The organism is Halomonas litopenaei (assembly GCF_003045775.1).
Lineage (GTDB): Bacteria > Pseudomonadota > Gammaproteobacteria > Pseudomonadales > Halomonadaceae > Halomonas > Halomonas litopenaei.
In genome coordinates, this window is record NZ_PXNS01000019.1 from 1 (window position 1) to 57,671 (window position 57,671).

Sequence of the window (57,671 nt, forward strand, 5' to 3'; positions counted from 1 at the left end):
CACCTCGATCGCCTTTGGTGACACCGACGGTATTCAGGTCACCGGCCTGGATGGCGAGCTGATCTGGAGCACCAACAACGCTGGCGAGCTGGAAGGCCGTACTGAGGCCGGCGGTGACGCCGTCCTTACTCTGACCCTGAGTCCGGCGGTTGACGCGAATAACCCGATCGCTGCCGGTACTCAGCAGGTCGTCACCGTGACCGCGACCCTGGCCGAGAGTCTGGCCCACGCGGTCGACGCCGATAGCCTGTCGATCACCGGCATCAGTGTGGTCGGCACCGATACCGACGGTACCAGCACAACGGCAACCGTGGGTGTGAGCGTGGCTGATGATCAGCCGACCCTCGAGATCGCCGATACCGCCGAGACCGTGGTCGAAGGCGAGAGTGCCAACGGCACCTGGACCACCGACGCCGGTGCTGATGGGGCGACCGTCAGTGTGACGGTGGCAGGCGAGACCAAGCCGCTGGGTGATGCCAGTGATGCAACGGTCAGCTTCACCACCGACGAAGGCACCCTGACCGTCGGTCGCGACGGTACCTGGACCTTTGACGCCAACGACAACCAGGTACAGAACAGCACCGGCAATCCGTCGATCGGCTTCACCATCGCCACCGAAGACAGCGATGGCGACACCGCCACCGATAGCCATACCGTCACCATCACCGACGGTAGCGGCCCGAGCGTTTCGGCCACCGGCAGCGATCCGGCCAGCAGCAATGCGTCCGTTTCCCTGCAGGATGCCAATACCGAAGGCACCGCCTCGGACACCGACGTGGCCAGCCTGACCTTTACCGCCGGTAGCGACGCCATCACCTCGATCGTCTTTGGTGACATCGATGGTATTCAGGTCGAAGGCCTGGATGGCGAGCTGATCTGGAGCACCAACAACGCCGGCGAGCTGGAAGGGCGCACAGAGGCAGGCGGTGACGCCGTCCTGACCCTGACCCTGAGTCCGGCGGTTGACGCGAATAACCCGATCGCCGCGGGAGAGGAGCAGGTCGTCACCGTCACTGCGACCCTGGCCGAGAGCCTGGCCCACGCGGTCGACGCCGATAGCCTGTCGATCACCGGTATCAGCGTGGTCGGCACCGATACCGACGGTACCAGCACGACGGCGACCGTGGGGGTGAGCGTGGCCGACGATCAGCCGACCCTCGAGATCGCGGATACCGCCGAGACCGTGGTCGAAGGCCAGAGTGCCAACGGCACCTGGACCACCGACGCCGGTGCCGATGGCGCCACGGTGACCGTGACCGCCGGCGGCGTCGACAAGGTGCTGGGCGACGGTGCTACCGAAACCGTGACCTTCGATCTTGATGAAGGCACCCTGACCGTCGGTCGCGACGGCTCTTGGACCTTTGACGCCAACGACAACCAGGTGCAGAACAGCACCGGCAATCCGTCAATCGACTTCACCATCGCCACCGAAGACAGCGATGGCGACACCGCCACCGACAGCCACACCGTCACCATTACCGACGGCACCGGCCCGAGCGTCAGCATCAAGGAAGGCGATGATGATGCTACTACCGAGGCGCTGGATCTGACGCTGCAGGACGCCGATACCGGAGTCTCTGCGGATCAGGACAGTGGTGTACTGACGTTTAACGCGGGTAGCGACAGCCTGGTGAACTTTGGCTTTGGCAATATAGGCGCTGATGACAGCGTCACCGGCATCAGCGTCCAGGGTCTGGCGGCTGGTGAGTCCTTGGTCTGGAGCGCAAACGACGAGGGTGAACTGGAGGCTCGACTCGCCGGCAGCGACGACCTGGTGCTGACCCTGAGCCTGCAGGCGCCGACCTCGGTGGCGGCTCAGAACAGTGGCAATGTCAGTGTCACGGCCACGCTGAGTGACAGTCTGCCCCATGAGGTGGCAGCGACGCTGAAGAACTCACTGTCTATCGAGGGCGTGAGTGTGGTGGCGAGCCAGGCTGATGGGGATAGTGCGACGGCTACCGTCAAGGTTTCGGTGGTCGATGACGCGCCGGAGGCGGTGAATGATCAGCTCGATGGCGTGCAGTCTTCGCAGGTGATCAGCAAGGGTGCCGATGTTGGTCTGCTGGCTAATGACACCCAGGGCGCCGACGGCGCCACCGTGACCTTCGTCGACGAGTCTTCCCTGCAGGGTTCCCTGACGTGGAACGCCGATGGCAGCTTTGATTACACCGCCAAGGACAACGCCAGCTACACCGAGGTGGTCAACTACACCATCACCGACGCCGACGGTGATACCAGTCAGGCCACCCTGACCATCAATGTCGAAAACGGTACGCCGACGACTCAGCCGACCAACGTGCAGGTCAACGAGGCCGGGCTTGACGAGGGTTCCCAGTCGGCGACCAATTCAGAGCAAGTGAAAGGGCAATTGGTGGCGACCGATGCCCAGGGCGACGACTTGACCTTCAAGGCGGAGACCCTCAAGGGCAACTATGGCGAGATCGACATCCGCGCCGATGGTTCCTTCACCTACACCCTGACCAAACCGGTCACCTCGTCGGATAACCCCGTCGATGACGCCGAGAGCTTTGTCTATACGGTGACCGACAGCCACGGCAATTCTGCCACCGGCACCATTACCGTCGATGTCATCGATGACGTGCCTCAGGCCGTCAACGACACACCCGCTGCGCTGCAGTCCGGTACCACGTTGACCACCACGGCGGGCAACGGAATGCTGGCCAATGACGTCCAGGGTGCGGACGGGGCCACGGTCATCTCCGTCGATGACAGCGGGCTGCGTGGTCAGCTCAGCTGGAACGCCGACGGCAGTTACACCTACACCGCGGACGCTAACGGTAGCTACGAAGAGGTGGTGAGCTACTCCATCAAGGATGCCGATGGCGATACCAGCCAGGCGACCATCAAGTTTGTGGTGAACGACGGCTCGCCCACGGCCAATGCCAGCGCGGCAACCGTCAGCGAGGCCGGGCTTGCCACGGGCAGCGATGCCGCCAGCAATAGCGAAGTGGCGGAAGGCCAGCTTCAGGCAAGCGATGCCCAGGGCGACGCACTGACGTTCACCGCCACGACCCTGCGCGGCAGCTACGGCACTCTGGTCATCGAGGAGAATGGGTCCTACACCTATACCCTCGATACCGCCGTGACCGGCGCCGAGGCGGACAACGGTCCGAACACCCTGAATGGCCAGGACGTGTTCAGCTATACCGTGACCGATGCCCACGGCAATAGCTCGACTGCCAGCATCAGCATCAATATTGTCGATGACGTGCCAACGGCGGTCGATGACGTTGTGAGCACCGCCGAGGACACTGAGGTCACCGTCGACGTACTGGCCAACGACGAGGGCGGAGCCGATGGCGCAACTCTGGTGTCGGCGAGCATGGCGTCGGGCTACGAGAGTGCTGGCAGGGTGACCATCGATAGCGACAGCGGTGAGGTGACCTTCACTCCGGCGGCGGGCTTCGAGGGTGCCGCGGTCATCGACTACACCATCGTCGATGCCGACGGCGACACCAGCAACGCCACCTTGACGGTCAATGTGGCGGCTGACTCCACGCCGGAGGCCGCCAATGGTATCGCTCGCGTGGACGAAGATGGCCTGTCGGGTGGCAATGCCGGTGGCCCGGGTGATGCGGCCGGTGAGGCGACCGTCGTCACCGGGACGCTTGGCTATTCCTTTGGCAATGATGGGGCGGCGAGCTCAAGCGCCTTCAGCTGGAGTCTTGATGGTCTGCCCACGGTAACGGCCAGTGGCCAGGCGGTGTCCTACACGTTGAGCGACGACGGCCGAACGGTCACGGGGCGTGACGCCTCCAACGCACTGGTGTTGACCGTTGCCCTGACCGGGGTGGCGAACGGCGCCTACAAGGTTACGCTGCACCAGCCGCTGGATCATGGTGAGCAGGGTACGGAAGACTCTCTGGCGTTCAATGTCGGCTACACCATCGTTGATTCCGATGGTAGCCCGGCCAGTGGCCAGTTGCAGGTGCTGGTCAACGACGACAGCCCGGAGGCCTTTACCTCGGATTCGGCTGCTCTCGTCGATGGTCGAGGCGGTCAGCTGAACTTTGCTGGCGTGTCTGGTGCCGATGGGGTCAAGGATGTGACCTTCACCGATGTGCAGGGGCAGCCAGCCACTGACGCCGACGGCAACCCGCTCTACTTCGACGGTGAGGCGCTGACCTATCAGGTATCCACCGACGGTCATCAGCTGCAGGCGGTGACTGCGGATGGGGTTGTCGGCTTTACGGTCACCCTGGATCCGGCAGGAGACGGCTATCAGATCAACGTTGCCGATGGCGAGATCAGCAACGGGCGTGTCGAGCGTGCCGATATCTCTGAACTGAGTCTCGATGGTGTTGTGCAGTACCACGGCATTAACCACCAGGACGATGAGGGTGACAACGACGTTCTCTACTCGACGCCCAATGGCGTTGGTATGGTGCCGCTGGACGGCACGCTCGGCGTCTTCGGTGGTGCAAGTCCCGGTGTCGAGCTTAACGAGGTCATCCGCATCAGCTTCCTCGATAGCCTGGGGTTCTCCGTCACCGGTGAGCCGAGCTGGCAGGGGCACGAAAGTGTGTCCGAGGTGACCCAGACCATCCATGTTGAAGGTGACGGCGCCAAGGCAGTGGTCACAGTGGCTGCGTTCAACTACGCAAGTGATGTGCCGGGTTCTGGGTCTCCCAGCCAGACGGTGGACAACGATATTCGTCTGAGCGCCGATGACGTCCGCATTCTCGATCAGACAGGCACCGATGTTACCAACAAGGTGTCCATCAGCATCGATGGGGCCGGCCGTCTTATCCTGAATGGTATGGAGGATGGATGGTCGTTCGAACTCAGTCCGGCTGGTGGGCTCGAGGGTATCGAGGTGGTGGGCGGTAGCAATACGCCCTTTACCCTGGGCGATATGGACTATCGGCTTGGTGAGGTGGGGGATGCCTTTGACATCGAGCTCGGATTGACCGGTGTTGACGGTGACGGCGATAACGCTGCGGGCAGCCTGACCGTCGAAGTCAGCGCTCCGGATCAGTTATACGTCGGTGACAACTCCGACAATACTGTCTCCGGCGGTGGCGGCAGTGACGTCATGGTGGGTGATGGTGGTGGCAACTTCACCGTGGTGAGTCCGGCGCAGAACTATAATATCTCCCTGATTCTCGATTCCTCGGGCAGCATGAGTAGAGGCTCCGGTACCGCTGGCCTGTCTCGCATGGCATTGGCCAAGCAGGCTCTGGCTAATCTGGTCGAGCAACTGGCTGATTTCGACGGGGTTATCAATCTTCAGGTCGTCGATTTCGATACGGGAGCGCGATTTACCCAAACCATGGATCTGGGCTCGGTCGACAGTGAAGTCGAACGGATCGTCACCTATATCAATTCGGTCGATGGCAGCAGTGGTAACGGGGGCGGCACCAACTACGAGGCGGCATTCGAGGCATCAAAAGGCTGGTTGGAAGAGCAGTCGAGCAGTAACGGCTACGAGAATCTGACCTACTTCCTGACCGATGGGCTGCCGACGTTCTACGTCAACGACAATGGCAGTACCGGTGGTAACGGTCAGGATACCGGCTTTAATGAAGTCAACAACGCGATCGAGTCCTTCGAAGGCCTGTCAGCCATCAGTCGCGTCGAAGCGATCGGTATCGGCTCCGGCATCAACGAAGACGTGCTGAAGTTCTTCGACAACACCGACGTGACCGGCGCGAGTGAGATCATTCCCTACTCGTCGGTTGCACAGACGGGAAGTCGCCAACTTGCCGACTTCACTGGCCTGGATAGTCCGCTAGACTCGGCGACTAGCTGGACCAAGTCCGGGGACGCCACCGGTACGCTAGTCGTGGGAAATGGTTCGCTGACGTTGACGGATATCAGCCGTCTCTCGGGTAGTACCGTGGCGACCAGTGCCGCCTTCGTTCTTGACACGCCTGATACCGGCTACTCGACACTCGAATTTAGCTACAGTACCGATGCCTACGGCGGGGCTGACTACTTCGGCTGGGAGGTTCAGAAATCCAATGGCAGCGGTGGCTGGGTGACGGTGGACTCCGGTTATCCCCGCGAAAGCCAACGGGGTTCCTCCTTCGAAACCGATCAGCTTGACAGCGGTGTCTATCGTATCGTCATCGAGGTCGTCAACGGGGGTGGGCAGCAGGATCTGGTCCAGCTCGATAGCATCACCATCAACGACTTCGGGTATCCCACTGCGCCGGTCGGCGAGGCATCTGTCGTCAACACCGCCGAGGAACTCGAGGCGGTGCTCAAGGGCGGCTCGTCCTTCGACAAGCTGGCGGAACTCGGCGACGATGTACTCGATGGAACGGATCGTGGTGACATCATCTTCGGCGACACCATCAATACCGACCATCTCGAATGGACCAATGGCGATGGAGAGGAATTCAGGGCAGGCGAGCATGATGGCCTTGGTTTTGCCGGGCTGTTCGAGTTCCTCAAGTGGTCGGAAAATGGCGGAGCGGATCCCGACGAGACCCAGGTGCTCGAGTACATTCGCGGTAACTATGAATCCTTGATGGACACCGAGCGCAAGGATGGCGGCGCCGACACCCTCAAGGGCGGTGACGGTGACGACACCCTGATCGGCGGCGGTGGTAGCGACACGCTATATGGTGAGGAAGGCGATGACCTGCTGCTCGGCGGTGCCGGCGATGACACCCTGGTCGGAGGACTCGGTGCGGATACCTTCGCCTGGGTGCTGGGCGATGAGGGCGCGGCCGGAGATCCCGCCGATGATGTCATCAGCGACTTCCACGTGGCACCGGCCGGTGTCGACGCCAGCCAGGACCCAGAGGCCGATGTGCTGGATCTCAGCGAGTTGCTGCAAGGCTACGACAAGGACGACGACCAGCAGTCGCTGAATGACTATATCCACGCGGAGCAGGAAGGGGATGATATTGTGCTGTACGTCAAGAGCGATGGAAATCTGGCGGACGACAATGGCAACGCTGATCAGGTCATTACTCTGGAAGGTGTGGCCAACGCGGCCCCAAGCCCCGATGATTTCCTGACGCAGTTGCTCAACCAGGGCCAGTTGGATGTGTAGGCAGGCGCTCGGTCCCGTCGTATAGCGCGAAACGGGCAAGGCCCTCGGCGGTAAACGCCGAGGGCTACTGATCAAGGGAAACTTGATATATGCTCGACCAACAAAGATTGCGGAGAACGTGACATGTACGTCCAGCGTGACGGGGAAGGAAAGCTTGTCTGTGTCAGCCGGGAGCCTACAGCGACCTGCGACGAATTCATGGCGCCGGATGATCAGGAGCTGTTGTTCTTCCTGTCAGACGGTAACGAGCGCAACGAACAGTCCCAGTTCCATGCCTCCGACCTGGCCTTTGTGCGGGTGCTCGAGGACGTGCTTGATCTGCTGATGGACAAGGGCGTGATCAGCTTCACCGATCTGCCTGACGCGGCGCGCCGCAAGATCATGGACCGCCAGTCACTGCGTCGTCGCTACAACGATGTGGATCTGGTAGGGGACGACGAACCCCTCATCTAAGCGTTGAGCATGTGCACCTCTCAAGTCGCATGCGTCGACCTGGGCAAGACAAAGGGCCACCTTCGGGTGGCCCTTTGCTGTGTACCCCTCATGTCATCGATGCTCACGAGTGCCTGTCGGTTTCCATCCTGGCGGACACGGCAGGGCCGGTGACACCGTCCAGGCCCAGCTCGAACAGGGTGTCGATATCGCGATCCTCGTCGATGCCCTCGGCGATGGCCTGGATCGCCAGCGAATGGCACAGGGTCGCCATGCCCCTGAGAATGGTCTGCTGCTCCGGCCGCTCCGACACGCCACGACACAGGGTGGCGTCGATCTTGATGTAGGACAGCCCAAGATCCTGCAGATCTCCTAGCTGGCGGAAGGCCGCACCGACGTGCTCCATGCCCAGATGACAGCCGAAGGGGGCCAGCGACTGGCACAGATAACGGAAGCTCTCGAGATCGCTTCGGGCGATCGACTCCGGTACCTCGATCCACAGGAAGGGGGCCGAGTCCGGGCGGGCGCTGAGTCGTTGCTGCAGGGCGATCACGACATTCGGCTGGGTAATCGCTGCATGGGACAGGTTGATGCCCAGCGGCTGCCGGTGGTGATGGATGGTGTCGAGAGCGGCATCGATCACCTTGATATCCAGGCTGTCGTGGAGGCGCAGACGGGCGATCCAGGGCATGAAGACACCCGCCTGACGCCATTCGCCCTTGATGTTGAGCCGTGCAGGGGCCTCGTGATGCAGCAACTGTCCGCGTCGATCCAGCACCGGATACTGTCCCAGCAGGACGCCATGCTCCATCGCTTCGACCAGCGATGAGCGCCACTCGGCGCGGCTGCGGTAGAGCGTCTCCTGTTCCACGTTGTGGCAGGACTCGATCGCCTGTCCAGGACGGCTCTCGGCCAGCGACAGGGCGCCATCCAGTGCGGCCATCAGGGTGGTGCGCTCCTGGCCGTGGTGGTAGACCGCCAGGGCAGCGGGGAGCCGCAGTACCGGTGCGTTCTGTTCGGCCAGGGTCGACAGATTGTCGTCCAGCCGTTCGCGGGCCCAGCTTTCGTCGACGTTGCCGCACAGCATCAGGGCGAAGTCACTGCCGTTGAGGCGACCCACATAGCCTTCGCCATGGGCCTCGGCGATGGCGGTCAGGCGTTGGCAAAGGTCGCTGAGCACGCCGTTGGTGTACAAGTGGCCGCGGCGTTCGTTGAGCGCGGCCAGGTCGGTGGCACGGATCATCGCCACCACGCCGTAGCTGGATTCACCCTGTTGCTCGAGGCTGTAGTTGAGGCGGTCGATAAAGGCTTCCCGGGTCAAGGCCCCGGTCACCGTGTCATGCAGCAACTGGCGGCGTAGCCGGTCGATCTGCTCGCTCTCGCGCTGGAGCATCTCGCGCACGCTTTCCGACAGCCGGTTCATGGCGTCGGATACTTCGCGCAGTTCCAGTGTGCGGGGCAGCGGGGCGACGGTGAAGCGACGCTGGCCGATATCGTTGGCCTGGCGCGTCAGGGTCTTCAGCGGGGTGCGGATCTGGCGTACCAGCAGGTAGGCAATCAGTAGGCTGAGGGCACCTGCTGCCACGAACCAGGCGGCCATGCGCAGGGTGCTCTGCCACAGCGACTGGTAGGCGAAGCCATGTGCGCTTTCGAGTTGCAAGGTGCCAAGCTGCTGCCAGCCATCCTGGATGACCGCAGTGCCGGCGGGGACCTCGAAGGCGACCAGCTCACGGAACCAGCCCGGTACGCCGGTATCCTCGGGGGCTGATGAGACGCGACGAATGATCGGCCTGTCCTCGGTGTCCAGCAGCTGGATCTTGCGGTAGTGGCCAGTATCGAACTGCGCCGAGATCAAAAGCTCCAGCGTCACTTCATCCTTGTCAGGCATCTGGCTCATGCTCAGCGCCAGGGCATTGGCGTTGTCCGCGTTCTTGATCAGTATTTCTTTTTCGATGTAGGCGCGGCTGCCCGATACGGCCACCACCAGACTGCCGATCAGGGCAACCAGCAGGATGGCGATGATGGCGAGCCAGAGTTGTTTGATCAACGACATGGCGACGTCTCTAGATGAAGGATTGGCATGATGTCACTGGATTCCCTGTTGGCGCATGCGATCGATGGCGTTTCGCCAGCGCGACAGGCGCGCCAGAGGATCCGCCCGCGATTGGGTGGTGCCACCCGCCCACAGGCCACTGCTGTTGAAGCTGAATAGCGGGTCCAGATCGGTGCGCAGGCTGGCACGGGAAATGCCGGCGGCAATGTTGTCGAGAATCAGGGGCTCGGCGCCTGGCGTCTCGTAGTAGCCGAGCACCATATGGGCCTGGGTGATCTGGCTACGTCCCAGTCGAGCACGCACATAGATCATGCGCAACTTGCTGATGGGAATGCCGAGCTCCTTGAGGGTCACGTATTTGGCGATGGAGTAATCTTCGCAGTCGCCTGCGCCGCGTCCCAGCGATTCGATGGGAGTAGCCCAGTAGTCGCTCTGGCGCCAGATGGTGCGATCCTCGAGCCACTGCATCTTGCGATTGAAGAAGTCGTTGACGTCGCGCAGCTGAGTACGAAGGTCGGCGCCTCTCAGGCGATCGATCAGGTTGAGCCATTCGTCCAGGGCTCTTACCCCCTGACTGCCGTACTCGGCGCTCATGGCCGCGTGCATTCGCGCATGGTCGAGCGTCGCGTCCACCGGTGCAGGTGCCAGCACCAGGAAGGCGCCCAACAGGCTCGCAGATCCCCAGGCGAGCCAGGAAGGGGGGCGGCGGCGAGACGGGCGAGACAAGACGGCATCTGGGCTCATGGCGAGTTCCAAGCCGGGCGGAGGTCAGGCCTTGCCGGGCCCTTGCCACAGCTTCAGTTGGCCTACCCAGGGCAGGGTGTCGAGGTCTCGGCACAATTGATGAGCCAAGTCATCGAGATCCCCATGATGGATATCAGAGTCAACGTACAACGAAATGTCGATGCGGTCATCCAAATAGTGCAGATTCAGCGCCGTACGGTGTTGCCAGGCACGCTGATGCGACCAGCGTTCATCCAGCAGTTGCTCGATCTCCTCGCGCAGCGGCAAGCCCGGGCGCAGGCTGTGTTCGGTCTGTCCTTCGTCGTCCTCGGGGTCGATGTGGAAGGTGACATCCTTCAGGCGGGTGTGCGCTTCGCGTAGTTGTCGACTGACCGCATTACCGATCTCGTGGGCTTCGGACACCGTGACCCTGGGAGCGACCACGATATGCAGATCGAGCACGACGTCGCTTCCGAGCTGGCGGGTGCGCAGATCGTGCACGCTCTTGACGCCCGGGACCGACTCCGCCAGCCGGCGCATCGCACGCTGCTCTTCGACCGGCAGGGCGGTGTCAATCAGCTCCCTGGAAGACTGCCACATCAGCCGTCCGCCGACCCAACCCACCATCAGGCCGACCACGATGGCGGCCACCGCGTCCATCCAGCCGACGCCGAACTGGCCGGCCACCAGGCCGACCAGCACCACCAGGGTAGACATGGCATCGGTGCGCGAGTGCCAGGCATTGGCCTCGAGCAGCGGTGAGTCGAAGCGGCGGGCGGCGCGCAAGGTGTAGTGGTAGATCGCTTCCTTGGCCAGCAGCGAGACCACGGCCACGGCGATGGCAACGAGGCCGGGTGCGGCGCTCGAAGACCGATCGAGCAGGCGCTCGACACTCGACCAGGCGATGGCACCAGCGACGAAGATCAGCACACTGCCGAGCCACAGTGTCGCCAGGGTCTCGATTCGGCCGTGGCCGTAGGGATGGTCGCGGTCGGGTTCCTGGCGGCCGTAGTGGGTGGCCGCCAGCACGAAGGCGTCGGTGACGATATCCGAAAAGGAGTGGATGCCGTCGGCAATCAGGGCGGCCGACCCGACGATCACACCGGTCACCAGTTTGAGCACGCCGACGACAAGGTCCACGCCGGCGCCGATCAGGGTGACGCCCTGGGCCGTCCAGGCAAAGGCGTGTCTGGAGCGCCCCGGCTGGCTTTTCTGGCTCACGACGAAGGCTCGCTCCGCGCGCAGTTGATGACAGGGTTGGCGTACTGGGCCAGCCACCAGGATCTGAGGTCTTCCGGGACTTCGGAAAGACGTTGCGCGAACCGATCGCGGTCGGCCTCTGACACCTCGGACAGGTCCACCAGCTCAGGATGGCTGCCCAGGGCCTCCAGCGCCAGATGGTGGCTGGGAAAGAGGTGATAGCCGCTCAGCACCTGGCGGTCGATCTCGGCAGCGACCGCTTCCGGCGTATCGAAGCTGCGATCGATCGGCGTGCCGAAGCGCAGATGAACACGCCCCTTGTGGCCGGTGATGCCGGCGACGATGGAGCTGATGTCCTCGAACTCGCTCTTGTTGTAGCTGCCGTCTTCACTGACGGCTTTCAGCTCCCTGGCCTTCTGCACGTCGCAGGGGTCGTACTCGTAGCTGATCGATACCGGCACCAGGCGCAGGGCTTCAATGCCTTCCCCGAGCGGCGCATGACGGTTGTCGGCACGGTGGGCCATGGTCATCATCTTGATGATCGCGGGGTCGGTACGATCGATGCCGTCCTTGGCCCGGCCTTCGCGCTGGGCCATCCAGATCGAATGATTGTCGTCCTGAATGGAGTGGCGGATGTAGCTCGACAGCTTGTGGTAGGCCTGCAGCATGGCGCGCTTGCCGCGAGCACTGCGCGGCACGATGAAGCTCTTGTTGAGCCGCATCAGATCGGTGACGTAGGGCTTCTTGAGCAGATTGTCACCGATGGCAATGCGCACGGTGTTGCGGCCGGCGAGGTACAGCGCATAGTTGACGAAGGCCGGATCCAGCGAGATATCGCGATGGTTGCCGATAAACAGGTAGGCGGTATTGGGGTCCAGACGATCGAGGCCGTCGACGCGAAAGTCGTCGGTGGAGGTCTTCAGCATGCGCTGCATGTAGGCCGCGATGCGTTGCTGAAACGCCGTCACGCTGGTGACGTCGCGTGTCTCGCGCTTGATCGCCCAGCTGGCCAGCGTGCGTGACAGACGGGGCATCATGCGGGAAAGGCGCGGCAGCCGGTAGCGGGTCAGGGCGCTCAACAGCTCCGGGTCCTCTGCCAGGCGAGTCAGGGTCGTCGCCACCTCGTCGTCCTGATAGGGGCGAATATCGTGCCAGGGATCCTGCGGGGCATCGGATGTCGAAGTCATGGTGTCGTCGCAGTGAGGTCAGTAGCCGAAACAGAAGAACTCTGGGCTTCGCCGCCCAGCCAATCGATCAGGCGGTCGACGCTTTCACCCAGGGTCTGGGCCATCAGAATGAAGTCGGTTTCCATGCGCAGCACGGCATCGTCGCCGTCATCTGCCTGGTTGGCTTCGTCGATCAAGGCGTCATCGAAGGCCAGTGACTTGACCGCCAGGTCGTCGTGGAGCACGAAACGCAGGCGCCCCTCCATGCCCAGCGCCAGCTTGCTGGCCTGTCGGCCGCTTTCGAGCAGTTGCTGAATGTCGTCGCCGTCGAGGTCCACCTGGCGCGCCTTGAGCACGCCGTCGTCGCCCTTGGCCTTGAGTTCGACCTGGTCGCCGAGCAGCATGTCGGCGGGGCGCGAGGAGGCGTCGTTGAGCCAGGTGGTCATGGCGCGAATCGGCAGTGTCTGGGCCGAGAGCGGCGTTACCTTGAGGCTTCCCAGGGACTCGCGCAACAGATCCAGCAGCTCTTCGGCGCGCTTTCGGCTGGAGCTGTTGACGGCGATCAAGTTTCGCCGGGTATCCCACCAGAGGTCAGTCTTCTGGCTGCGTACGAAGGCCCTGGGCAACAGTTCCTCGTAGACCTGCTCCTTGATTGCCTGCTTTTCCTGGCGGCGTAGCTTGCGGCTTTCCTGGGTCTCGATGACCTCGACGCGCTCGTCGACTTCTTCGCGGACCACCGAAGCGGGCAGGATGCGCTCCTGGCGCAGGGCGGTCATCAGGCGCTGGCCCTGCAGCTCGTGGAGATAGCGATCGCTACCCCGTCCGGCAGGCGTCGTCCAGCCGATGCGGCGGGCTTCGGTGCCACCGAGCGGGCGGAAAGCCTGTTCGGCGAGGGCCGTCTCCAGCTGCTCGCTGTCCAGGGTGCTGGCGTCGTGCAGACGGTAGAGGTGCAAGTGCTTGAACCACATGGAGCAATTCTCGGGTCAAAAAGGAGGCACATTATGGCGAATGGTCCCTTCGGGTGCCAGTTGCCAGCCATCGCAATGGTCGATTGAACAGGGTTGCGGCCAAGCCTAGCAGGCTGCGTCGCCCGCGCCCGTCCCTCTTTGGTGACAGTGTTGCCACTTTGCCCGCTCGAGGTCAGAATCAAACAGTAGTTTAAATGAGGAGCAATGACATGGAAGACGCTATCAGCACCACTTCGCTGAAGGTTCGTGGCTACCACCTGGACGGGTATGGCCACGTCAATCACGCCCGTTACCTGGAGTTCATGGAGGAAGGGCGCTGGGACTATTTCGACAAGCATCCGGCGCTGATGTCTCGCCTGGGAAAGGGAGATGTCGCCTTCGTCGCGGTCAATCTCAATATCGACTATCGCCAGGCGGCGGTGGCCGGTGACGAGCTGGACATTTCCACCCGCCTGTCGGCCCTGGGGGGGCGCAGCGCCAAGATGCGCCACGAGATCCTGCGCCGCCGCGATGGAGCCCTGGTGGCTCGCGCCGAGCTGACCTTCGTGCTGCTGGACGTGGCCAGCAACAGTGCGGTGGCGATCGAGGGTGAGCTGCGTGATGCCCTGGCGCCGCTGGTGGTGTCATGACGGCAGCGGTCAAGGCGCCGCACACAACGACAGACGCTGCGCGGAAGGCCCCAAGGGTGGTATGCTAGGTCGCTGTATTTGTGCGCCTTGTCACGGCTGCGTGACGCGCCTACCTGTTGCTGTGCAAAGGACTTGACGACCCATGGGTGACATCGCCAGAGAGATTCTGCCAGTCAATATCGAGGACGAGCTGAAGCAGTCGTACCTCGATTACGCGATGAGCGTGATCATCGGCCGAGCGCTGCCGGACGTGCGCGATGGCCTGAAGCCGGTTCATCGGCGTGTGCTGTTTGCGATGCACGAGCTGGGTAACGACTGGAACAAGCCATACAAGAAGTCCGCCCGTGTGGTGGGTGACGTGATCGGTAAGTACCACCCCCACGGCGACAGTGCGGTGTACGACACCATCGTGCGTATGGCCCAGGACTTCTCGATGCGCCACGTGCTGGTCGATGGCCAGGGCAACTTCGGCTCCATCGACGGCGACAACGCCGCCGCCATGCGTTACACCGAGGTGCGCATGGCGCGCCTGGCCCACGAGCTGCTGGCCGATCTCGAGAAGGATACTGTCGACTGGGTCGACAACTACGACGGTACCGAGCGGATCCCCGACGTGCTGCCGACCAAGGTGCCGAACCTGCTGGTCAACGGCTCCTCGGGCATCGCCGTGGGCATGGCGACCAATATCCCGCCCCACAACATGAACGAGATCATCAACGCCTGCCTGGCGCTAGTCGACGACTACACCCTGAGCGTCGATGATCTGATGGAGCATGTGCCGGGGCCCGACTTCCCCACCGGCGGTATCATCAACGGCCGCGCGGGCATTCTCGAGGCCTATCGTACCGGCCGCGGGCGCATCTATATACGCGCCAAGCACACCATCGAACACGACGACAAGTCCGGCCGTGACCACATCATCGTCACCGAGCTGCCTTACCAGGTGAACAAGGCGCGGCTGATCGAGAAGATCGCCGAGCTGGTCAAGGACAAGAAGATCGAGGGAATCGCCGAGTTGCGCGACGAGTCCGACAAGGACGGTCTGCGGGTGGTGATCGAGGTCAAGCGCGGCGAGAGTGGCGAGGTGGTGGTGAACAACCTGTTCGCCCAGACCCAGCTGCAGAATGTCTTCGGCATCAATATGGTGGCGCTGGAGGACGGCGAGCCGAAGACCATGAACCTCAAGCAGGTGCTCGAGGCCTTCATTCGCCACCGTCGCGAGGTGGTCACCCGGCGCACCCTGTTCGAACTGAAGAAGGCGCGTGAGCGCGGCCACATCCTCGAAGGCTTGGCGGTGGCGATCTCCAACATCGACGAGGTGATCGAGCTGATCAAGGCCTCGCCGAATGCTGCCGAAGCCAAGGAAAAGCTGTTGGCCAAGTCCTGGCAGCCCGGCCAGGTCACCGGCATGCTGGAGCGCGCCGGCGCCACCTCGTGCAAGCCCGAAGACCTGGAAGAAGGCTTTGGTCTGGACCAGGCGGGAGGCGAGTACCGTCTGTCGCCGGCCCAGGCCCAGGCCATCCTCGAGCTGCGCCTGCACCGCTTGACCGGCCTCGAGACCGAGAAGCTGCTCGACGAGTATCTGTCGATCCTCGAGAAGATCGCTGAGCTGATGGCCATCCTGGCCTCCGCCGATCGCCTGCTCGAGGTGATTCGCGAAGAGCTGATCGCGGTGCGCGATCAGTTCGCCGACGAGCGTCGTACCGACATTCAGGCAAGCCACCTGGACCTGTCCATCGAGGACCTGATCGCCGAGGAAGACATGGTGGTCACGGTGTCCCGCTCGGGTTACGCCAAGACCCAGCCGTTGTCGGACTATCAGGCCCAGCGTCGTGGTGGTCGTGGCAAGTCGGCCACCGCGATGAAGGATGAGGATGTCATCGAGCACCTGTTGGTGGCCTCGACCCACGACACCGTGCTGCTGTTCTCCAATCGCGGCAAGGTCTACTGGCTCAAGGTCTACGAGATGCCTGCGGCCAGTCGCGGGTCCCGTGGCAAGCCGCTGGTCAACCTGCTGCCGCTGGAAGAAGGCGAGTCGATCAACGCCATCATGCCGGTCAAGGACTATGATCCGGACTGCTACATCTTCTTTGCCACCGCCCGGGGCACGGTCAAGCGCACCAGCCTCGAGCAGTTCTCGCGTCCGCGCAGCGTTGGCCTGATCGCCATCGACCTGGAGGAGGGCGATCGCCTGGTGGGCGCCGCCATTACCTCCGGCAGCGACCACGCCATGCTGCTGTCGTCCAACGGCAAGGCGATCCGCTTCGAGGAGTCCCAGGTCCGTGCCATGGGCCGTACCGCGCGCGGTGTGCGTGGCATGCGACTGCTCGATGGCGCCGAGGTGATCAGCCTGATCATCCCGCAGAGCCTCGAGATCGATGCCGACGCCGAGGGCGGTGAGCGTGGCGAGGCCGGTGATGTCGACGCCAGCGGTGACAACGGCCAGATCTATATCCTCACCGGCAGCGAAAACGGCTACGGCAAGCGTACCCGTCTCGAGGAGTTCCCGCTGCGCGGTCGTGGCGGCCAGGGCGTGATCGCGATGCAGACCAGCGCCCGCAATGGCGCCATGGTGGCGGCGATGCAGGTCTGTTCCAGCGATGAGATGATGCTGATCACCGATCGCGGCACCCTGGTGCGCACCCGGGTCGAGGAAGTCTCGATCAGTTCGCGCAACACCCAGGGCGTCACCCTGATCCGCCTCGGCGAGGCCGAGGCGCTGGTCAAGACCGTGCGTATCCAGGAGCTTGAAGGCGACGACGAGCTCGATGCCGAGGGCGAAGAAGGTAGTGAGGACGCCGTCGAGAACTCGGCAGATGACGCCGCCGAGGGTGGCAGCGCCGAACCGGGCGACGACAGCGCGGCCGACGACAGCAACACCGACAATAACGACTGATCCGGGGTGCCACGGTGTCCGCGATGGACGCCGTGGCCCACCTATATAGTGACTGGCGGGCGTCGCCGGACGCCTGCCCTTGACGATCAATCGCCAGGACACCATGACACGCCACTACAATTTCTGCGCGGGCCCCGCCGCGCTGCCTACCGCAGTACTCGAACGCGCCCAGCGCGAGATGCTGGACTATCAGGGCCGTGGGCTCTCGGTGATGGAGATGAGCCACCGCTCCAGCGAGTACGTGGCCATCGCCGAGCGCGCCGAGGCCGACCTGCGTGAACTGCTCGCCGTGCCCGACAACTATCGGGTGCTGTTCACCCAGGGTGGTGCCACCCAGCAGTTTGCCGCGGTGCCCATGAACCTGCTTGGCCGCGGCGGCCGGGCCAACTTCATCGAGACCGGTATCTGGGGCAACAAGGCGATCAAGGAGGCGCGGCATCTATTCGGCAGCGCCCACATTGCCGCTTCAAGCGCCGAGAATGGCCATGTCGAAGCACCGCAGCAGGCTGATATCGCGCTGTCCGACGACGCCGCCTACCTCCACGTGACCCCCAACGAGACCATCGGTGGTCTGGCACTGGACTTTGTGCCCGTGGCGCGGCGCGGCGACGGGGTAGAGGTGCCGCTGGTGGCGGATCTTTCCTCGACCATTCTGTCTGAGCCGCTGGACGTCTCGCGCTTCGGTGTGATCTACGCTGGCGCCCAGAAGAACATCGGGCCGGCCGGGCTGGTGCTGGTGATCGTGCGTGATGATCTGCTCGACCAGGCGGTGAGCGAGATGCCGTCCTTGTTCAGCTATCGTCAGTTGGCCGAGGCAGGGTCGATGATCAACACGCCGGCCACCTATAGCTGGTACCTGGCGGGCCTGGTGTTCGACTGGCTCAAGCGCGACGTCGGGGGTCTCGAGGCGATGGCCGAGATCAATGACCGCAAGGCGGCCAAGCTCTACGAGGCCATCGACCGCAGCGACTTCTATTCCAACCCCATCGCGGTGCGTAATCGCTCGAAGATGAACGTGCCCTTCGTGCTGGCCGACAGCGCCCTGGATAACGCCTTCCTGGAAGAGGCGGAGGCGGCGGGGCTTTTGAATCTCAAGGGCCATCGCAGCGTCGGCGGTATGCGCGCAAGCCTCTATAACGCGGTGCCTGAGTCCGCGGTGGACGCCCTGGTGGCGTTCATGGGCGATTTCGAGAAGCGGCGCGGCTGAGGTTCGTGCGAGAGCTGGCGCACCCAAGTAAAGAGGTGGCGGGGCCAGGTTTCGCCAGCCATGCGTCAACGCCCGGTCACGGGGCGTTACAAGGAGACAACCCATGAGTGATTCGCAAGAGCCGAACCTCTCGTCGCTGCGTCAGCGCATCGACCATATCGACACCGAGATCCTGCGCCTGATCAGCGAGCGTGCCGAGTGTGCGCGCCAGGTGGCGGAGACCAAGACCGCAAGCGACCCCCAGGCGGTGTTCTATCGCCCCGAGCGCGAGGCCCAGGTGCTGCGCCGGGTGATGGAGCTCAACCAGGGGCCGCTGGACAGCGAAGAAATGGCACGGCTGTTTCGCGAGATCATGTCGGCCTGCCTGGCGCTGGAACAGCCGATCAAGGTGGCCTATCTCGGCCCCGAGGGCACCTTTACCCAGCAGGCCGCGCTCAAGCACTTCGGTGACAGCGCCATCAGCCTGCCCATGGCGGCCATCGACGAGGTCTTCCGTGAGGTCGAGGCCGGCGCGGTGAACTACGGCGTGGTACCGGTGGAAAACTCCACCGAAGGCGTGATCAACCATACCCTGGATTCCTTCATCGATTCGGGGCTGCGCATCAGCGGTGAGGTGGTACTGCGCATCCACCATCACCTGCTGGTGGCCGACACTACCCTCAAGGACAAGGTGTCGCGTATCTACTCGCACCCTCAGTCCTTCGCCCAGTGTCGCAAGTGGCTCGATGCCCACTTCCCGCACGCCGAGCGGGTGCCGGTGTCGTCCAACGCCGAGGCGGCCAGGCTGGTCAAGAGCGAGTGGCACAGTGCGGCCATCGCCGGCGACATGGCGGCCAAGCTCTATGGCCTTAGCCACGTGGCCGAGAAGATCGAGGATCGCCCGGACAACTCCACGCGCTTCCTGATCATCGGCAACCAGGACGTGCCCATGTCCGGGGTCGACAAGACGTCGCTGGTGGTGGCGACCCGCAACCAGCCGGGTGCCTTGCACGACCTGCTCGAGCCGTTCCACCGCCACCAGATCGACCTGACGCGTCTGGAGACGCGACCCTCGCGCACCGGTGCCTGGAACTATGTGTTCTTCATCGACTTCTGTGGCCACGTCGAGGAGCCGCGGGTGTCGGCGCTGCTCGAGGAGGTGCGCCTGCGTGTCTCCGAGGTCAAGGTGCTTGGCTCCTACCCCCAGGGGGTCCTGTAGTAATGCAGGAAGAAGGAATGCAGCAAGAAGGAATGCAGGACGTCGCAATGCAGGAAGTCGCAACGCGTGGCGCAGTACCCGCATCCTTGCCTCGGGCTTCACGCATCGTCATCGTTGGACTTGGCTTGATCGGAGGTTCGCTGGCCGCCGCCTTGCGCAAGGCGGGGGTGGGGCAGGGGGATGACAGTCTCATCCTGGCCTGTGACCCAGACCCGAAGGAGCTTGAGTGCGGACGTCGCATGGGGTTGATCGACGCGGGTTCGACACAACTCTCCGAGGTTATCGAGGGTGCTACCCTGGTGGTGCTGGCGGTACCGGTGCTGGCCATGGGCCAGGTCATGGGCGAGCTAGGCGCGTTGCGTGGCCGCGCTGCCGGCGATCTGGTGATCACCGACGTCGGCAGCACCAAGGCAGCGATCGAGGCGGCCGCCATCGAGGCCTTCGGTGAGCTTCCCGCGCGCTTTGTGCTGGGGCATCCCATCGCCGGGTCGGAAAAGAGCGGCGTGGCGGCGGCCAATCCGGAGCTGTACCAGGCCCACAAGGTGATCCTGACGCCTACCTGCGCTACCGACCCCGATGCGCTTGAGCGTGTGCGGGCCCTGTGGCAGTTGACCGGTGCCGAGGTGCTGGAGATGGACGTGGCTCGCCACGATCAGGTGCTGGCGCGCACCAGTCATCTGCCGCATCTGCTGGCTTTCTCGCTGGTGGATACCCTGGCGCGTCAGGATGAGCGCCTCGAGATCTTTCGCTACGCCGCCGGCGGCTTTCGCGACTTCACCCGCATCGCCGGTAGTGATCCGGTGATGTGGCGAGACATCTTTCAGGCCAACCGGGGCGCCGTGCTCGAAGCCCTGGATGACTTCGAGTCGGGTCTGGCCCGACTCAGGGACGCGGTGAACCGTGGTGATGGCGACGGTCTGCTGGCCACCTTCGACCGCGCCAGTCATGCGCGCCACTATTTCGATACTCTGTTGAATCAGACCAGCTATCAGGCGGAATATCAGATGCAAGAATCAGCCATGCTGCGCTACCGGGTGGCCCCGGGCGGAAGCGTCACCGGTCGCATCCGGGTCCCCGGCGACAAGTCGATTTCCCATCGTTCGATCATGCTTGGTGCGCTGTCCGAGGGCGTTACCGAGGTGTCCGGATTCCTCGAGGGCGAGGACAGCCTCGCCACACTCCAGGCCTTCCGCGAGATGGGGGTGGCCATCGAGGGCCCGCACCAGGGCCGCGTGACCATCCACGGGGTCGGCATGCACGGCTTGAAGAAGCCGGCAGGTCCGCTCTACGTCGGCAATGCCGGCACCGCCATGCGGCTGTTTGCCGGGCTGCTGGCGGGGCAGGCCTTCGACACCGAATTGACCGGTGATACCTCGCTGACGCGTCGTCCCATGGGGCGGGTGGCCGATCCGCTGCGCCAGATGGGGGCGGTGATCGACACCGCCGAAGGCGGGCGTCCTCCGCTCAGGATCAAGGGCGGCCAGGCGCTGAAGGGCATCCACTACGACATGCCCATGGCCAGCGCCCAGGTGAAGTCCTGTCTGCTGCTGGCGGGGATGTTTGCCGAGGGTGAGACCCGAGTGCGTGAACCTGCGCCGACCCGCGATCACACCGAGCGCATGCTCAATGGCTTTGGCTACGCCGTCGAGCGCGAGGGCGATACCTGCTGGCTGCAGGGCGGCGGCAAGCTGGCCGCTGGTCCGATCGATGTGCCGTCGGATATCTCCTCGGCGACCTTCTTCCTGGTGGCGGCGGCCATCACTCCGGGCTCCGATCTGGTGCTGGAGCACGTCGGCATCAATCCGACCCGGATCGGGGTGATCAACATCCTGACCGCCATGGGGGCGGACCTGCGCCTCGAGAACGAGCGAGAGGTAGGAGGCGAGCCGGTCGCCGACCTGCATATCCGCTATCGGCCGCTGAAGGGCATCGACATTCCCGAGGACCAGGTGCCGCTGGCCATCGACGAGTTCCCGGCGCTGTTCATTGCCGCGGCCAACGCCGAAGGCACCACGCGACTGCGCGGCGCCGAGGAGCTCCGGGTCAAGGAGTCCGATCGCCTGCAGTCCATGGCCGACGGCATGAGCGTGCTGGGTATCGACAACACCCTTTATGACGATGGCATCGACATCGTCGGCAAGGGCGGCGATGGCGCCAACTATGGCGGCGGGCGCGTGGACAGTCATGAGGATCATCGCATCGCCATGGCCTTCACCATCGCCGCCCTGCGCGCATCAAGCCCGATCGAGGTCAACGACTGCGCCAACGTGGCTACGTCCTTCCCCGGCTTTGTGGAGCTGGCACGAGGTGTCGGCCTTGAACTCGAAGAGGTACGCGAGGAGCAGGCATGAGCGATCATGACGAGCATTCGGCCCCGGTGCTGACCATCGATGGCCCCGGCGGCGCCGGCAAGGGCACCATCAGCCGGCTGATTGCCGAGCGACTGGGCTGGCATCTGCTGGATAGCGGTAGCCTTTACCGGCTGACCGCGCTGTCGGCTATCGGCAAGGGCATCGCGCTGGACGATGAGCCGGCGCTGGCGGCGCTGGCCTCGGCCCTCGATGTGGTCTTTCGCGCCGAAAATGGCGAGGCGGTGGTCGAGCTCGAAGGGCGTGACGTGACTCGCGAGATTCGCACCGAGCAGGTGGGCAACAGTGCCTCTCTGGTGGCGGCGTTGCCGGCGGTGCGCCAGGCGCTGCTCGAGCGCCAGCGGGACTTCCGCCAGGCGCCCGGCCTGGTCGCCGATGGCCGTGACATGGGTACCGTGGTGTTCGTCGATGCGCCCCTGAAGATATTTCTGACCGCCAGCGCCGAGGAAAGGGCGCGCCGGCGTCACCTGCAGTTGCGGGAGGCCGGGGTGGATGCTAGTCTATCGAGTCTTTTGAAGGAGATTCAGGCGCGCGACGACCGCGATACGCAGCGTAGCGTGGCGCCGTTGGTGCCGGCCGATGATGCCATCGAGCTCGACACGACCCGCCTGAGCATACCGGAAGTGGTTGATCGGCTGTCCGAACTGTTGTCCCGAAAGGGGCTCCTGTCCGGCACCTGAACTCCCTTGCGGCGTCCCCGGCCAGATGTCACGACGTGCCCGAGTACAGGAAACGGAAAACTCGGTCAGGTCCAACCAGTGCCAACATCCCCGGGGGTTTTTGAATATGGCCCGCACTTGCTGGTGGTGCGGAGAAGCGGCCCTGCCGCACTCAACGTTGATCACGTAGGAACATCATGAGCGAAAGCTTTGCTGAACTGTTTGAACAGTCTCTCCAGGACATCAACATGGAGCCGGGCGCGATCGTCGCGGCTACTGTCGTCGACATCGAAGGTGACTGGGTCACCGTCAATGCCGGCCTGAAGTCCGAAGGTCAGATCCCTGCCGCGCAATTCCGCGACGACAGCGGCGAACTGACCATTGCCGTCGGTGACGAGGTCCACGTGGCCCTCGAAGCTGTGGAAGACGGCTTCGGCGAAACCCGCCTGTCCCGCGAGAAGGCCAAGCGTGCCGAAGCGTGGAAGGTGCTGGAAGCTGCCTTCGAGAAGGAAGAGATCGTCAAGGGCGTGATCAACGGCAAGGTCAAGGGCGGCTTCACTGTCGACGTCGACTCCATCCGTGCCTTCCTGCCCGGCTCTCTGGTCGACGTTCGTCCGGTGCGCGACACCACGCACCTGGAGAACAAGGAACTCGACTTCAAGGTCATCAAGCTCGATCCGAAGCGCAACAACGTTGTCGTTTCCCGTCGTGCCGTTCTCGAAGCCGAGAACAGCGCCGAGCGTGAAGCGCTGCTCGCCACCCTGCAGGAAGGCCAGCAGATCATCGGTATCGTCAAGAACCTGACCGACTACGGTGCCTTCGTTGATCTGGGCGGCGTTGACGGCCTGCTACACATCACCGACATGGCCTGGAAGCGCATCAAGCATCCGAGCGAGATAGTGGCCGTCGGCGACGAGATCACCGTCAAGGTGCTGAAGTTCGACCGCGAGCGCAATCGCGTCTCCCTGGGTCTGAAGCAGCTGGGCGAAGATCCGTGGGTCAACATCAAGGATCGTTACCCGGAAGGCACCAAGGTGCACGCCCGTGTCACCAACCTCACCGACTACGGCTGCTTCGCCGAGCTGGAAGAGGGTGTCGAGGGTCTGGTTCACGTCTCCGAAATGGACTGGACCAACAAGAACATCCATCCGTCCAAGGTGGTTCAGGTCGGTGACGATGTTGACGTCATGGTGCTGGATATCGACGAAGAGCGTCGTCGTATCTCCCTGGGTATCAAGCAGTGCACCGCCAACCCGTGGGAAACCTTCAACGCCCAGTTCAACAAGGGCGACCGCGTTGCCGGTACCATCAAGTCCATCACCGACTTCGGTATCTTCATCGGTCTGGACGGCGGCATCGACGGCCTGGTTCACCTGTCCGACATCTCCTGGACCGAGACTGGCGAAGAAGCCGTGCGTTCCTTCAAGAAGGGCGATGAGGCCGAAGCCGTCATCCTGTCCATCGATCCGGAGCGTGAGCGCATCTCCCTGGGTATCAAGCAGCTCGATACCGACCCGGTTGCCGAGTTCCTGTCCGTCAACGACAAGGGCACCATCGTCACCGGTCGTGTCGTCGAGGTTGACGCCAAGGAAGCTCACGTCGAGCTGGCGACTGACGTCGTTGCCGTGCTCAAGGCGTCCGAGATCAGCGCTGACCGTGTCGAAGACGCGCGCAACGTGCTGAACGAAGGCGACAGCGTCGAGGCCCGTATCGTCGGTGTCGATCGCAAGAACCGTCAGATCGCCCTGTCCGTCAAGGCCAAGGACCAGGACGACACCCGTCGCAACATGAGCAAGCTGCGCGACCAGGAAGTCGAGACCGGTGGCCCGACCACCATCGGCGACCTGATCAAGCAGCAGATGGGTCAGGACTAAGCCGGACCCCGACACTGTTCGGGACTGGTAATGGTCAAGAGCGCTTCCTTCGGGGAGCGCTCTTTTTTTATATGTAAGAAATTGTAGAGGGCTGGAATGCCCCTCGTGGCGGCGCTGCCTCAGTATTATTGGTGAGTGGGGCGAGTTTTTACCACATATGCTTGAGGGGACGTGTTTTTGGGTTGATGCCCTTGTTGTAAGCATCTACCGTTTGTTAGACAGGATTTTGACTTTGCTTTTGGCCAATAACGTTTGAATAACGTCGTTTGGCTGGTTGTCATATACTCATGCAGGAGTGATAATGCCCCTGCATCCGAAAGCAACTACTATAGGCGTACCTTAATGTCTTCACTTTTGAATGACTATATGCAGATGGAGCAGCAGCTCCAGCAACTGCAGGAAAGACTTGGTCAGCTCCAGAACGATGACCGTCTCAAGTCCGAACTCGAGTTCAAGGGAAAGCTCGAAGAGCTGATGAAAGAGTTCGACAAGAGCGCATCTGACGTCATCGCCATCCTGGATCCGAAGGCCGCTGCTTCCCCGGCAAAGGCCGCTGCCCCGGCCGCTGGCGGTCGTCGCAAGCGCAAGCTCAAGATCTACAAGAACCCGAATACCGGCGAAGTCGTCGAAACTCGTGGTGGCAATCAGAAGACGTTGAAGGCCTGGAAGGAAGAGCACGGTAATGACACCGTCGAGTCCTGGCTGGTGCGTGTAGAAGACTGATGATTGTTTGAGCCGCAGATGAGGGAGTGCCTTGGACGTTGCATCGGTCCGGCACTGTTTCGATCTTCAGGCTTGCGGTGCCAGAAGCCGTCTTGAACCATCGACATGACAGTGACGTCGTCGTATTGTTCGGGACGGTTTCTTTTTGCACGGTATTCCTTGATCGGCTGCGTCTCGTTGGAGGCGAAGCCCGAAGCCCGTAGCTTCGACTGCCCCTTGCGATGTTTCTGGTTTCCGGGGAGGGGACGAAGCGTGGCCTCCCACTGCACCGGTGTGATGCAGGAACAGTGTGATCCAGGCGAAGCGGGGCTGTGGCCTTGTCGTTGCCGGTACTTTGCTTGAATTCTGGTATGATGGAACGCAAAAGGTGGCCACCGAAGTGGCCACCAGAAGGGAGGCTTGCGGGCTCGGAGAGGCTAAGCGATCAGTCCTCTTCGAGTAGCGGCAGTCGCAGTTCCAGCCCATACTTGCCTTTGACCAGCTGAGGCGCTTCGCCGCTCAGGTAGACGCCGTGTTCAGACAGGCCGCGACAGGCCATGAACAGCATGGCGCTGGTCAGGTGTGAGCTGTCCTCGAGGGTGATGCAGGCGTGTCGCTGGGCCGGCAGCATGACCAGGCGGAACGGCAGTGGCAGCGCCAGTCGGTGTGCGTGTTCTTCGTCGACGTGGACACCCAGGTCGATACGGGGCGCCTCGCTGGCCAGCGGGTGATCGTGAAGAATAGCGATCGGTGCCGCGTTGGTGAGGCGTGCCGGCAGATCGTAGGCGCCTTCGGCATTACGCTGCCAGTTGTCCAGGTTCTCGATGATTTCGGGCGGCTGATAGAGGCGGGTAACCGCGGCACGCCGCAGCGGCAGGTCGGCCATCTTCACCGAGAAGTGGGGCAGATTGTGGCGCTGGCGATAGAGTTCCAGGCGCTGGTTCTGGCGGTACTCCCGGGGAGCGACACGGTAGCGGCGCTGGAAGGCGCGGGTGAACGCCGAGTGATTGCGATAGCCGCAGCGCTTGGCGATGTCATGTACGCCGTGGGGCGTATGGATCAGCAGCCTGGCGGCCTTCTCGAGTCGCAGCATGTCGCGGTAGGCACTTGGAGAAATGCCGAACGACTGGCGGAAGCGCCGACGCACCTGGGATGAGGAGTACCCCATACGCGTGGCAAGATCTTCGATACTCAGCTGACTGTCCAGGGTTTCCTGGAGCCAGATTTCGGCGCGCATCATCTCGTTGAACATGGTCTTGCCTCCCTGAACCATCGGCGCGGACTCGACCCTCCCTGGGTCCTCGGAGAGCGAATCCGAGCGTCCGTATCGCTGGTCGTTGTAGTCGGAACATCCGCCTGTCCCGAGGTATGATGGTGTAGGTTTGTAGCGTTAAGATACATCCTGTTACGTAGTTATGCAGTCTAGCGCGCCTGTCTGGCAAGTGCAATGTGCCGTTTTGATCGTTTGTGCACAAAACGTCAGTGATGGATTGCATATCTAACATGCTGTTGTGAAAGTAAAAAAGGCGTTATTTTCGAGCCTTTCTTGATAAGGTGGTGCCGCAGGATACTGAACCTGTCGCACCTCCATCGACGTTAACGACTGGTAACAAATGAAATCTCAGAGTTCCCAAAAGCCTATGGACGAACGCGAGAAGCTTCGCCGCTTTCGTGAATTGGATGACGCCTTCGCGGAAGCGCTGCGCAGCCTGGACAACCCGAACAAGGCCGCCGAGATCCCCACCGGCCCTCCGGTCCGCTCCATCGACAGCCTGGAAGAAGAAGAGCAGCGTCGAAAGGAAGAGGACTTCGAGCGGCGGCTGCTGGGCTTGATCCAGGAATATGCCCAGACCCCTGAATCGGTGCGGGAATTGGTTGCCACGCTGCAATCGATGGGGCGCATCGCCTGACCGCATGACCTCTGCCTTTGTCAGGGGTCATCGAGATGGGTCTTGCCGGACTTCAACCTGTGCGATTTTGACAGGGATTTTCCGACGGCTCTGTGGGTAAAGGCCGTGGCGTCTTTGCGCAAATACTGCAAAATGATGTCAGCAATTGCTGATGTCAGCGCTTGCCGCCAGGCGCGCGCTGCTTTCGGCGGTTGCCGGAACGCAGGCGTCTAAGGTGGGGTGCAGGTGCTTTGGCAGGTCAGCGGCAAGCCTCGTTGAGCGGACGCTTTGGCGTGCGCCGCACCGGGCCCTTCAGCGGTAGCGAAAGACTCTCAAGCTTGGCAGGAAGGGGGTGTCCTCGAGGCGTTCGTCGCTTCTCCGGGCGCGTTGGCGTTCGGCTGGCGGTTGTGCCGGCGGAAGGTTGTGATGGGGGAGCTGCGCCTGGGGCACAAGCAGGGGTAGAGCCGCATTCATGGCACGCCTGAGGCGACCGTCCGGCAGAGGGTCCCGGTAAAAGAGGTTGGCTCGCATCAGCGGTGCCTGTCGTTGCACCTGGGCCAGGGGCTCGCTGGAAGGAATGCCGGCGAGGCGCTCGAGTTGAATGCGAATGTGCGGTGACTCGGTGTCGAAGGCCATCAGCTTGCGCTCGACTTCGGCCACGCTCAAGCGGGTGATGGAGCGTCCGCTGGCGTACCAGGCCAGACGAACCCGCTCCACCGGCGCCTCGGCAATGGGCAGGGCGCGCCAGGTCTGTTTCAGATGGAGGCGGGCGAGGCCAGCGCCCCCCAGGTGATCATTGAGTTCCGGGTGGCGTATCGGCAGCCTGGCCTTGATCTCGGGTATCAGTTGGGGCGATTGCTGGCGAATGACACTCAGCCGTTCAGAAAACTCCGCCTTGGCCTGGTTCAGCGCCAGAGCTGCCTCGCAGGTGACCGGGTCCGCGGCCACCAGTCCGATATAGCTGCGGGTGACACGGCCGTCCTGGCCGTCGACATACCACAGATCCAGTAACGCCTGGCGCAGCCAGTCCGCATCGGCTGTCTCGTGATCGAAGGACCAGGCAGGAAGGCGTGATGCCTGCCAGCGGTCGACGACCTCTCTGGCGCACGCGATGATCCGATCGAACCCTGCGTCGAGCTCTGCCAATAGCTGGTAGGCGGGCCGTGACGGGGCGCTGGCATTGCCTGGCCGGTCCATCGTTCAGTCCTGGTTGTGCAGGTCGCGTTCGGCTCTGGCGACCCATTCATCGATGCTGGTTTCGTCCATGGCGGGTTCGCCGGCAATGCGATGACTGCCATCGGCCCAGGCCCCCAGATCAATCAGACGACAGCGCTTGCTGCAGAAGGGGCGATAGCTGTTCTCGGGCGTCCAGAGTACTTCCTTGCGACATTGTGGGCAGGCAACCTTCAAGGTGCCCTGACGAGTGCTGTGTGACATGTGGGGCTCCTGATGCAAGACGTAAACGTCGATAGCGGAAGTGAAAGGCTCAGGCCTTGGCGGCGAGCCTGCGATAGGTGGCATCCAGTGCCTTGACGGCCTCGGAGAGCGCCGCTAGATCACCGTCATTGGTGATGACATCGTCGGCCAGTGACACCCGCTCGTCACGACCCATCTGCGAGGCCACGATAGCCTTGGCCTGGGCCAGGTCGACATCATCGCGCTGGGTAGTGCGTTCGATCTGCAGCGCTTCTGGTACGTCCACCACCAGGGTGCGCTGGACCATGTCCACCTGCCCGGATTCGAACAGCAACGGGGAAACCAGCAGCACATAGGGGGCGTCTTGCTGCCGCAGCAGCGACAGTCTCGTGACCAGCCGTTCGCGCACGCGTGGATGGGTGGTCGCTTCAAGCCAGCGGCGTTCCTTTTCGTCGGCGAAGACGAGGGCGCGCAGAGCAGCACGGTCGAGGCGACCTTCCCTGGTCAGTATGGCATCTCCATATCGGTCGACGATGGCCTTGAGGGCCGGCTCGCCCGGGGCGACCACCTCTCGCGCGATATCGTCGGCATCGACCCAGCGAGCGCCGTGATCGCCAAACAGACGGGCCACCGTCGATTTGCCTGAGGCGATGCCACCAGTCAGTCCAATTATCATGCCACCCGTACTCCCTTCGTGTGTTCAGCGTAGTGCTTGTGTGGTGCAGTAGCCTGGGCCTTGAGTGCAACGTCGGCAAGCGACGATCAAAGGTTGCAGCGCTGAGAGAACGCAGTTTACGAGGTGCAACCCTGCATTTCGAGACGCCATTCACCCCGTGTCACCGAGCGCAGCCGTCTTCATGTCAGTCCCGACAGCGCCTGATATCCGGTGAGCAGTTCATTGCCGGCGAGCAGGCCGAGACCGCCGGCCAATACCAGCGAAGGACCGAACGGCAAGGGCTGGCCCTTCAGGTGTCGGGACCTCCACTGTATCAGCAGACCTGAAATTGCACCTAGCAAGGCGGCGATCAATATCACCAGTGGCAACAGTTGCCAGCCGAGCCAGGCGCCGAGTGCGGCAATCAGCTTGACGTCACCAAGCCCCATGCCGTCGCGTCCGGTGAGGACGTGAAAGGCCTTGCCGATGGCCCACAGCACGGCGTAGCCGGCGGTGGCCCCGATCACCGCATCATCCAGGCTGGCGGGGTTGAACAGCAGCTGGTAAAGCAGGCCACACCATAAAAGGGGCAGGGTAAGGGCGTCGGGAAGCAGTTGGGTGCGCAGATCGATCACCGCCAGGGCCAGCAGCGTCAGGCTGGCGCCGTAAAGCCACAGGGCAGGCCAGGTGGGCCCGTGGAGGATGCAGAAGCAGACCGCTAGCAGGGCGCTGGCCAGTTCCACCAGCGGATACTGGATGCTGATGCGTCCCTGGCAGTTGGCGCAGCGTCCGCGACGCTTGAGCCATCCCAGCAACGGCAGGTTGTCGTGCCAGGCGATGGGGGTGAGACAGCGCGGACAGCGAGAGCGGGGGCGGGCCAGTGATAGTGGCTCCTCGATGTCGTCCGACAATTCGAGAGCCGCGCGGGCCTCGGTGCGCCACTGTTGCATCAACATGACTGGAAGGCGAGTGATGATGACATTGAGAAAGCTGCCGAGGCATAAGCCCAGCAGAGCAACAAGAGCAAGAGAAGCGAAAGTGACATCCGAAAAAAGCAAAAGGAGCTCCGTGGTTCGGGGGCGGTCAAAGGAGGCTATTCTACCGTTGGCAAGAGGCGATTGTCTGGTGATACGGCAAGGCAGCGGGTGATGTCAGGGGCCTGGACGTCCCTTGCCGGGCTTCCTGCGTCGCCCTTGGGGTGTCACCTGCTCAGCCATTAGTCTAAAATTGTTCCCTTTTTCCGATCAGGTAAGCGACATGACCCAGACGTTCGGACCCGTGATGCTGGATCTCGATGGCCATGAGCTATCGGCAGAGGAGCGATCGCTGCTCGAGCATCCCGCCACCGGTGGTGTCATCCTGTTTGGACGCAACACTCGAGATGCGCACCAGGTGCGCGAACTGTGCCGGTCGATTCGAGAGGTGCGTCCTGATCTTCTGTTGGGCATCGACCAGGAAGGAGGGCGTGTCCAGCGCCTGAAAGACGGAGTCACCCGGCTGCCGCCGATGTCCCGCCTGGGACAGGAGTACCTGGACTCACCCGAGACGGCCGTACGGCTGTGCCAGGACGCCGGCTGGCTACTGGGTATGGAAATGGCCGCCTGTGGCCTCGATCTGAGCTTCGCGCCGGTGCTGGATGTCGACGTCGGGCTGTCATCGGTGATCGGTGATCGCAGCTTTGCCGGTGATCCCGAGACCGTGGCGCTGCTGGCGGGTGCCTTTGTCGAGGGGCTGCACGACGCGGGGATGGCGGCGGTCGGCAAGCACTTTCCGGGGCATGGCGGGGTGAAGGCCGATACCCACCATGAAGTCGCGCGTGACGAACGTAGCCTCGACGAACTCCGACAGCACGACCTGGTGCCGTTTCAGTCTCTGGCACCCAAGCTCGATGGCATGATGCCGGCTCATGTGGTGTATCCGGCCTTTGACCCAAGGCCTGCAGGATTCTCGCGCCCCTGGCTTGGCATGCTGCGTGAGAGCCTGGGTTTCAAGGGCCTGATCTTTTCCGATGACCTGACCATGGCCGGCGCTCAGGTCGCCGGTGGGCCGGTGGAGCGCGCCCAGGCGGCCCTCGACGCCGGCTGTGACATGGTGCTGGTGTGCAATGACCGAGCCGCTGCCAAGGCGGTGCTCGATGCCTGCGCCGAGCGTACCGTTCGCCGGGCTTCACGCTTGCGCTATGGCCGCGCTCGTCCTGACCTGGACGCCTTGCCGGCCCTGTCTCGCTGGCGCCGGGTACACGCTCGCCTCGAGGCGATGACTTCCGATTGATGTTTGAAACGAGTTGACTGTTATGCCGAAACTGGACCCTGCCCATAGCGCTTCACGTGACGATATGCGTGAGGTGATGGACACCGCGGATTGCCTGATCAGCCATGATGAAGTCGAGCGTGCGCTCGATCGCATGGCCGAGGAGATTACCCGGGATCTCGGCGATGAACTGCCGGTGTTCTACTGCGTAATGAACGGTGGCTTGATCACGACCGGTCACCTGCTGCCGCGTCTGGGCTTCCCGCTCGAGGTGGACTACCTGCACGCCACTCGCTATCGCGGCAAGACCCGAGGGGGCGAGCTGTTCTGGCGTGTCTCGCCGGAGATTCCCATGGCCGGACGTCATGTGGTGATCGTCGACGATATCCTCGATGAAGGTGCCACCCTGGCTGCCATCCTCGACTATTGCCGCGAGGCCGGCGCCAAGAGCATCTCCACCGCGGTACTGGTGGACAAGAATCACGACCGCAAGGCAGTGCCTGGCCTCAAGGCCGATTACTGCAGCCTGGAGGTCGCCGACCGTTATGTGTTTGGTTTCGGGATGGACATTAAAGGCTATTGGCGCAACGCCCCGGGGATCTTTGCCCCCAAGGGGATGTAGGGTAAGGGCAAGACCGACCGCTACGTCTTTGGTTTCGGGATGCTGATATAAGGTCGGTAAAGGTTACTGGCGCAACGCCCCTGGTATCTTCGCGCCGAAGGGGATGTAAAAAGGTAAGGGCAAGACCGACCGCCAGTGTCCGGCTTCAGTAATACAAGAAGCGCCCCGGGGATACCCTCCGGGGCGCTTCTGTTTTTGGGTATCAGGTAAGCCAGGAGCTTGGCTTTCAAGTTCTTGGCTTTCAGGCCCTTGGCTTTCAGGTCCTGCTATTCAGACTCAGGCCAGCCCCAGTTCGTGGGTAGCTTCTTCACGCATCTTGAACTTCTGTACCTTGCCGGTAACGGTCATCGGGAACTCGTCGACGAACTTGACGTAGCGCGGCACCTTGTAGTGCGCGATCTTGCCCTTGCAGAAGGCCTTGAGTCCTTCCTCGTCGAGCTGTTCGCCTTCGCTGAGCTTGACCCAGGCCATGACCTCCTCACCGTACTTCTGGTCGGGTACACCGATGACCTGAACGTCGGAGATGGCGGGATGGGTGTAGAGGAAGTCCTCGATCTCGCGGGGGTAGATGTTCTCGCCACCGCGAATGATCATGTCCTTGATACGCCCGACGATGGCCACATAGCCTTCATCGTCCATGGTCGCCAGATCGCCGGTATGCATCCAGCCGGCGTTGTCGATGGCCTTGGCGGTGGCTTCCTCGTTGTTCCAGTAGCCGAGCATCACGCTGTAGCCACGGGTGCACAGCTCGCCGGTCTCGCCCTTCGGGACTACTGCGCCGCTTTCCGGATGCACCAGCTTGACCTCCAGATGCGGGTGGATGGTGCCCACCGTGGTGACGCGCTTGTCCAGCGGGGCATCGGTGGTGGTCTGGAAGCTGACCGGGCTGGTTTCGGTCATGCCGTAACAGATGGTCACGTCCTGCATGTTCATCTGGTCGATGACCCGTCGCATCACCTCGATCGGGCAGATGGAGCCTGCCATGATCCCGGTACGTAGCGACGACAGGTCGTAGCGTTCGAAGTCCGGATGCTCGAGCTCGGCGATGAACATGGTGGGGACACCGTACAACGTGGTGGCCTTTTCTTCCGCCACCGCTGCCAGGGTGGTCTCGGGGTCGAAGCCGTCGGCGGGGTAGATCATGGTGGCGCCGTGGGTCACGCAGCCCAGGTTGCCCATCACCATGCCGAAGCAATGGTAAAGCGGTACCGGAATCACCATGCGGTCCTGATCGGTCAGGTTCATCGCCCTGGCCACGAACATGCCGTTGTTGAGGATGTTGTGGTGGGACAGGGTGGCGCCCTTGGGCGCACCGGTGGTGCCGGAGGTGTACTGGATGTTGATTGGTTCATCGAACTGCAGACCTGACTGCACCTCGGCCAGTTCCTCGGCGCTGACTTCGTCGCTGCGCTCGAAGATGCGCTCCCAGGCCAGCATGCCTGGCAGGGTCTTGGCCGAGTCGAGGCAGATGACACGCTTGAGCTCGGGCAGTCCGGCCAGTTTGAGCGGGCCAGCCCCCTGGACGTCGTTGAGCTCCGGGGCAAGCTCCGCCAGGGTAGCCACGTAGTCCGAGGTCTTGAAGCTGCCCTGGAGGATCAGCGTCGAGGTGCCCGACTGCTTGAGCGCGTAGTCGAGCTCATGGGTGCGGTAACTCGGATTGATGTTGACCAGGATGGCGCCGATCTTGGCGGTGGCGAACTGGGTGATCGTCCATTCAGCGCAGTTGGGTGACCAGATGCCCACCCGGTCGCCTTTCTTGACGCCCATGGCCAGCAGCGCGCGGGCCGCCTGGTTCACCTCGTCCTGGAGCTCGCGCCAGCGATAGCGTAGCCCCTGGTGGCGGCTGATCAAGGCGTCCTGGTCGGGGAAGCGGGATACCGTTTCGTCGAAGCAGTCACCGATGGTCTGGCCCTTCAGGGGCAGGTCACTGATGCCGCTGACGTAGCTCACGCTCGAGGGTGAGGGCGTGGTCGAGGGAGCGAGATCGGGAGAGGAAGCAGACTGGCGTGTCATCGTGGCTCTCGTCTTGTCGTCTGGTGATTGCCGTGGGGCAGGGTGTTGTCATTGTTCGGGGCAGAGCATTGGCAGTCAGGGTGTCGCAGCAGGCGAGGGACCAGCAGCCAGTCGTGGAGGACGGGAGCTAGCCCTTCTCGCCGAGCTGTCCCAGGGCGTCCCGGGCTCGCCGGTCGACATCGTCCATCTCGAGGCGCATCAGGCGGATATCCTCGAGCTGGCGGTCGAGCTCGGCACGCTTCTCGGCGATGATCTCGAGTAGACGCTTGAGCTGGCGGGCGTTTCCGTCCGGCATGGCGTCGTACATCATCACCACCTCGCGTATCTCGGCCAGCGAAAATCCGAGCCGCTTGCCTCTGAGCGTCAGTTTCAGGCGCACCCTATCCTTCTCGCGATAGATGCGCTTCTGACCCTGGCGTCGGGGCGCCAACAGCCCCTCCTGCTCATAGAAGCGGATAGTCCGAGGCGTCACCTCGAACATCTTGGCCAGCTCTCCGATACTGTAGGTGCGGGAGATCGCGGTGGGCTGGCGAGCTTCGTTGGAGGAGCCTGAGGCGCGGTTGGCGCTGGCGGTTTTGCTCATGATGCTCTGTCCTGTTGGGAGGACCCGACGCGGCGGGGTCCTTGGAAAAGACACTAGTCAAAGTTTACGTTAACGTAAAGTGGATGTAGCGAAATTGACCCTCGCCCGGGCAAGGCGCCCCGGTATTCAGGGCCGCAGCGACGTGTACGACTATGGGTTGATAGGTCGAAAACCGAGCAAGTGCTAGGTTGGGTCCCATTGCATGGCGGGGAAGCCGCCCGGCCGGCTGAATGGCCAGCCGAACGGTTCGCTGTCCGACTCGCTGTCTGGCTCGCCATCGACGTCTTGAACATGAGGATGCCACCATGGACTTTTCCCTTACCGACGATCAGAAGGCCCTGGTCGACGCCGCCGCCGACTTTGCCCGAGTCGAACTCAAGGATCACGCCGCCGAGTGGGACGCCACGTCGCACTTTCCGCTGGACGTCATCCGGCGCGCCGGCGAAGCGGGCTTTCTGGGGATCTATACCCCGGAAGAACACGGCGGTCTGGGGCTCTCGCGCCTGGATGCGTCGCTGATCTTCGAGCAGCTGTCGCAGGGCTGTATCGCCACTACCGCCTACCTGACCATCCACAACATGGTCACCTGGATGATTGCCAACTGGGCCACCGACGGCGTCCGTGATCGCTACGTCGAGTCCATGGTCAGTGGTGAGTGGCTCGGTTCCTATTGCCTGACCGAACCCGGTGCCGGTTCCGATGCTGCCAATCTGCGTACCAAGGCCGTGCGAGACGGTGATGATTATGTCATCGATGGGGCCAAGATGTTCATCTCCGGTGCCGGTTCCACCGAGGTGCTGGTGGTGATGGCGCGCACCGGTGAGCCGGACAGCGGCGCCCGTGGCGTCTCGGCCTTTGTGGTACCGGCGGACGCCGAGGGCGTCAGCTATGGCAAGAACGAGGACAAGATGGGCTGGAAGAGCCAGCCGACTCGGCTGGTCAGCTTCGATGGTGTGCGGGTGACCGCCGACCATCGTCTGGGTGAAGAGGGCGAGGGGTTCCGGTTTGCCATGAAGGGGCTGGACGGTGGCCGTCTCAATATTGCCAGCTGTTCGCTGGGGGCGGCCCAGCATGCGCTGACCCTGGCGCGCGACTACCTCGGCGAGCGCAAGCAGTTCGGTCGCGAGCTGTCGTCCTTTCAGGCGCTGCAGTTCCGTCTCGCCGACATGGCCACGGAATTGATGGCGGCCCGTCTGATGGTACGCCAGGCCGCCTGGCGGCTGGACCAGGGCGATCCCGAGGCGACCGCCCACTGCGCCATGGCCAAGCGCTTTGCCACGGACATCGGCTTCAAGGTCTGCAACGAGGCACTGCAACTCCACGGGGGCTACGGTTACATTCGTGAGTACCCGCTGGAGCGCCTGGTCCGCGATACCCGGGTGCACCAGATTCTCGAGGGGACCAACGAGATCATGCGCCTGATCGTCGGTCGTCGCCTGCTCGCCGACGGCGTGGTCGAATCGCTGCAGTGACGTCGGAGTGAACAGACAGCGCATGGAAAAGAGTGCAAGGAGCCAAACGATGAGTCACGACCTGGTCAGATTCGAACGCCGCCCGGCGGCTGGCGGCGGTTGCATCGGTATCGCCACCCTGAACGCGCCCAAGGCCTTGAACGCCTTGTCGCTCGAGATGATCGAGCTGCTCGACGAAAAACTCGAGGAGTGGGCCCAGGACCCCGATGTTCACGCGGTATGGCTTGACGGTGAGGGGGACAAGGCCTTCTGCGCCGGTGGCGATGTGGTGGCGCTGGTGCGAGAGCTCAAGCGCGAGCAGGAGGCCGGGCGCGGTGTCGGCAGCTATGCCAGCCACTACTTTTCCGCCGAGTATCGCCTCGACTATCGACTGCATACTTATCCCAAGCCGTTGCTGGTGTGGGCGGACGGCATCGTCATGGGCGGTGGGCTCGGCCTGACCGCCGGTGGTCGGCATCGTCTGGTGACCGAGACCACTCGGATCGCCATGCCGGAGATCACCATCGGTCTGTATCCGGATATCGGTGCCAGCTGGTTTCTCAACAAGATGCCGCCGGGGGTCGGGCTCTACCTGGGTCTTACCGGTGCCAGCATCAACGCCAGGGACGCCCTTGACCTGGGCATGGCGGATCGTTTCGTGCCGCGCGAGCGTCGCGACGAGCTGCTCGCGCGACTCTGCGACTGCCACTTCGCCCCCGGCCACGTGGATGACGCCGAGGCGCTGGTGTGCGATGTGCTCGGTGAATTCGAGGCGCCGGAGAAGGCCCCCGGGGCGCAGGTCTGGCCTCAGCTGGATCACATCACCTCGCTGACCCTCAAGGGCCGCGTGGAGGACGCCGTGGCTGCCATCCTGGGCGATGATCGCGACGATGACTGGCTTTCGGCCAATCGCGCACGACTCGAGAAGGGCTGCCCACTGACCGCGCACCTGGCCTGGCGGATGCTCGAGCGACATCGCCACTCCTCGCTGGCCGACGCCTTCCGCGACGAGCTGGTGGTGTCGATCCAGTGCAACGTGCTGGGCGACTTCGCCGAGGGAGTGCGCGCGCTGTTGATCGACAAGGACAAGTCACCGCAGTGGCGGCATCGAGACGTCGCAAGCGTAGGCAGCGCCGATCTGGCGGCGATGTTCGGAGCCCCCTGGGGCAACGGTCCCGGGCCACTGGACGACCTTTGATCGCCGCGAAACGCGACAGCACAACAATCACAATTCGTTAGATAGCCAGGAGACATCTTATGCAAATCGCCTTTATCGGCCTTGGCAACATGGGCGCGCCGATGGCCGCCAATCTGGTCGGCGCGGGCCACCAGGTGCGGGTCTTCGACCTGGTCGAATCGGCCATGGCGACGCTTGAAGAGCAGGGCGCGAGTCGGGCGAGTTCCGCCCTGGAGGCCGCGGAAGGCGCCGAGGTGGTGGTCTCGATGCTGCCGGCGGGGGCGCACGTCAAGGCGCTGTACCTCGGCCGTGACGGTGCCGAGGGACTGCTTGACCAGCTTTCGTCGCGGCCCTTGCTGCTCGATGCCTCCACCATTTCGCCGGACGATGCCCGGCTGGTGGCGGGCGAGGCCGCCAAGCGTGGTCTGGCCTACCTCGATGCGCCGGTGTCCGGCGGCATCGGGGGCGCCAAGGCCGGCACCCTGACCTTTATCGTCGGTGGCGACGCCGACGCCTACGAGCAGGCCCGTCCGGTACTCGAGGCCATGGGCAAGAACCTGTTCCACGCAGGCCCAAGCGGCAGCGGTCAGGTGGCCAAGATCTGCAACAACATGCTGCTTGGCATCCTGATGAGCGGTACCGCCGAGGCGCTGTCTCTCGGGGTCAAGAACGGCATGGATCCGGCTGTGCTGTCGGAGATCATGAAGCAGAGCAGCGGCGGCAACTGGGCATTGAACGTCTACAACCCCTGGCCCGGGGTAATGGAGGGTTCCGCCGCCTCACGTGACTATCAGGGCGGCTTCTTGACCGACCTGATGGCCAAGGACCTGGGGCTTGCCTGGGAGCTGGCGCTTGAGTCCCGCGCCAGCGTGCCGATGGGTTCCCAGGCGCGCAACCTGTTCGCGCTGCACAGTGCCCAGGGCAACGGCGGTCTGGATTTTTCCAGCATCCAGTCGCTGTACCGGGCCGGCGAGTCGTCCGGCCAATAGCCGGGCCGACGACGTTCGGGCCTCGTCGTTCGACGTCGAGGCCCGTGATTCGTCATCGCTCGACCAAGGTGGGGGTTGGCAAGACCGACCATTAGGTCTACATTTGGTGAAAATGTAGAAATTCTGGAGCCCCCGCCATGACCAGCATCACCCCCGTTACCTGGGAAGATCCCTTCCGCCTCGTCGATCAACTCGACGAGGAAGAGCGTATGGTCCAGCAGACCGCCCACGACTACTGCCAGGAAAAGCTGCTTCCCCGGGTGCTCGAGGCCAACCGTCACGAGCGCTTCGATCGCGAGATCATGAACGAGATGGGGGAGCTTGGACTGCTCGGCGCCACCATCGATGGCTACGGCTGCGCCGGCATGAACTACGTCAGCTACGGCCTGATCGCCCGTGAGGTCGAGCGGGTCGATTCCGGCTATCGCAGCGCCATGAGCGTGCAGTCGAGCCTGGTCATGTACCCGATCCACGCCTTCGGCAGCGACGCCCAGCGCGATCGCTACCTGCCGAAGCTTGCCAGCGGTGAGTGGGTGGGCTGCTTCGGTCTGACCGAGCCGGACCATGGCTCCGATCCCGGCAGCATGTCGACCCGGGCCTATCGCACCGACTCCGGCTGGCGCCTGAACGGCACCAAGACCTGGATCACCAACTCGCCGATCGCCGACGTCTTCGTGGTCTGGGCGCGGGACGAGGAGGGGGTGGTCCGCGGCTTCGTGCTCGAGAAGGGCATGCCTGGTCTCAGCGCGCCCAAGATCGAGGGCAAGTTCAGCCTGCGCGCCTCCATCACCGGCCAGATCGCGATCCAGGACGTCGAGGTTTCCGACGACCAGCGCCTGCCTGGCGTGCAGGGCCTGAAGGGGCCTTTCTCCTGTCTCAACCGCGCCCGCTATGGCATCAGCTGGGGTGCCATGGGCGCCGCCGAGGCCTGCTGGCACGCCGCACGTGACTACACCATGGAGCGCAAGCAGTTCGGCCGTCCGCTGGCCGCCAATCAGCTGATCCAGAAGAAGCTCGCCGACATGCAGACCGAGATCGCCCTGGGCCTGCAGGCGTCGCTGCGGGTGGGGCGGATGATCGACGACGGCCAACTGGTGCCCGAGGCGATTTCGCTGATCAAGCGCAACAACTGTGGCAAGGCGCTGGATATCGCCCGGGTCGCCCGGGACATGCACGGCGGCAACGGCATCAGCGACGAGTACCACGTCATCCGTCACGTCATGAACCTCGAGGCGGTCAACACCTACGAAGGCACCCATGATGTGCATGCCCTGATCCTCGGGCGTGCCCAGACCGGCCTGCAGGCCTTCACCGGGTGAGTGACACCGCCATGCACCAGGCAGACAGCCCAGCGGAGGCCGGCGCCGGCAATACGACAGGCGGTAGCGGTCCAGGCAAGAGCGCGCAAGCTGCCAGCGCCGCCAGACCGCTCGAGGGGGTTACCGTGCTGGACATGTCGCGGGTGCTGGCCGGCCCCTGGTGCGGCCAGCTGCTCGGCGACCTCGGCGCTCGGGTGATCAAGATCGAGCACCCCGGTCGTGGCGATGACACTCGCGGCTGGGGGCCGCCCTGGCATCAGGGCGAGCCGATCGACGGTGATGCGGTCGAACGCCAGGCCGCCTATTACCTCTGCGCCAATCGTGCCAAGCAGTCGTTGGCGGTGGACATCGCAAGCGCGGATGGCCAGCGCCTGATCAAGGCGTTGGCCAAGGGCGCCGACATCGTGCTCGAGAATTTCAAGGTCGGCGGGCTCGCTCGCTATGGCCTCGACGCTGCCTCGCTGCGAGAAATCAATCCGGCGCTGGTGGTGTGTTCCATCACCGGCTTTGGCCAGACCGGACCCTACGCCCACCGGGCAGGCTACGACTTCATGATTCAGGCCATGGGCGGCTTGATGAGTCTGACCGGCGACGCCGACGGCATGCCGATGAAGACAGGAGTGGCGATCACCGACGTGATGACCGGGCTTTACGCCACCGTCGGGGTGCTGGCGGCATTGCATCGCCGGCGCGAGACCGGTGAGGGCAGCCATGTGGACCTGGCGCTGCTCGACGTTCAGGTGGCGACCCTGGCCAACCAGGCGCTCAACACCCTGGTCAGCGGTGTGGCACCGCAGCGCTTCGGCAATGCTCATCCGAATATCGTGCCCTACCAGGCGTTCGCCTGCCGCGATGGTCATCTGGTGCTCACCGTGGGCAACGACGCCCAGTTCGCCCGCCTGGCTGAGTTGCTCGGGCACCCCGAATGGGCCGAAGGCGACTACGCCACCAACGAAGGACGGGTCGCCCATCGCCAGGATCTGGTGGCCTTGATCCAGGGCATTCTGAGCGGCGGTGAGCGCGATCACTGGCTCGCCGAATGCGAGGCCCGGGGGATACCGGCGGGGCCCATCCATACCTTGCCGGAAGTGTTCGCCGATCCTCAGGTGCGTCACCGTGGCATGGCCCGGGAGATCGACGGCGTACCCCAGGTCGCCAACCCGCTGCGCTTCGATGGGGCCAGTGCCACCGCCGATTTCGCGCCACCACGCCTTGGAGAGCACAGCGACAGGGTGCTGACCGAGATGGGGCTGTCGGCGTCCGATATTGAGCGGCTGCGCAGGGAAGGCATCATCCGCTAAGCCCCCCAGCAGTACTTGAGTGCACACGGCCAGGCCCGAAGGGGCCTGGCCGTGTTGTTGGCGCGGTCGTTGATGCCAGGGGCGATGTCAGGATTGATGCCAGGGTCGATGTCCTGGTGGACGGCCCGATGGCCGATAACCCGCGGGTGGTGATCAGGTCAGATGGTTGTCCCAGCGCAGCGGCAAGGCGGCCAGTTGGTGATGGCGGCCGCCATCGTCTATTCGGTGGACCTCGCCACTGCCGGTGGTGACCAGATAGCCTCCGGCGCCGTCGCAGCGAACGCCTGCCGCGTCCTCGATATCGAACTGTGCCAGCAGCTCGCCGCTGGTCCTGCCCAGCACCAGCACCTTGTTGCCTCGTGGGGCGGAAATCGCCGCGCTCGGGCGCACCTGGCTGGTCGCCACGCTGGCGGTGTACTGGGCCAGACGCCCTTGCAGGGGCGAAGGCAGCACCTGCTCGCTGAAGCTGCCGTCGGGGGTGCGCCTGGCGATGAGCGGGTGGTCGGTCTCCCACTCGGGGCCCTGGAACTGGTAGCCGGCGACGACGGTGCCGTCGGGGGCGATGTCCAGATGGCGACAGCTCAGCTGGTGGTGGGATGGCCGATGGCGTTCGAGGATCTCGCCGCTATGGCGATCGAGCAGCAGCAGGGCGGGGTCCATGTCCGAGAGGTTGAGCTTGGCCCGCCCGCTGTCGGGATGGGTGCGGATACCGCCCAGCGCCACCACCAGGGTCTCGCCATCGGGCATCAGGCCGACCTCGTGGGGACCGATGCCGTCGAGAAGGTGGTCGCCCACATGCCGGTAGCCTTGCTCGGCGTCGTGCACCTGAACCAGCCCCATGGCGTCGTCGATGCGATTGGCGGTGACGTAGAGCCAGCGACCGCTCGGGTCGAACACGCCGTGGCCGTAGAAGTGCCGGCCCTGGCTTGCGCTGATCTCGAGTGTCGATGCCTGGCGCCTGGCGTCGAGCACATGGAAGCGTTGGCCTGGCCGTCGAGCGAACAGTACCACCTCGTCGCGGCCCGGTCTGAGGCAGCCGCCGTGGCAGCGCTCCGGGCTCGGCAGCAGAAAGTGACCCGCGCCGTCGCGGCGCAGCCCTGCCAGGTGGTGTCCACCGTCGCTGTCGTCCACCGCGCTGAAGTACCACTGCCGGCGGCCATCATCGTCCAGCGCCCACAGACTGGCCGGCAGGCCGGTGGCGGCCAGTCCCAGCAGCGACGCCTTGAGCAGGCGCCGCCGGGACAGAGAAGGAAGTGACGCCACCGGGTCAGTCTCCGTCGCTGGAATTGAAGCCCTTGACCACCCCCAGGGCGGGGGCGATCTGATCATCGAGCAGCGCCCGCAGCTGGGCCACCTCCAGGTAGAGGGTCGCCAGTTCTTGTTGTGCAGCCGGGGAGCTGGAATCGCCATCGGAATGGTCGGCCAACGCGTCGACGATACCGGTGTCGATCGCCTCGGCCTGATCGAGCGTGTCCTCGAGCTGGCGAGCAAAGGCGTCGCCCAGCTCGGCATGGCCGGCCTGGTCCAGCCAGGTCGCAAGGCCCGGCTCGAAGTACTGCTGCAGACCCGCCACGCTGGCGGCCGCCAGGGCCACCGACTGGCCACTGCGCCAGGCCTCTGCGCGATAGGCGTTGGGCGCGGCGCCCATCAAGCCGAGCGGCTCGCCGAGGCGCTTGTCCTCCAGAATCTCGAGAGACTGCATCGCACCGTGCAGGGTCGCCTCGTTGTAGCTGTCGGTGGCCAGGTAGTGCGGCGCAAAGGCCTGCCAGTCGGCCACCACGGCGTCGCTGACGGCGACCAGGTGGCGGCCGATGGCCCCAGCCAGAGCGCAGGGCAGGGGGTCGCCCAGCGAGCGGCTGGCCATGACGTCGTCGTAGAGCAGCACTTCCAGCGCCGGGAAGCCCTGCTCGGCAACACCGGCCTCGGCGATGTCATCGGCGCTGACGGGAGCGTCCTGGCGTAGCCTGGCGCCGACGCGGGTACCCACAAGATTCTTGGCGTCGGGCCAGAACTGCAGCTGCCAGGCGCGGCTGTCCACCTCGATCGGCCCGAAGTCGACAAAGCGCACCGCTTGCCAGGCCTGGTAGGCCGCAAGCCACTCACTGCGCAGCGCCGGGCGGTCGGCCTCGCCGCAGCTGGCCTTCAGGCGTTCGGCCAGTGCCTGAGTCCGGCTCGCCAGTTGCCGATAGCCAAGCCCGATATCCTGATGCCAGACGCTGCGTGGGGTGCTTTCGTTCTCTGCATCGTGCGCGGTCTCAGCGTTTGCGTCAGAGGACCCCTGGGCCAGGGCCGTCCCGGGCCCGCCCAGCGTCAAGCCGGCGGTCGCCAGCAGCAGGGCGGCTGCCAGGGCGCTGCCCGAGTGTCGTGGAGAAGTCGTCATAGGGAGTTCAGGAAGTCCAGTAGTTGTTGGCGCTCGTGGGCCTCGAGCGCCTTGTAGGCATTTCGTGAAGATTCGGCTTCACCGGCGTGCCACAGGATCGCCTCTTCCAGGGTGCGAGCCCGTCCGTCGTGCAGGAAGCCAGCCTGGGGATTGACGCTCTGGGCCAGGCCTAGCCCCCACAGTGGCGGGGTGCGCCACTCATTGCCGTCGGCCTGGTACTCGGGGCGACCGTCGGCGAGGCCTTCGCCCATGTCGTGCAGCAGCATGTCGGTGTAGGCCCACAGGGTCTGTCCGGCCAATTCGGCGCGCTCGGTGTCTTCCGGCGTGGTCAGCGACGGGCGATGACAGCTGGCGCAACCCAGGGTGTTGAAGTGACGGGCGCCGGCCTGGACGTCTGGCGAATCCATGTCGCGTCGCTCGGGTACGGCCAGGCTCGAGGCGTAGAAGGTGATGAAGTCGGCGACCTCGTCACTGACTTCGGGATCGCCGCCATCGGGGAAGTCCTCGCAACCCTGGCCCGGCATGCAGTCGGTGCTCGCGGCCAGGCGCGAGGTCAGGCCCATGTCACCGGCAAAGGCGTGCAGGCTCTGCTGCTCCACCGTGGGCTCACCGGCCTTCCAGCCGAAACGCCCCAGCACGGTGGCCTGCTGGCGCACGTCCCACACCCGGTTGGGCCGGCCCGAGATGCCATCGCCGTCGGCGTCCTGCTCATCCGCCCAGGCCAGGATCTGCGCCTCGTCGACCACCTCGAGCAGGCCCAGGCCGATCATCGGCGGGGCGACCCGGGGGGAGGTCAGCAGATTCTCGGGCAGCTCGCCGTAGGCGGGGTTCTCGATGGAATAGGCGGGCGCCGCGAGCACCACGCGGTGTCCGTCGTCGAAGCTGATCTCGCGATCCTCGAGGGTGCGTACCATGTCGGCTTCCGGCGTGGCGCCGGGAATCGCCGCGGTCTGAAGCTGGCGCCCGTAGTGGGGCACCGGAACGGCGCCGGTGCGCCGTACGATGTCATGATCCTCGTCGCTTTCGGCGGGAAGCGACAGGCGCAGGAACAGTGACACCGGCGCCTCGCCAGGGGCCGGAGGGTGACCGCGGCCGTCCTTGATATGGCAGCCCTGGCAGCTGTTGGTGTTGATCAGCGGTCCGAGGCCGTCACGGGCATCGGTGCTGGCCGGTGCCACCACCCAGGGGTTGCGGAAAAAACTGTTGCCGACGCTGAAGTCCAGGCGCTTGGTCATGCTCATGTTGCCAAGGGGCAGCGAGTAGGCGTTATGGTCGAACTGGCTGACCGAGCCTTCGCCACCCGAGCGTGGGTCGTTCTGGATGGGCGGCTCGTCGTTTGCGCTGACTGGCGCGTCGTTTGCGCTGACCGGCGCGCTGATGACGAGGGCCGCCAGCAACGCTGACAGAGCAGGGGGGAGCGACGGAAATTGACGCATCAGGCGTTTCCTTGAAACAGGTGAGCCGCACGCGGGCCGTGCGGCTTCTTGGGGCGAATGACTCTCATTGCATCATCCGCCAAGGCGTTATCACCTGATCTGGATCAAGCGGGGGCCAGTGACGGGGTCAGAAAGTATGACCGGCGTCGTCGGGCTGCAGCGAGGTGACACCCAGTTTGCCTGCGGCCTGCTCGATGGAGCCGGTCTGGGTGACCAGCGCCAGGATGGCATCGTTGACGATGGCGGCGCCTTGATCATTGCTCGGTGCGATCATCATATCGAAGGTCATCGGCGAGTCGCTGCGCTCGGCGGTCTCCTTGAGGGTGCCGAGCGCGTCCATGGAGGCCTCGATCTGCTGCTCCAGGGTCTGGGCCAGCTCGCTGTCGCGCTGCGCCAGCAGGGCTTCCACGCCCGGGCCTTCCAGGGTGGTGCCGTCGATACGCTGGTAGCTGCCGGTGTAGACGTTCTGGATGCCCTGACCGTTGTAGTAGTGGGAGTTATGAGTGTTGTCGCTGAAGCAGTCGTGCTCGTCCTCGTAGGAGTTGGCCTCCAGCGCGACCTTCATGCGCTCACCGGCGAGCTCCCCCAGTGACAGTGAGCCCATGCCGAAGAGGATGCGGCGCAGGCCTTCTTCAGCCGGTTGCGCGGTCAGTTCGCTGCGGTAGTTGTCGCCGTCCACCGGCGCCCACTGGGCGACCATCCATTCCAGGTCGTTGATCAACAGCTGACTGGCTGCCTTCAGATAGGCCCGACGGCGGTCGCAGTGGCCGTTGCTGCAGTCTTCGCCCTGGGCGAAGTCGCTGGCGGGGCGCTCGCCGGCGCCGGCCTCGTAGCCGTGCTGATCCTGGCCCCACAGCAGAAACTCGATGGCGTGGTAGCCGGTGGCCACGTTGGCCTCGGAGCCGCCGATCTCGTTGAACTCGGCCAGCAGCTCCGGGCTCAGGGTACTGACGTCGATCTCTTCGCCGCCGATGTTGATGCGCTCGGAGGCAATGATATTGGCGGTAGCGCCGGCGTTGCCCAGCTCGTGCTGGTAGCCGTCCTGAGCGACGTAGTCGATCATGCCTTCGTCCAGCGGCCAGGCGTTGAGCTGGCCCTCCCAGTCGTCGACGATGGCGTTGCCGAAGCGGAAGACTTCACTCTGCTGGTAGGGTACCCGCGCTTCACGCCAGGCCTTCTTGGCGGCGGCCAGGGTCTCGGGGGTCGGCGCGGCCAGCAGGCTGTCGATGGCCTCGTCCAGCGCCTTGGCCGTCTTCAGCGCGTCGCTGTAGGTGGTGTGGGCGAGATCGGTGTAGTGGCTCACCACCGCCTCGGCGGTAACGTCTTCGGCGGCGACGTGGCTAGACACGACAACGGCACTGGCGGCAATGGCAAGCGCCAGGGGACGGCGGACGAGACGGGAGATCATGGGGCGTTACCTTTTCTCAGGGCGGTTATTCTTGCGCGGCGACGACAGGTAAGGGATGGCTGCGCCGGGGAGTCCACTACGGAAAGAAATAGTAACGAGATTGACTATCATTGCAAGTCGCTGGGTGCGCTGGAGCAGACGTGAGCCCGGCGACGAGTCCAGCGGCGAGCGAGGTATCGGCAGCGGTAAACCGCGACGGGAACGAAGCCTCAGCCCTGTTTCAAAGCCCTGTTCGCAAGCCCCGTGACTCAGCCCTATGCCCTAGCCCACGGACACTGCGCTGTGATGCAGCCGAGCAGGGGCAGCGACTCGACAGGGAGATGGCGGAAAGGCGGCACCTTCCCGCCTTGGACCGGCGGACGCAGGCGGGCGTCAGCGCGGTGAGAAGCGGCGGTTGATGCCGGTCTCGGCGATCATGCGGGTGGAGATTTCTTCCACCGAGAAGCGGGTGGCATCGATAAAGGGGATATGCAGCTGGCGGAACATGGATTCGGCCTGGGCGACCTCCTGCATGCACTGGTCCATGCTGCTGTAGCGGCTGTTGGGGCGACGTTCGTGGCGGATGGCGGCAAGCCTGCGCGGGTCGATGGTCAGGCCGAACAGCTTGTGGCGCTGCTTGGCCAGTACCGGCGGCAGCTTCAGGGTGCCGCTGTCGTCCTGGTCGTCTTCGGTCAGCGGGTAGTTGGCCGCGCGCACCCCGAACTGCAGCGCCAGGTACAGCGAGGTCGGCGTCTTGCCGCAGCGTGACACCCCGACCAGGATGACATCCGCCTGGTCGTACTGGTGGGTACGGGCGCCGTCGTCGTTGTCGAGGGCGAAGTGTACCGAGTGGATGCGGTCCATATAGACATCGTCGCTGGAGATGGCGTGGGTACGCCCGACGCTGTAGGAGGAGTGGGTGTCCAGCTCGCGCTCCAGCGGCTCGAGGAAGGTGGAGAATATGTCGACCTTGAAGCCCGGTGCCTGGCGAATCACCGCGCGGATCTTCTCGTCGACGATGGTGTCGATGATGATCGGCTGCACGCCGTCGCGCACGGCGGTGGCCTCGATGATGCTGACCAGCGAGCGCGCCTTCTCGATGGTGTCGATGTAGGGCTTGGTCAGCTTGCGGATGTCGACGTTCTCGAACTGGGCCAGCAGGCTGCGGCCCAGGCTCTCGGCGGTGATGCCGGTGCCGTCGGAAATGAAGAAGGCGGTTCGGGTCATGACGATTCCCTTGAAGACAGTGATGGCATTGTCCGTTTACCGCTGCGGTGAGACAAGTTGTCGCTGTTCCAAAGTAAACCTAAGGCGGCACAGGCGTGCCCGACTACAAGATAGGCTGGCTTTCGATCAGCCTCTGAAAAAAGTCCTGGCGGCGGGGCCGAGCCAAGCATTCGCGCGCCTTTCAGATACTTTGACGCCAGCATCCGACTTCATGATTTGCGCGCCCTGGCGGAGACCTCGATAGCGGCGTCAGGGCGCTGACTACAGGAATCGTCGATTTCCCCCGGGTGTTGTAAAAATCCTCCAGTGACTTCGCTCTTAGACCAATGGCGAATATGGCGAGGCGCTGATAGAGTCGCCAGCATCCAGTCATGACGGCGCGTCACGGACGAGGTCGTCGACATCCAAGGGGGTCACGTGGACAAGTACATTCTGTGGTTTGATCAGCTGGGCATGAACGACGTCGAGCGAGTCGGGGGCAAGAATGCTTCCCTGGGCGAGATGATTTCCAACCTGTCCGGCGCCGGCGTCACGGTGCCTGGCGGTTTCGCCACCACCGCCGAGGCCTATCGCGAGTTCCTCTCCCACGAGGGGCTCAACGATCGAATCAACCAGGAGCTTGCGCGTCTCGACGTCGATGACGTCAATGCCCTTGCCGAGGCCGGCAGCAAGATTCGCCAGTGGGTCATCGATACCCCGCTGCCGCCGGCCTTCGAGGCCGCCCTGCGTGAAGCCTACGAGCTGATGCTCGGCAAGCATCCCAACCTCAAGGTGGCGGTGCGCAGCTCCGCTACCGCCGAGGATCTTCCCGACGCGTCCTTCGCCGGACAGCAGGAAACCTTCCTCAATATCGAAGGTTACGACAACATCAAGCGGGCGGTGCACGAGGTGTTCGCCTCCTTGTTCAACGACCGCGCGATTTCCTACCGGGTGCACCGTGGCTATGCCCACGAGAACGTGGCGCTGTCCGCCGGCGTGCAGAAGATGGTGCGCTCCGAGACCGGGGCCAGCGGCGTGATGTTCACCCTGGACACCGAGTCCGGCTTCCGTGATGCGGTGTTCGTGACCTCGTCGTGGGGCCTCGGCGAGACCGTGGTGCAGGGCGCGGTGAACCCTGACGAGTTCTACGTCCACAAGACCACCCTGGCGGCAGGCCGCCCGGCGGTGCTGCGGCGTAACCTCGGCTCCAAGCTGATCAAGATGGTCTACACCGGTGATGCCAGCGCCGGCAAGTCGGTGGAGACCGTGGATGTGCCGCTGTCCGATCGTGGCCGTTTCAGCATCAACGACGAACAGGTGATGGCGCTGGCGCGTCAGGCGATGACCATCGAAGAGCACTACGGCCGTCCCATGGACATCGAGTGGGCACTGGACGGTGACGATCAAAAGCTCTACATCGTTCAGGCGCGTCCCGAGACCGTGGTGTCCCAGCAGGAGGGCGGCTCGCTGGAGCGCTTCCAGCTCAAGGAGAAGGGGCGCACCCTGGTCACCGGTCGCGCCATCGGTCAGCGCATCGGTCGTGGTGCGGTCAAGGTCATCCTGAGCCCGGACGAGATGGACAAGGTCAACGCCGGGGACGTGCTGGTCACCGACATGACCGACCCGGACTGGGAACCGATCATGAAGCGCGCTTCTGCCATCGTCACCAACCGTGGCGGGCGCACCTGTCACGCGGCGATCATCGCCCGCGAACTGGGTATCCCGGCGGTGGTGGGCTGTGGGGACGCCACCGACGTGCTGCGCGATGGCCGTGAAGTCACCGTGTCCTGCGCCGAGGGTGATGCCGGCCACGTCTACGATGGTCTGCTGGAGTTCGACCGCAACGTCACCAGCGTCGATGCCATGCCGGACATCCCGTTCAAGATCATGATGAATGTGGGCAACCCGGATCGTGCCTTCAGCTTCTCCACCCTGCCCAACGCCGGTGTCGGCCTGGCGCGTCTGGAGTTCATCATCAATCGCATGATCGGCGTTCACCCCAAGGCGCTGCTGGAATACGACACTCTGCCCAGCGAACTGCAGCAGACCATCGACCTGCGTATCGCCGGCTACGACGATCCGGTCAGCTTCTACGTCGACAAGCTGGTGGAGGGTATCTCGACCCTGGCGGCGGCCTTCTATCCGGAGCGGGTCATCGTGCGCATGTCGGACTTCAAGTCCAACGAGTACGAGAACCTGATCGGCGGCAAGCTCTACGAGCCCGGTGAAGAGAACCCGATGCTCGGTTTCCGCGGCGCCTCGCGCTACATCTCCGAGAACTTCCGGCCGTGCTTCGAGCTTGAGTGTCGGGCGATGAAGCGGGTGCGCGACGAGATGGGCCTCGACAACGTCGAGCTGATGATTCCCTTCGTGCGTACCACCGAAGAGGCCAGTGAAGTGGTCGACCTGCTGGCGGCCAATGGCCTCAAGCGCGGCGACAACGGTCTCAAGGTCATCATGATGTGCGAGCTGCCGGCCAACGCCCTGCTGGCCGATGAGTTCCTCGAGTACTTCGACGGCTTCTCCATTGGCTCCAACGATCTGACCCAGTTGACCCTCGGTCTCGATCGCGACTCCGGTATCGTCGCGCACCTGTTCGATGAGCGGAACCCGGCGGTCAAGAAGCTGCTGGCCATGGCGATCCAGGCCTGCAAGGCCAAGGGCAAGTACGTGGGGATCTGCGGCCAGGGGCCGTCTGACCATCCGGAACTGGCCAAGTGGCTGATGGAGCAGGGCATCGACTCGGTGTCACTGAACCCGGACGCGGTGCTGGAGACCTGGTTCCTGCTGGCCGGCGAGACCATCGGCTGAGCATCACCATGCTGTGAGACGGCGACGCGATCGCCCGCATGTCGACGCCGCGGACCTTCCGCGGCGTCGTTGCGTTCAGCGGGTGTGCGAAACTCGCTCAATCGCCTCGAGGGGCTCCCCAAGTGCCCGCTAACTTGGCACCATGGGAAGCTTTTCTTTTCAGGATCTTGTGATGGCGTATCTGTTGGTCATGGGCAGCGTGCTGCTGTCCATCGGGGTGTGCCTGGGCTGGGCCTGCTGGTCGCTGGGGCGCTGGACTCTCGGGCGGCTGCTGCCAGGGGGGCGTCAGTCATCGGGCACGGCAACACAAAAGGCGAAGCCAGGACCCAGGGCCCGCAGTCGCAGCGATTCCCCGACCAAGGCGTCGAGCAAGGCCGCGAACAAGGCCCAGGCCAAGTCAGAACCCAGGCAGGAACCCAGGGCCTCACGGGGCAAGGCTGCTCCGGCAAAGGCGGTCAAGAACAAGGAGCCTACGCCTCCCTGGGCATTGACTCGGGGCCTGTCACGCTTTGGCTCGGCGCTGCCGCTGGGCCTGCTGATGGCGTTGATATACGGTGTGGTACGCCTGGCCGAGAAGGGCATGGCGGCCAGGGCCGAAAGCACCCCTGAGGGTTATCACCAGTTGGTGTCGGTGCTCGGTGTGACCGCCGTGGCACTGCTGGCGCTGGCACTGGTCTCGCGGTTCTGCCGCTGGCGGCTGGATCGCTACGAGCGCCGGCAATGAGTCAGCGCTGCTCGTCGGCGGTACACGATGCCGGTGAAACACGCACATGACAGCGAGCCTGCGTGCCGTCTCGACGCTCAGGGCCTATGCTGAATCAAGCAATAAAGACTCTCCCGTATTACTCATCACAAAAGGAGCGGTGATGACATCGCGTACTTCGCCACGGTTGGCGCGTCTGGCGTCTTCCATCGTTTGCGGCAATCTGCTGCTGGCCGGCCTGCTGACGACACCGGCACTTGCCCAGGAGGGGTTTGAATACGCCCGTCCGGACATCTCGCCGGAATCGAGTTCCGGCTATCAGGAGAAGCCCGGCTGGTCGACCTCGTCCTTTGCGGTGGCGGCCGCGAACCCTCTGGCCACCGACGCCGGCTATCAGGTGATCAAGGCCGGAGGCTCGGCCATCGATGCCGCCATCGCGGTGCAGATGGTGCTGACGCTGGTGGAACCCCAGTCCAGCGGCATCGGCGGTGGTTCCTTTCTGATGCTGTTCGACGGGGAAGAGGTCCACGCCTTCGATGGCCGTGAAAAGGCCCCGTTGGGCGCCGACGAGTCCCTGTTTCTGAATGCCGACGGCGATCCGATCGACTTCATGACCGCGGTCGAGAGCGGGCGTTCGGTGGGGGTGCCCGGTACCTTGAGGATGCTGGAGCTGGCGCACGACGAATACGGCGAGCTGCCGTGGAAGTCACTGTTTGCGCCGGCCATCACTCTGGCCACGGAGGGTTTCGAGATCAGCCCGCGTCTGCATCAGAGCCTGGTGTCGACGCCAAGCCTTGCCGAGGACGAGATCGCCGGGGCCTACTTCTTCGATGACCAGGGCGAGCCGCTTGAGGTGGGAACGACCCTGCGCAATCCCGCTTTGGCGGCGATTCTGACCAAGGTGGCCGAGGAGGGCAGCTCTGCGCTTCACACCGGCGAGTTCGCCGAGGATCTGGTGTCCCGGGTGCGGAATCACCCGGAGCTGCCCGGTACCCTGAGTCTCGAGGACATGGCGGGTTACGCAGCACTCGAGCGTGAGCCGCTGTGTACCCCCTGGCGTGACTGGGAGGTCTGCGGTTTCCCGCCACCCTCATCGGGACACCTGACCCTGATGCAGATACTCGGCATGATGGAGGCCTTGCCGGAGATCGAGACCGCCATCCACGAGGGCGTGCCCACGGTGGATTGGCTGCATCCGTTTCTCGAGGCCTCGCGCCTGGCCTTTGCCGATCGCGGCCGCTACATCGGTGACAGCGATTTCGTCGAACCCCCCGGCGGTGACTGGAACACGCTGCTGGCACCGGACTATCTGGCCAAGCGCGCCGAGCTGATCAAGCAGCAGAGCATGGGTAGCGGCGAGGCGCGCCCCGGCAACCCCGGTTCGCTGGAGACCGCCTACGCCTCTCAGCCCCAGCAGCCCGAGCACGGCACCAGCCATATCAGCATCGTCGACCCCCGGGGCCAGGCGGTCGCCATGACCTCGAGCATCGAGCAGGCGTTTGGTTCGCGCATCATGGCCAACGGTGGCGGCGAGCTTGATGGCGGCTATCTGCTCAACAATGAGTTGACCGACTTTTCCTTTACCCCGACAGATGAGCAGGGCACACCGATCGCCAACCGGGTGCAGCCCGGCAAGCGGCCGCGTTCGAGCATGAGTCCGACGCTGGTGTTCGAGCGTGAGAGCGGCGAGCTGGTAGCGAGTCTCGGGTCTCCCGGAGGCGCCGCGATCATCCACTACACCGCCCAGACGCTGGATGCCATGCTTACGCGTGGTGTGGACGCCCAGCAGGCGCTCGATCTGCCTCATGCGATCACCACCGGTGGCACCGTCTATCTGGAGCAGGGGCGCTTCCCCGAGGCCACGCTGAGCGATCTGCGGGGGCTTGGCCACGAGGTCGAGACCCGCGAGTTGACCAGCGGTCTGCAGGCGCTGAAGGTCACCGAAGATGGCTTCTATGGGGGTGCCGACCCCCGCCGTGAAGGCGTCGTGATGGGCGACTGAGGCGCGCCATTTCCTCCACGGACTGATGTTGCCCCCGCTTCCGGCTACCGCCGGGGCGGAGGTTCTTCGTTCAGTCGTCGGCCAGCCAGTGGCGCAGCTTGGTCAGCAGTAGCTCGGCGTCGCTCATCCTGCGTCGTTCGCGCAGCAGTGCGCTGAGTCTTTCGGGGCGGTCGGTGATGATGCCGTCCACGCCCATGTCGATAAGTCTGGCCATGCGGCCAGGATCGTTGACCGTCCAGGCGTAGAGCGGCGTCTGGTTGAGGTGGGCGCGTCGCAGTTGATCATCGTCGATCTGGCTGTTGCGCAGGCCGAGCCCGTCGAAGCGACGCTGCGGCAGGCTGCCGGGCAGGGCCCACTCTGCCAGCAGCAGTGTCCTGGCGCGAGGTTCCTGGGCGTCGATCAGGTGGATCTGACGGTACGACAAGGACGCAAGCCAAGTGGTCTCGAATAGTCTTGGATCGCCACAGATCATGCGCGCCAGGCGGTCTTCTGCCTGGTCTCGGCACTGCAGGCGCCAGCGGCGTTCGGCGTCGAGCTCTGCCACGACCGCCTCGATCAGCGCCTGTTCCTGGCCACGGCTCGGCTTGAGCTCGATGATCAGGTCGGCGCGGCCACGCACCGCAGCCAGGGCCTGGTCGAGCCTGGCCAGGCGTTCGCCGGCGAAGGCATGGCTGAAGCCTGATCCGACATCCAGCGTTGCCAACTCCTGCCAGTTCAGGTCGGTGACCCGCCGCGGATCTCCCGCAAGACGCTGCAGCGTGGCATCGTGGCTCAGCACCACGCTGCCGTCGGCACTCAGGCGCACATCGATCTCGATCTGATCGGCGCCGTCTTCCAGGGCCTGGCGGATGGCTGACAGGCTGTTTTCCGGCGCTACCTCCGAACTACCCCGGTGGGCGATTACCTCGACCTCGTCATTGAGCTCCTGTCGCTCCACCATCAGCCACGCCTGGGAGACGGCGAATACCAGGATGCCGACCTCCACCGCCCAGGCCAACCGCCCCGGGTGGGCGTCAGCCGGTGGGGGATCGGGGCGCGGCAGTCGATGGGCGCGGCGCAGGTACAGGCAGGTCGCCAGCAGGGCGTTGAGCACGATCACCGCGAAGGCGACACTGAGCGTCAGCAGGGTCGCGGCGGTGACCACCAGCAACATGGTCGTGATGACCACCGCGCCGATCTCGGGCAGTGTCGACAAGAGGGGGGCGACCCAGGCGCTGAAGGCGATCGACACCGCCGACGGCAGCACCAGCAGTACCGCCAGCATCGAAAAGATGACCCGCGCAAGTCCCCCCTGGCGGTGCCGGGTCAACTGGTAGCTGCGGCGCATCGCTGCGACAGGCGAGAGACCCTCCAGTACCACGCAGGGCAGCGCCAGCCACCATCGGATGTAGAGTCGCGCCGCCAGCGCGGCCCAGAGTCCGACCAGCGGAAGCAGGGTCGAGGTGTAGAGCCAGAAGGCCGGTGGGCGCACCCGCCGCACGTAGTAGGGATCCAGGTGACCGAGCAGGGAATCGTGGACCAGGCTGGCGCAGGCGGCGACAAGCGTCAGGGCCAGCAGGTGAATCGACACCTGCAGGCTGGCGAGGCCCAACAGTCTGGGAAGACGATGCAGGCTCTGCCACAGGGCGATCAAGGCCTGACGCGCGTGGGAGCCCTGGCGCTCCACCGCCACCAGCATCATCCCGGCCTGCTGCAGGTAGAGCAGTGTCAGCAGGATGACGGCAAAGGCGAGGATCCAGCTGAAGCCGAGCGGCGACAGCAGCAGTTCGACCGCATCCACCGTGGTGACCAGGGGGCGGCCAACCCGGGAAAGCCAGCCGGCCAGCAGCCAGCCCATGGCCGGCAGCAATGCAGCCGAGGCGAACAGCGTGAACAGCAGATGGTAGGCCAGCAGAGGACGCAGGTGGTCATGCAGGCTGGTGTAGACATCCCTGGCAAGCGTCATGAGTCTAAAGTGTGCCGTTGGACGTGGGTAGCAGGAGCAGGGGGCGCTGCGCGCCGAGGACCCACCGAGTGAGCGATGGCGTCAGTGGTGGGGGTCACAGGACCCCCGACGGTCGGTGGACCAAGGAAGAGCGATGGCCCGTCAATCGAGTTCGAGGCGGGACTCGGCGACCAGAATGCCGTTGTTGTCGGCGTAGACCCATTGGCCCGGTGCGAAGTCGACACCGGCGAAGGCGACGGGAACATCACGCTGGCCTTCGCCGCGCTTCTCGCTCTTGCGTGGGTGGGCGCCGAGGGCCTGGATGCCCAGATCGGTCTCCGCCAGGATGTCCACGTCGCGCACGCAGCCATACATGATCACCCCGGCCCAGCCATTGCCGGCCGCCTGTTCCGCGAGCATGTCGCCGAGCATGGCGCAGCGGGTTGACCCGCCTGCGTCCACCACCAGCACTGCGCCGTCTCCTGGTTCGGCGACCGCCTGCTTGACCAGCGAGTTGTCTTCGAAGCACTTGACCGTTTTCACCGGGCCGAAGAAGGCCTCCTGGCCCCCGTAGTTGACGAAGATCGGGTCGCACACCGCCACCTCTGGGTAGGCGTCGCAGATATCGGGCGTGACAATCTGGGTCATTGGAGCGTCTCCGTGGCTAGTCCTGGCATGATGCCACAGGTGTCGATGTTATCCAGCCCCCGGGGGATGACGGGCTGAGGAGGTCGAGCGTGGGAATGGATTTCGGTGATCTCTGATAAATTGTGCGCGAGTCGTCAAATCGGTCGTTGAAAAGTGGCGTCGTTTCACCGGCTTGTCCACGTTCAGCCCAGAGATGTGATCGATGCCTTGGCGAAGCGCCCTGGCAATCCGCCTGATCCTTTTTCCACTGAAGGTACGATGACTTGCCTGGCACCCGAGTGCGAGTGCATGTCGTTGGCCTCCATTCGTTGGTGGTGAGTTGCTCTCATGATTCCGGCATCAGACCGGCGCTGATCTTTCGTGGTGCTGGCGAATCGATAGCGGGCCGGGCCGAGGGTCGGTCGTGCAAGGCCGGTACTATGCAGCGCTGTAAGCCGCGGGGGAAGCCGGAGACGCCAGCGCGAGAGCGGTGTCGCCAGACTCTCCACTTGAATCCAAAGATCCGTTGCGGATAAGGGGATCTTGAGGTCATTGCCGATTTCCGCATAAGCCATCGGCGATGACCAAGTTCGGCCGTCGCAATGCCAGCCGTCCGCATATCTTTGGCCAGGTGAAAGGCGTCACTCGGCCAAGCTCCAGTCGTGCGTTGATCGTGCACGCCGCGGACCCGGCGTCTTTCCTTCTTGGCATCGACACAGGGGATGGCGTCATGGCGAACCAGAGCAGTGATTTCAGGGTGGATGAGGCGGGGCTGGATGACGGCACCCGGGCGGGATCCGTTGCGACCTCGGTAGGGGGCGTCTATGAGCGGCCGCCCGGAGGACAGATCGAGGGCTTTGTCGTCAACGGTGTCGACCTGACCGGTGGCGGCAGCCTCAGCGGTGACTTTGGCACCCTGACGGTGGCGGTGGACGCCCAGGGCAACTATCGCTGGGACTACCAGTTGACCGACAACTCTGACGATCACCGTTCCCAGGGGCGCGGCGACGAGGGCATCAACGATCCGTTCAAGGTGGAAGTGAACGGCGGAAGCCAAGGGGTGCAGACCGACAATCTGCGGATTTTCGTCAAGGATGACGTGCCCGATGCCACCGCCACGGCACCGAGCTCGGTGGCCGAAGGGGAGGTGGCGCGCGGTACCTGGTCGGTCAATGCTGGCGCCGATGGTCTGCGTGAAATGCGCGTCTACGTGTCGGAGGAGGTCGGCTTCTACCGTCTGGACACACCCATCGAGTTGTCGGTGGGCACCCTGATCGTGAACTCCGACGGTAGCTGGGAGTTCGAGGCCAGGGACGGGCTCGACCAGACCACCCATCCGGAGCTCGAGTTCACCCTCAGGCCCATCGATAACGATGGGGACCGCGGACGGGCGAAGGTCACGGTAGAGATCACCGACGCCAATGTCCCCACGACGCCAACGAGCGACGATGACCCCTACACCCGGTCTCCCTCGGTGGTGGTCGACGAGGACGGCCTGGCTGGGGGCAACCCCGGAGGCCCTGAGGACGTGGCCGGTGAGGCCACCAGCGCCAGCGCGCGGCTTGGCTATGACTTTGGTGCCGATGGACCTGCCGCCAGCGGGGCCTTCTACTGGACCACGGACGGCCTGCCGACCAATCTGCAGAGCCAGGGCAGCGCCGTCGTCTACGAGGTGTCGGCCGACGGCCTCAGCCTGACCGGCCGTGACGAGGTGAGCGGCGAAGCCGTGTTCACGGTGGTGCGCGCAGATGACTCGGATCTGGTAACGGTGTCCCTGCTGCGCCCGCTGGATCACTTCGCCACCGGCACCGAGGACGACATCGATCTGTCTTTCGGCTACGTGGTGAAGGATGCCGATGGCAGCGAGGCCAAGGGCTATCTGGCGGTCACCGTCGACGACGACACCCCAGTGGTCGTCGACGACTACTCCAGCGCCGGGTCCGGCGAGTCGGTGAACGCGGATGTGCTGGCCAATGACAGCCCGGGCGCAGATCTGGGGCACCTGGTCAGTGCCGAAGTGGTATCGGGCCAGGGGCAGGTGGTGATCAATGACGACCAGACGCTGACCTTCACCCCCGCTGATGATTTCAGCGGCACCGCCCGCATCAAGTACAAGGTGCTGGACTGCGACGGAGACCCGATGGTCGGCCACTGGACCGTCAAGGTCGAGGACACCGATGGCAAGCCGGTGACCAGTGATGTGCATCGCATCGTGCTCGATGAGGATGGATTGCCAGGGGGTAATGCCGGCGGCAATGGCGACGTGGTCGGTGAGCCGATCAGCGCCGTGAGGGACCTCCAGATTGACTTTGGTGCCGATGGACCGGCGGCGGGAGGCGGCTTCGCCTGGAGTGCGGACATCGCGCTGACCGCAGGCCCCCAGAGCCCTACCGACGACAATCCTCGCAGTGATCTCGATGGCCTCAC

41 protein-coding genes and 1 pseudogene (1 of these 42 running past the window's edge) are annotated in these 57,671 nt (G+C 63.9%); 23 read left to right on the forward strand and 19 right to left on the reverse strand.

Annotation, left to right across the window (positions count from 1 at the left end; all coding sequences use genetic code 11):
- On the forward strand, positions 1-7,027 hold a 7,027-nt coding region (locus tag C6W88_RS20170), incomplete at its 5' end, for a cadherin-like domain-containing protein (RefSeq protein ID WP_146164690.1).
- A 123-nt stretch (positions 7,028-7,150) separates the two neighbouring features.
- The gene (locus C6W88_RS20175) at positions 7,151-7,480 is read left to right on the forward strand and encodes a tryptophan synthase subunit beta like protein (RefSeq protein ID WP_108133787.1); all 330 of its coding nucleotides are present in this window, start codon (positions 7,151-7,153) and stop codon (positions 7,478-7,480) included.
- A gap of 103 nt (positions 7,481-7,583) precedes the next feature.
- On the opposite strand, the gene C6W88_RS20180 is transcribed toward C6W88_RS20175, so the two are convergent.
- Genes C6W88_RS20180 through C6W88_RS20200 form a run of 5 tightly spaced genes read right to left on the reverse strand, consistent with a single transcriptional unit; the run spans position 7,584 to position 13,569 of the window.
- On the reverse strand, positions 7,584-9,512 hold the full coding sequence (locus C6W88_RS20180; RefSeq protein ID WP_108133788.1) for a bifunctional diguanylate cyclase/phosphodiesterase: 1,929 nt from the start codon (positions 9,510-9,512) through the stop codon (positions 7,584-7,586).
- Positions 9,513-9,545: 33 nt separating this feature from the next.
- On the reverse strand, positions 9,546-10,256 hold the full coding sequence (locus tag C6W88_RS20185; protein WP_108133789.1) for a transglutaminase-like cysteine peptidase: 711 nt from the start codon (positions 10,254-10,256) through the stop codon (positions 9,546-9,548).
- Between the two features lie 24 nt (positions 10,257-10,280).
- Positions 10,281-11,456, reverse strand: a complete 1,176-nt coding sequence (locus C6W88_RS20190; RefSeq protein WP_108133790.1) for a cation diffusion facilitator family transporter — start codon at positions 11,454-11,456, stop codon at positions 10,281-10,283.
- Positions 11,453-12,622, reverse strand: a complete 1,170-nt coding sequence (locus C6W88_RS20195) for a 1-acyl-sn-glycerol-3-phosphate acyltransferase (protein WP_108133791.1) — start codon at positions 12,620-12,622, stop codon at positions 11,453-11,455. Before C6W88_RS20195 ends, C6W88_RS20190 begins: the two co-directional genes overlap by 4 nt.
- Positions 12,619-13,569 carry a recombination-associated protein RdgC gene (locus tag C6W88_RS20200; RefSeq protein WP_108133792.1) on the reverse strand — a complete coding sequence of 317 codons (951 nt, stop codon included), beginning with the start codon at positions 13,567-13,569 and terminating at the stop codon, positions 12,619-12,621. The genes C6W88_RS20195 and C6W88_RS20200 overlap by 4 nt, the downstream gene beginning before the upstream one ends.
- Positions 13,570-13,778: 209 nt before the next feature.
- Here C6W88_RS20200 and C6W88_RS20205 point away from each other — a divergent pair, with 209 nt between their 5' ends.
- From C6W88_RS20205 to C6W88_RS20240, 8 genes are all read left to right on the forward strand, one after another.
- Positions 13,779-14,198 carry an acyl-CoA thioesterase gene (locus C6W88_RS20205; protein WP_108133793.1) on the forward strand — a complete coding sequence of 140 codons (420 nt, stop codon included), beginning with the start codon at positions 13,779-13,781 and terminating at the stop codon, positions 14,196-14,198.
- A gap of 142 nt (positions 14,199-14,340) precedes the next feature.
- The gene (gene gyrA / locus C6W88_RS20210) at positions 14,341-17,094 is read left to right on the forward strand and encodes a DNA gyrase subunit A (protein WP_108133794.1); all 2,754 of its coding nucleotides are present in this window, start codon (positions 14,341-14,343) and stop codon (positions 17,092-17,094) included.
- A 103-nt stretch (positions 17,095-17,197) separates the two neighbouring features.
- Positions 17,198-18,301, forward strand: coding sequence for a 3-phosphoserine/phosphohydroxythreonine transaminase (serC, locus tag C6W88_RS20215; protein ID WP_045994819.1), 1,104 nt, complete (start codon positions 17,198-17,200; stop codon positions 18,299-18,301).
- 103 nt (positions 18,302-18,404) lie between these two features.
- The gene (pheA, locus tag C6W88_RS20220) at positions 18,405-19,499 is read left to right on the forward strand and encodes a prephenate dehydratase (protein WP_045994814.1); all 1,095 of its coding nucleotides are present in this window, start codon (positions 18,405-18,407) and stop codon (positions 19,497-19,499) included.
- Positions 19,500-19,546: 47 nt separating this feature from the next.
- Entirely contained in the window at positions 19,547-21,850 is a 2,304-nt protein-coding gene (locus tag C6W88_RS20225) for a bifunctional prephenate dehydrogenase/3-phosphoshikimate 1-carboxyvinyltransferase (protein ID WP_108133795.1), read from the forward strand.
- Positions 21,847-22,548, forward strand: a complete 702-nt coding sequence (gene cmk, locus C6W88_RS20230) for a (d)CMP kinase (protein ID WP_045994816.1) — start codon at positions 21,847-21,849, stop codon at positions 22,546-22,548. The genes C6W88_RS20225 and cmk overlap by 4 nt, the downstream gene beginning before the upstream one ends.
- A 176-nt stretch (positions 22,549-22,724) precedes the next feature.
- Positions 22,725-24,401 (forward strand): 30S ribosomal protein S1, encoded by a 1,677-nt coding sequence (gene rpsA / locus C6W88_RS20235; RefSeq protein ID WP_045994817.1) that lies wholly within the window; start codon positions 22,725-22,727, stop codon positions 24,399-24,401.
- 342 nt (positions 24,402-24,743) lie between these two features.
- Positions 24,744-25,124, forward strand: a complete 381-nt coding sequence (locus C6W88_RS20240) for a histone-like nucleoid-structuring protein, MvaT/MvaU family (RefSeq protein ID WP_108133796.1) — start codon at positions 24,744-24,746, stop codon at positions 25,122-25,124.
- A gap of 424 nt (positions 25,125-25,548) precedes the next feature.
- On the opposite strand, the gene C6W88_RS20245 is transcribed toward C6W88_RS20240, so the two are convergent.
- Positions 25,549-26,355: a helix-turn-helix transcriptional regulator gene (locus C6W88_RS20245; RefSeq protein WP_045992373.1), complete on the reverse strand. Its 807-nt coding sequence runs from the start codon at positions 26,353-26,355 to the stop codon at positions 25,549-25,551.
- Between the two features lie 361 nt (positions 26,356-26,716).
- Here C6W88_RS20245 and C6W88_RS20250 point away from each other — a divergent pair, with 361 nt between their 5' ends.
- A complete protein-coding gene (locus tag C6W88_RS20250; RefSeq protein ID WP_045992371.1) occupies positions 26,717-27,013 on the forward strand; it encodes a hypothetical protein in 297 nt (98 codons plus the stop codon).
- A gap of 291 nt (positions 27,014-27,304) precedes the next feature.
- Here C6W88_RS20250 and C6W88_RS20255 read toward each other — a convergent pair whose 3' ends face one another.
- The 4 genes from C6W88_RS20255 to C6W88_RS20270 form a co-directional block, all read right to left on the reverse strand.
- Positions 27,305-28,189, reverse strand: coding sequence for a DNA replication terminus site-binding protein (locus tag C6W88_RS20255; RefSeq protein ID WP_108133798.1), 885 nt, complete (start codon positions 28,187-28,189; stop codon positions 27,305-27,307).
- Positions 28,190-28,192: 3 nt separating this feature from the next.
- The gene (gene yacG / locus C6W88_RS20260) at positions 28,193-28,429 is read right to left on the reverse strand and encodes a DNA gyrase inhibitor YacG (RefSeq protein ID WP_045992369.1); all 237 of its coding nucleotides are present in this window, start codon (positions 28,427-28,429) and stop codon (positions 28,193-28,195) included.
- A gap of 49 nt (positions 28,430-28,478) precedes the next feature.
- Entirely contained in the window at positions 28,479-29,084 is a 606-nt protein-coding gene (coaE, locus tag C6W88_RS20265) for a dephospho-CoA kinase (RefSeq protein ID WP_045992368.1), read from the reverse strand.
- Positions 29,085-29,263: 179 nt separating this feature from the next.
- Positions 29,264-30,121 carry a prepilin peptidase gene (locus C6W88_RS20270; protein ID WP_231498729.1) on the reverse strand — a complete coding sequence of 286 codons (858 nt, stop codon included), beginning with the start codon at positions 30,119-30,121 and terminating at the stop codon, positions 29,264-29,266.
- Between the two features lie 199 nt (positions 30,122-30,320).
- On the opposite strand from C6W88_RS20270, the gene nagZ reads away from it, so the two are divergent.
- The 3 genes and pseudogenes from nagZ to C6W88_RS22155 form a co-directional block, all read left to right on the forward strand.
- A complete protein-coding gene (gene nagZ, locus C6W88_RS20275) occupies positions 30,321-31,334 on the forward strand; it encodes a beta-N-acetylhexosaminidase (RefSeq protein WP_108133799.1) in 1,014 nt (337 codons plus the stop codon).
- Positions 31,335-31,356: 22 nt separating this feature from the next.
- The gene (locus tag C6W88_RS20280; protein ID WP_045992365.1) at positions 31,357-31,935 is read left to right on the forward strand and encodes a hypoxanthine-guanine phosphoribosyltransferase; all 579 of its coding nucleotides are present in this window, start codon (positions 31,357-31,359) and stop codon (positions 31,933-31,935) included.
- 15 nt (positions 31,936-31,950) lie between these two features.
- Positions 31,951-32,044, forward strand: a pseudogene (locus tag C6W88_RS22155) (hypoxanthine-guanine phosphoribosyltransferase); the annotation flags it as partial.
- Between the two features lie 167 nt (positions 32,045-32,211).
- Here the strand turns inward: C6W88_RS22155 and C6W88_RS20285 are convergent.
- Both C6W88_RS20285 and C6W88_RS20290 read right to left on the reverse strand, forming a co-directional pair.
- Positions 32,212-33,948 carry an AMP-binding protein gene (locus tag C6W88_RS20285; RefSeq protein WP_108133800.1) on the reverse strand — a complete coding sequence of 579 codons (1,737 nt, stop codon included), beginning with the start codon at positions 33,946-33,948 and terminating at the stop codon, positions 32,212-32,214.
- A 127-nt stretch (positions 33,949-34,075) separates the two neighbouring features.
- Positions 34,076-34,531: a MerR family transcriptional regulator gene (locus tag C6W88_RS20290; protein WP_269320711.1), complete on the reverse strand. Its 456-nt coding sequence runs from the start codon at positions 34,529-34,531 to the stop codon at positions 34,076-34,078.
- Between the two features lie 305 nt (positions 34,532-34,836).
- Between C6W88_RS20290 and C6W88_RS20295 the strand changes: the two genes are divergently transcribed.
- The 5 genes from C6W88_RS20295 (at position 34,837) to C6W88_RS20315 (ending at position 40,768) form a co-directional block, all read left to right on the forward strand.
- Positions 34,837-36,003 carry an acyl-CoA dehydrogenase family protein gene (locus tag C6W88_RS20295; RefSeq protein ID WP_108133801.1) on the forward strand — a complete coding sequence of 389 codons (1,167 nt, stop codon included), beginning with the start codon at positions 34,837-34,839 and terminating at the stop codon, positions 36,001-36,003.
- 49 nt (positions 36,004-36,052) lie between these two features.
- Positions 36,053-37,180: an enoyl-CoA hydratase/isomerase family protein gene (locus tag C6W88_RS20300; RefSeq protein WP_108133802.1), complete on the forward strand. Its 1,128-nt coding sequence runs from the start codon at positions 36,053-36,055 to the stop codon at positions 37,178-37,180.
- Between the two features lie 59 nt (positions 37,181-37,239).
- A complete protein-coding gene (gene mmsB, locus C6W88_RS20305; protein WP_045994917.1) occupies positions 37,240-38,148 on the forward strand; it encodes a 3-hydroxyisobutyrate dehydrogenase in 909 nt (302 codons plus the stop codon).
- Between the two features lie 137 nt (positions 38,149-38,285).
- Complete coding sequence (locus C6W88_RS20310) at positions 38,286-39,467, forward strand: acyl-CoA dehydrogenase (RefSeq protein WP_045994918.1); 1,182 nt, start codon at positions 38,286-38,288, stop codon at positions 39,465-39,467.
- Positions 39,464-40,768: a CaiB/BaiF CoA transferase family protein gene (locus C6W88_RS20315; RefSeq protein WP_258183982.1), complete on the forward strand. Its 1,305-nt coding sequence runs from the start codon at positions 39,464-39,466 to the stop codon at positions 40,766-40,768. Before C6W88_RS20310 ends, C6W88_RS20315 begins: the two co-directional genes overlap by 4 nt.
- 153 nt (positions 40,769-40,921) lie before the next feature.
- Here the strand turns inward: C6W88_RS20315 and C6W88_RS20320 are convergent, their stop codons facing one another.
- The 5 genes from C6W88_RS20320 to ppsR form a co-directional block, all read right to left on the reverse strand.
- A complete protein-coding gene (locus tag C6W88_RS20320; protein ID WP_231498730.1) occupies positions 40,922-42,031 on the reverse strand; it encodes a DUF1513 domain-containing protein in 1,110 nt (369 codons plus the stop codon).
- 4 nt (positions 42,032-42,035) lie between these two features.
- Positions 42,036-43,148: an imelysin family protein gene (locus tag C6W88_RS20325; protein WP_108133805.1), complete on the reverse strand. Its 1,113-nt coding sequence runs from the start codon at positions 43,146-43,148 to the stop codon at positions 42,036-42,038.
- Complete coding sequence (locus tag C6W88_RS20330; protein ID WP_108133806.1) at positions 43,145-44,584, reverse strand: di-heme oxidoreductase family protein; 1,440 nt, start codon at positions 44,582-44,584, stop codon at positions 43,145-43,147. The genes C6W88_RS20325 and C6W88_RS20330 overlap by 4 nt, the downstream gene beginning before the upstream one ends.
- 127 nt (positions 44,585-44,711) lie before the next feature.
- Entirely contained in the window at positions 44,712-45,992 is a 1,281-nt protein-coding gene (locus C6W88_RS20335) for an imelysin family protein (protein ID WP_108133807.1), read from the reverse strand.
- A gap of 372 nt (positions 45,993-46,364) precedes the next feature.
- The gene (gene ppsR, locus C6W88_RS20340) at positions 46,365-47,198 is read right to left on the reverse strand and encodes a phosphoenolpyruvate synthetase regulatory kinase/phosphorylase PpsR (protein WP_045994921.1); all 834 of its coding nucleotides are present in this window, start codon (positions 47,196-47,198) and stop codon (positions 46,365-46,367) included.
- A 417-nt stretch (positions 47,199-47,615) separates the two neighbouring features.
- Here ppsR and ppsA point away from each other — a divergent pair, with 417 nt between their 5' ends.
- The 3 genes from ppsA (at position 47,616) to ggt (ending at position 52,693) form a co-directional block, all read left to right on the forward strand.
- Positions 47,616-49,988 (forward strand): phosphoenolpyruvate synthase, encoded by a 2,373-nt coding sequence (ppsA, locus tag C6W88_RS20345; RefSeq protein ID WP_108133808.1) that lies wholly within the window; start codon positions 47,616-47,618, stop codon positions 49,986-49,988.
- A gap of 172 nt (positions 49,989-50,160) precedes the next feature.
- Positions 50,161-50,712, forward strand: coding sequence for a hypothetical protein (locus C6W88_RS20350; RefSeq protein WP_108133809.1), 552 nt, complete (start codon positions 50,161-50,163; stop codon positions 50,710-50,712).
- 142 nt (positions 50,713-50,854) lie between these two features.
- A complete protein-coding gene (ggt, locus tag C6W88_RS20355; RefSeq protein WP_108133810.1) occupies positions 50,855-52,693 on the forward strand; it encodes a gamma-glutamyltransferase in 1,839 nt (612 codons plus the stop codon).
- A gap of 70 nt (positions 52,694-52,763) precedes the next feature.
- Here ggt and C6W88_RS20360 read toward each other — a convergent pair whose 3' ends face one another.
- Together C6W88_RS20360 and rraA are read right to left on the reverse strand one after the other, a co-directional pair.
- On the reverse strand, positions 52,764-54,638 hold the full coding sequence (locus C6W88_RS20360; RefSeq protein WP_108133811.1) for a glycerophosphodiester phosphodiesterase family protein: 1,875 nt from the start codon (positions 54,636-54,638) through the stop codon (positions 52,764-52,766).
- Between the two features lie 141 nt (positions 54,639-54,779).
- Complete coding sequence (gene rraA / locus C6W88_RS20365; protein ID WP_045994927.1) at positions 54,780-55,265, reverse strand: ribonuclease E activity regulator RraA; 486 nt, start codon at positions 55,263-55,265, stop codon at positions 54,780-54,782.
- A 709-nt stretch (positions 55,266-55,974) separates the two neighbouring features.
- On the opposite strand from rraA, the gene C6W88_RS20370 reads away from it, so the two are divergent.
- A protein-coding gene (locus C6W88_RS20370) for an Ig-like domain-containing protein (protein WP_181248696.1) crosses the window boundary here: on the forward strand, positions 55,975-57,671 show its start. 3,259 nt of this gene lie beyond the right edge of the window; 1,697 of the gene's 4,956 nt are visible here — the first part of the coding sequence; its start codon is at positions 55,975-55,977; the stop codon falls past the right edge of the window.

Bases quoted from the DNA above. Each gene is read 5' to 3' on its own strand.
- C6W88_RS20250 (WP_045992371.1), top strand. From the start codon at position 26,717: ATGAAATCTCAGAGTTCCCAAAAGCCTATGGACGAACGCGAGAAGCTT.
- C6W88_RS20335 (WP_108133807.1), bottom strand. From the start codon at position 45,992: ATGATCTCCCGTCTCGTCCGCCGTCCCCTGGCGCTTGCCATTGCCGCC.
- gyrA (WP_108133794.1), top strand. From the start codon at position 14,341: ATGGGTGACATCGCCAGAGAGATTCTGCCAGTCAATATCGAGGACGAG.
- serC (WP_045994819.1), top strand. From the start codon at position 17,198: ATGACACGCCACTACAATTTCTGCGCGGGCCCCGCCGCGCTGCCTACC.
- C6W88_RS20255 (WP_108133798.1), bottom strand. From the start codon at position 28,189: ATGGACCGGCCAGGCAATGCCAGCGCCCCGTCACGGCCCGCCTACCAG.
- C6W88_RS20360 (WP_108133811.1), bottom strand. From the start codon at position 54,638: ATGACGCTTGCCAGGGATGTCTACACCAGCCTGCATGACCACCTGCGT.
- C6W88_RS20290 (WP_269320711.1), bottom strand. From the start codon at position 34,531: ATGAGCAAAACCGCCAGCGCCAACCGCGCCTCAGGCTCCTCCAACGAA.
- coaE (WP_045992368.1), bottom strand. From the start codon at position 29,084: ATGATAATTGGACTGACTGGTGGCATCGCCTCAGGCAAATCGACGGTG.
- rpsA (WP_045994817.1), top strand. From the start codon at position 22,725: ATGAGCGAAAGCTTTGCTGAACTGTTTGAACAGTCTCTCCAGGACATC.
- mmsB (WP_045994917.1), top strand. From the start codon at position 37,240: ATGCAAATCGCCTTTATCGGCCTTGGCAACATGGGCGCGCCGATGGCC.
- nagZ (WP_108133799.1), top strand. From the start codon at position 30,321: ATGACCCAGACGTTCGGACCCGTGATGCTGGATCTCGATGGCCATGAG.
- C6W88_RS20300 (WP_108133802.1), top strand. From the start codon at position 36,053: ATGAGTCACGACCTGGTCAGATTCGAACGCCGCCCGGCGGCTGGCGGC.
- C6W88_RS20225 (WP_108133795.1), top strand. From the start codon at position 19,547: ATGCAGGAAGTCGCAACGCGTGGCGCAGTACCCGCATCCTTGCCTCGG.
- C6W88_RS20205 (WP_108133793.1), top strand. From the start codon at position 13,779: ATGGAAGACGCTATCAGCACCACTTCGCTGAAGGTTCGTGGCTACCAC.
- C6W88_RS20285 (WP_108133800.1), bottom strand. From the start codon at position 33,948: ATGACACGCCAGTCTGCTTCCTCTCCCGATCTCGCTCCCTCGACCACG.
- C6W88_RS20180 (WP_108133788.1), bottom strand. From the start codon at position 9,512: ATGTCGTTGATCAAACAACTCTGGCTCGCCATCATCGCCATCCTGCTG.
- ggt (WP_108133810.1), top strand. From the start codon at position 50,855: ATGACATCGCGTACTTCGCCACGGTTGGCGCGTCTGGCGTCTTCCATC.
- C6W88_RS20200 (WP_108133792.1), bottom strand. From the start codon at position 13,569: ATGTGGTTCAAGCACTTGCACCTCTACCGTCTGCACGACGCCAGCACC.
- C6W88_RS20330 (WP_108133806.1), bottom strand. From the start codon at position 44,584: ATGCGTCAATTTCCGTCGCTCCCCCCTGCTCTGTCAGCGTTGCTGGCG.
- C6W88_RS20240 (WP_108133796.1), top strand. From the start codon at position 24,744: ATGTCTTCACTTTTGAATGACTATATGCAGATGGAGCAGCAGCTCCAG.
- C6W88_RS20295 (WP_108133801.1), top strand. From the start codon at position 34,837: ATGGACTTTTCCCTTACCGACGATCAGAAGGCCCTGGTCGACGCCGCC.
- rraA (WP_045994927.1), bottom strand. From the start codon at position 55,265: ATGACCCAGATTGTCACGCCCGATATCTGCGACGCCTACCCAGAGGTG.
- C6W88_RS20280 (WP_045992365.1), top strand. From the start codon at position 31,357: ATGCCGAAACTGGACCCTGCCCATAGCGCTTCACGTGACGATATGCGT.
- C6W88_RS20195 (WP_108133791.1), bottom strand. From the start codon at position 12,622: ATGACTTCGACATCCGATGCCCCGCAGGATCCCTGGCACGATATTCGC.
- C6W88_RS20245 (WP_045992373.1), bottom strand. From the start codon at position 26,355: ATGTTCAACGAGATGATGCGCGCCGAAATCTGGCTCCAGGAAACCCTG.
- yacG (WP_045992369.1), bottom strand. From the start codon at position 28,429: ATGTCACACAGCACTCGTCAGGGCACCTTGAAGGTTGCCTGCCCACAA.
- cmk (WP_045994816.1), top strand. From the start codon at position 21,847: ATGAGCGATCATGACGAGCATTCGGCCCCGGTGCTGACCATCGATGGC.
- C6W88_RS20185 (WP_108133789.1), bottom strand. From the start codon at position 10,256: ATGAGCCCAGATGCCGTCTTGTCTCGCCCGTCTCGCCGCCGCCCCCCT.
- ppsR (WP_045994921.1), bottom strand. From the start codon at position 47,198: ATGACCCGAACCGCCTTCTTCATTTCCGACGGCACCGGCATCACCGCC.
- C6W88_RS20310 (WP_045994918.1), top strand. From the start codon at position 38,286: ATGACCAGCATCACCCCCGTTACCTGGGAAGATCCCTTCCGCCTCGTC.
- C6W88_RS20350 (WP_108133809.1), top strand. From the start codon at position 50,161: ATGGCGTATCTGTTGGTCATGGGCAGCGTGCTGCTGTCCATCGGGGTG.
- C6W88_RS20325 (WP_108133805.1), bottom strand. From the start codon at position 43,148: ATGACGACTTCTCCACGACACTCGGGCAGCGCCCTGGCAGCCGCCCTG.
- C6W88_RS20175 (WP_108133787.1), top strand. From the start codon at position 7,151: ATGTACGTCCAGCGTGACGGGGAAGGAAAGCTTGTCTGTGTCAGCCGG.
- pheA (WP_045994814.1), top strand. From the start codon at position 18,405: ATGAGTGATTCGCAAGAGCCGAACCTCTCGTCGCTGCGTCAGCGCATC.